This window comes from Marivita sp., assembly GCF_020055675.1.
Lineage (GTDB): Bacteria > Pseudomonadota > Alphaproteobacteria > Rhodobacterales > Rhodobacteraceae > Marivita.
On sequence record NZ_JAIPUS010000021.1, the window covers coordinates 1 to 54,181 of the forward strand.

A 54,181-nucleotide genomic window follows, 5' to 3' on the forward strand; every position below is an offset into this window, starting at 1 on the left:
CCCGAGGACAGCGCGCCCAGCACGAAATACTTGAGCCCCGCCTCGGTCGATTTCAGGCTGTCCCGCCGCAGCGACGCCACGACATAGAGCGCCAGGGATTGCAGTTCGAGCCCCATATAAAGCGACATCAGATCGCCGGCGCTGACCATCATCATCATGCCGACAACGGCGAGCGCGATCAAAAGCGGGTATTCGAACCGCAACAAGCCGCGCCGCGTCATGTAGGTTTCCGACATCAGCAAGACCGCCGCTGCAGACGCCAGGATCGCCACCTTGGCAAAGCGCGCGAACGCGTCATCGACAAACATGCCGTTGAACGCCACGTTGGTCCCCGCGCCGGTCAGCCCGATCCACAGCGCAAGGGCCAGGAACAGACCGCTTGTCAACCAGACCAGCAATGATGCGGCCCCGTCCTTGACGGTATAGACCGCGCCCATCAGGGCCGCCATGGCATAGAGCGCCAGAACGATCTCCGGCAGGATGATACCCAGATCAGCCGAGAGCATAGCCTCGCCCCCTTATTCGTTATGCGCGACCTGCGTGGCGAGATCCGCCTCCGCAAGCGCGACTTGATAATTGGACACAAGAGCCTCGACCGACGGTCCGATCGTGTCGAGGATCGGGGCCGGATACACGCCGAACAGGATCGTGGCCACCACCAGCGGTGCAAAGATCGCCCGCTCGCGGCCCGTCATGTCGGTGATGGTCTTCAGGCTTTCCTTGATCAGGTCGCCCAGCACCACCCGGCGATACAGCCAGAGCGCATAGGCCGCAGACAGGATCACACCCGTCGTGGCGACCATGGCGACCCATGTGTTGACCTGGAAAACCCCAACCAGCGTCAGGAATTCCCCGATAAAGCCCGAGGTGCCGGGCAAGCCGACATTCGCCATGGTGAACAGCATGAAGATCAGCGCATAGGCCGGCATCCGGTTCACGAGGCCGCCATAGGCGTCGATCTCGCGCGTGTGCATCCGGTCGTAGATGACACCGACGCACAGGAACAGCGCCCCCGAGATGAAGCCATGACTGATCATCTGGAAGATCGCGCCGTCGATGCCCTGCTGGTTGGCGGCGAAAATCCCCATTGTCACGTAGCCCATATGCGCCACCGACGAATAGGCGATCAGCTTTTTCATGTCCTCCTGCACCAACGCAACAAGCGAGGTATAGACGATGGCGATGACGCTCATCCACAGGATCAGCGGTGTCATCACATCCGCCCCCACCGGGAACATCGGCAGGCTGAACCGAAGGAACCCGTAGCCCCCCATCTTCAACAGGATGGCGGCCAGAACCACCGATCCGGCGGTGGGCGCCTGGACGTGCGCGTCGGGCAGCCATGTATGCACCGGCCACATCGGCATTTTCACCGCGAAAGAGGCGAAAAAGGCGATGAACATCAAGGTCTGCAAGCCGCCGACGATCTGCACCCCAAGTATGCTGAAGGTCTCGGATCCGAACTGGTGCAGCATCAACTGTTCGATATCCGTGGTGCCCGCCTCCGAGAACATGCCAACCATCGCGACCAGCATCAGCACCGATCCAAGAAAGGTATAGAGGAAGAACTTGAACGAGGCGTAAATGCGGTTCTTGCCGCCCCAGATGCCGATGATCAGGAACATCGGGATCAGCCCGGCTTCGAAGAACAGGTAGAACAGCACCAGGTCCAGCGCCATGAACACACCCAACATGAGTGTTTCCAGCAGCAGGAAGGCGATCATGTATTCCTTGACCCGCGTGTTCACGTCCCAGCTTGCCGCGATCACCAGCGGCATCATGAAGGTCGTGAGCATGACGAACAGCACCGATATGCCATCAACACCCATCTTGTATTGCAGACCCAGCAACCAGTCCGCCTGCTCGACCATCTGGAAGCCGGTGTTTTGTGGATCGAACTGGAACAGGACGAACAGCGAAATCAGGAAAGTTGCGCTGGTCGCGATCAGCGACAGCCACTTCGCGTTGCGGTTTGCCGCGGCATCGTCACCGCGCAGAAAAGCCATCAGGATCAGCGCCGCAAGCGCCGGCAGGAACGTCACAATGGAAAGAAGGTTGTCCATCAGTTTACCCCTCCGCTGAGCGTCATCCAGGTGATGAGGGCCGCAATGCCCACGACCATGAAAAAGGCATATGTGAAGATATACCCGGATTGCGCCCGCCCGGCGAGGCGCGTCAGCATCGGGATAAAGCCCATCGCGACCCCGTTGATCGATCCATCGATCACGTTGCCATCACCGCGCTTCCACAAGAGACGCCCGAGGCCGCGCGCCGGTTGCACGAAGATGAAGTTGTAGATCTCGTCGAAATACCACTTGTTCAGCAGGAATTCGTAAAGCGGACGCTGGCTTTCGGACAGCCGCTTGGGAAGGGATGGATCGCGGATATAGAACACCCACGCCGTGCCAAGGCCGATCAGCATTGCGATGAACGGGCTCAGCTTGACCCATGTCGGCACGTAATGCGCTTCGTGCAGGACCGTATTTTCCGGCGCGATATAGATCGCCGCCTCGCCCGGTGCGCTTTCCATGACGTAGTGGAGTTCCGACGCTTTCGGGCTGCGCTCGGCGACCTGTTCGACCAGCTCTGCCGTGGGCGCGCCATAGGCGCCGCCGAAGAAGCTCACGACCTCGTTCACTTTGCCGAAGAAACTCGAATACCAGATCGCACCGGCCAGGATCGACCCGACCGCCAGAACGCCCAGCGGGACCAGCATGATCGTCGGGGATTCATGGGCATGCTCATGGGTGTGCTTGTTGCCCCGCGGCTTGCCATAGAAGGTCAGGAACATCAGGCGCCAGGAATAGAAGCTGGTGAACAGCGCCGCGATGACCAGCATCCAGAAGGCATAGCCGCCGGCCGATCCGACATAGGCTGATTCGATCACCGCATCTTTCGATGCGAACCCGGCAAAGCCGATCCATCCGGTCAGCGGGATACCGACCCCGGTGATGGCCAGCGTGCCGATCATCATCGCCCAGAAGGTATAGGGCACCTTCTTGCGCAAACCGCCATAGTTCCGCATGTCCTGCTCGTGATGCATCGCGTGGATCACCGATCCCGCGCCAAGAAACAGCATCGCCTTGAAAAAGGCGTGCGTGAACAGGTGGAACATCGCAACCGAATAGACACCAACCCCGGCAGCCACGAACATGTATCCAAGCTGCGACATGGTTGAATAGGCGATCACGCGCTTGATATCGTTTTGCACCAGCCCGATGGTCGCCGCGACAAAGGCCGTGCTCGCCCCGAGAAAGGTGACAAACGCCATCGCCTCTGGGGCGAATTCCATGATCGGCGACATCCGACAGATAAGGAACACACCCGCCGTCACCATCGTCGCCGCGTGGATCAGCGCCGACACGGGCGTCGGGCCTTCCATCGCGTCGGGCAGCCATGTGTGCAGGAAAAGCTGTGCCGATTTGCCCATCGCGCCGATAAACAGAAGGAAGGCGATCAGGTTGGCCGCGTTCCATTCGGTCCAGAGAAATGTCAGCTGGGTTTCCGCCAGCGTCGACGCCGCATTGAAAATATCTTCAAACCGGACGCTGTCCACCAGGAAGAACAGCGCGAATATCCCCAGCGCAAAGCCGAAATCGCCAACCCGGTTGACCACGAACGCCTTGATCGCGGCCGCATTGGCGCTCGGCTTGCGATAGTAGAACCCGATCAACAGGTAGGATGCCACCCCCACGCCCTCCCAGCCGAAGAACATCTGAACAAGGTTGTCCGATGTCACGAGCATCAGCATGGCGAAGGTGAAGAACGACAGATAGGCGAAGAACCGTGGGCGATAGACCTCGCCTTCGCGGAAATTCTCGTCATGCGCCATGTAGCCAAAGGAATAGAGGTGCACCAGCGCGGAGACGGTCGTCACAACGATCAGCATGATCGCGGTCAGCCGGTCCAGCCGGATCGCCCATTCGGTGCTCAGCGTGCCGGACTCGATCCAGCGCAGGATGTTGATGGTCTCGGTGACGCCGTCATGCGCCAGGAACACGATCCACGAAAGCAGGCAGGCCAAGAACAACAGGCCGGTCGAGACCCATTGCGCCGCAGTCTCGCCGATGAACTTCCAACCGAAGCCGCAAATGAGCGATCCGACCAACGGAGAAAACAGGATAAGCGTTTCCATGATCGTCAGCCCTTCATCACGTTGACGTCTTCAACCGCGATGGAGCCACGGTTGCGGAAGAAACAGACGAGGATTGCCAGCCCGATGGCCGCTTCGGCCGCAGCGACCGTCAGCACGAACAGGGTGAACACCTGCCCCACAAGGTCGTTCAGGAAGCTCGAAAACGCGACGAGGTTGATGTTCACCGCCAGAAGCATCAACTCGACGCTCATCAGCAGGATGATCACGTTCTTTCGGTTCAGAAACAGCCCGAAAATGCCCGTAACGAACAGCACCGCTGCCACTGTCAGGTAATGCTCAAGTCCTATCATCACGTCCCCCGGGGCCTTTTGCCCTCTGGTTCTTTACTTTGGTTAAGAAACGGTGAATCCGTCCTCGTAACCCTTTGAAGTCTCACGTCTCGCACGGTGTCCCATGCATGGGACACCTGTCTGGCACGGTCACAGCCCCTGCCCCGGCTTCACGTCTTTCAGTTCCATCGCCTTGGCCGGATCGCGATACATCTGCGCCAGCACGTTCTGCCGCTTCACGTCCGACCGGTGCCGCAATGTGAGCACGATCGCCCCGATCATCGCCACCAGCAGGATCAGGCCCGCAAGCTGGAACAGCAGGAAGTATTGATCATAAAGGATCAGCCCCAAGGCTTCGGTATTGTGCCGGTCCACCGGCGCCACCTGCGCCCGCAGCCCTTCCGCGGCCGCGTTGGATTCCCACGCTCCAAAGGCAATCGCGAACTGCATCAGGATGATCACCCCGAACAACAGCGCCAGCGGCATGTAGCGCGCCATCTCCGCCTTGAGCTGCGAAAAGTCCACGTCGAGCATCATCACGACAAACAGGAACAGCACCGCCACCGCGCCGACATAGACGATCACCAGAAGCATCGCGACGAATTCGGCCCCCAGAAGCACGAACAACCCTGCGGAAGACAGGAAAGCCAGGATGAGCCACAACACAGAATGCACCGGGTTTCGGCTGATCACGGTGAACAACCCGCCCGCAATCGTGCTGATCGCAAAGAGATAGAAAGCAAAGACGCTCATGTCTCGTCATCCTTTTTGTCATCTTCCATCACCTCGCGCGCGAGCTCCATGGCGCGGGTCATGGCCGGAATACCCGCGAACATCGACATCTGGGCGATGGTCTCGGCAACCTCGTCCGACGTGGCCCCCGCCTCGATCGCGTGGCGCACCGTCAGGCGAAACTGCGTATCGGCCTGCGCACCCTGCATCGTCAGTCCTGCAATCGTCAGCAAAAGCCGCGTCTTGGCGTCCAGACCCTGCTTGCTCAGACCCTTGCCGAACCACATCTCCATGGTGTCTTTCGGCATGGTTGGCCACATCTTTTCGTATCCCTTGGGATCAAAAGACGACAGCGCCGGGTTGAAAGCCTTGGCCATCTCCTGCGCCTGCTCCATCATCAGCTCGAACGGCGACTTCGATGCGCTCATGACGCACCTCGCAGATCCGGGACCGTGGGATATTCCGGGTGTGCAGACATCATCGGTACGGCGCATCCAGTTCGAGGTTCTGGGCAATCTCGGCTTCCCAGCGGTCGCCATTGTCCAGCAGCTTCGCCTTGTCGTAGTACAGCTCTTCCCGCGTTTCCGTCGAAAATTCGAAGTTCGGCCCCTCTACGATCGCGTCCACCGGGCAGGCCTCCTCGCAGAAGCCACAATAGATGCATTTCGTCATGTCGATGTCATAGCGCGTCGTGCGGCGCGACCCGTCATCGCGGGGTTCAGCGTCGATGGTGATCGCCTGTGCCGGGCAGATCGCTTCACACAGCTTGCAGGCGATGCAACGTTCCTCGCCGTTGGGATAACGGCGCAGCGCGTGCTCACCCCGAAACCGGGGCGACAGGTAACCCTTTTCATGCGGATAGTTCAGCGTCGCCTTCGGACCGAAGAAATACCGCAGGCCGAGCTTCATGCCCTGAAAGAAGTCTTGCAGCAGGAAATACTTCGCGGCGCGTCCGTAATCGATCTGCGTCATGTCAGCTCTCCTTATACCCAGCGCGCGAATGCGCCCCAGAACCAGTCGAATTTCGCCGCGAAGGCCACGAAGACCACCCAGACCAGGCTGAACGGCAGGAACACTTTCCATCCCAGCCGCATCAGTTGGTCATAGCGGTAGCGCGGGGTGATCGCCTTGACCATCGCGAAGAGGAAAAAGAAGAACGCCATCTTGCCGACCATCCACAGCGCGCCATCCGGCAGGCCGGGGATCGGCGACAGCCAGCCGCCGAAGAACAGCAAAGACATCAGCGCGCACATCAGGAAGATCGCGATGTATTCGCCGGCCATGAACAGCAGGAACGGCGTCGAGGAGTATTCCACCTGGTAGCCCGCCACCAATTCGGACTCCGCTTCGGGAAGATCAAAGGGCGGACGGTTGGTTTCGGCCAATGCCGAGATGAAGAACAGGAAGACCATCGGGAAATGCGGCAGCCAGTACCAGTTGAAAAAGCCGAAAGCGCCATCCTGCGCGCGCACGATCTCGCCGAAATTCAACGATCCGGTGGAAATGATGATGCCGATGATGATCAGGCCCAGCGATACCTCGTAGGAAATCATCTGCGCCGCCGACCGCAAAGACCCGAGGAACGGGTATTTGGAGTTGGACGCCCATCCGCCCATGATCACACCGTACACCTCGAGCGAGGAAATCGCGAAGACGTAGAGGATGGCCACGTTGATGTCGGCCAGCACCCACGTGTCGTTGAACGGAATCACCGCCCAGAGCATCACCGCCAGCACGAAGGACGACAGCGGCGCCAGCATGAAGACCGGCTTGTCGGCCCCGGCGGGCACGACGACCTCTTTCACGACGTATTTCAATGCATCCGCCACCGTTTGCAGCAGCCCGTAGGCGCCCACGACATTGGGTCCGCGCCGCATCTGGACGGCCGCCCAGATTTTCCGGTCGCCATAGACGAGGAACAAAAGGCTGACCATCACGAACCCCAGTACCGCAAGGCACTGTGCCACGATGATCACGCCGATCCCGGCAGTTGTCGTAAAGAAATCAGCCATCACGTCCTCAAACCATCGGTATTCCGTTTTCAGCGCAAGAGGCGGACACGACTTCGGCGTCGATGGTCCGCACCCCGCGTGGCAGCGCCGGCGAGATGGTGTAAACCGCATCTCCTCGCCAGAGGCCAGCCTCTTCGTCAACTTTTGTGCGCAAATGACGCGCAAAACCATACCCGCGGATCAGCGCATATTGCGCTGCGGCACATTCGGCATAATCCTCGACGTCGGAGGCATCCCGCGCGCCGTACATGGCGACCTTGAACCGCACCAGACCGTCCTCCAGAAGCGCCGTGTCCACCCCTTCGTAGACCGGCTTGACCCGTCCCGCCTCGGGGTCCGCAGCGTCACATCCCGACAGACCGCCGACCATCGCCAAGGCGACCGGAGTTATGCCCGCGATGTGGCGCATCCGGCTCACTCCGCGGCGATCTTCGTGTCCTTGCGGGATTTCACACCCGCCGACAGTTCGGCCATCAGCGTGCTCGCCCGCGCGATCGGGTTTGTCAGGTAGAAATCCTGCACCGCGTTGCGAAAATCCGCTTGCCCCAGCTTGCCCGCCGACTCGGCCTGCCATGCGTTCTCGGGCACCGTGTCGATCTTGGCCAGATGCGGCACATCTGCCACCAGTGCGCGACGCAGCTGCGCCAGGCTGTCAAAGGGCAGCGTTGCGCCCAGCTCGGCGGACAGAGCCCGCAGGATCGCCCAGTTTTCCTTGGCCTCGCCCGGGGCAAAGCCGGCACGCAACGCCAGTTGCGGGCGTCCTTCGGTGTTCACGAACAGGCCTTGTTCCTCAGTATAGGCGGCACCCGGCAGGATGATGTCGGCGCGATGCGCACCTCTGTCACCGTGACTGCCCTGGTAGATGACGAACGGGCCATCCGCGATGTCCACTTCATCCGCCCCAAGGTTGTAGATCACCTCGGCACCCTCGATGGCAGCGTCAAGCCCGCCTTCCGTGGTGCACCCGGCATCCATCGCGCCGACGCGGCCCGCAGCCGTGTGCAGGACCAAAAGCTTGCCGCCGGATTTTTCGCAAATTGCCTGCACCTGCGCCAAGACGGCTGCGCCATCGGCTTCGCGCAGGGCGCCCTGACCCACGATCACGATGCTGGCCTTGTCTTGCAGATCGGACATATCCAGATCCGCCATATGCTCAAGCGCCGCGCGCCCGGTGCCCATATGCTCATAGTTGTAGGTCAGGTCTGCAGCCTCTCCGACGACCGTGACATCCGCGCCCGCGGCCCAGGCCTTGCGAATACGCGCGTTCAAAACCGGCGCTTCATCGCGCGGGTTGGTGCCGATCAGCAGAATCTTGTCCGCCGTGTCGATCTCTTCAATCGTCGCCGTGCCGACATAGCCGGACCGGTTGCCTGCGGGCAGTTTGGCCCCGTCTGTGCGGCATTCGACATGACCGCCCTGGGCTTCGATCAGGTGCTTGAGGGCGTAACCCGCTTCGGTCGGCACGAGATCCCCGACCAGCCCGGCCAGTTTCCTGCCCTTCATCGCCTCGGCCGCCTTGGTCAGCGCCTCGGGCCATGTCGAGGGACGCAGCTTGCCGTTTTCACGCACGAAGGGTTTGTCGAGACGCTGACGGCGCAGACCGTCCCAGACGAAGCGCGTCTTGTCGGAAATCCACTCCTCGTTCACGCCGTCATGGTTCCGCGGCAGGAACCGCATGACCTCGCGACCCTTGGTGTCGACCCGGATGTTGGAACAAAGCGCATCCATTACGTCGATGGATTCGGTCTTGGTCAGCTCCCACGGGCGGGCTGTGAACGCATAGGGCTTCGACACCAGCGCGCCTACCGGGCAAAGATCGATGATGTTGCCCTGCAAGTTCGATTCGAGCGTTTCGCCAAGGTAGGACGTGATCTCTGCATCTTCTCCCCGGCCGGTCTGGCCCATCTGGCTGATGCCCGCGACCTCGGTGGTGAAGCGCACGCAGCGGGTGCAGGAAATGCAGCGCGTCATGTGGGTTTCAACCAATGGACCAAGGTCCAGATCCTCGACCGCGCGCTTTGGCTCGCGGAAGCGGCTGAAATCGACACCATAGGCCATCGCCTGGTCCTGAAGGTCGCATTCGCCGCCCTGATCGCAGATCGGGCAATCCAGCGGGTGGTTGATGAGCAGAAACTCCATCACCCCTTCACGCGCCTTCTTTACCATCGGGCTGTTGGTCTTGACGACAGGCGGCTCCCCGTCCTTGCCGGGACGCAAATCCTTGACCTGCATCGCGCAGCTTGCCGCGGGCTTGGGCGGGCCGCCCACAACCTCGACAAGACACATCCGGCAATTGCCCGCGATGGACAGGCGTTCGTGATAGCAGAATCGCGGGATTTCGATTCCGGCCTGTTCACAGGCCTGGATCAGCGTCATCCCGCCTTCGACTTCAATCTCGTTCCCATCGATGATGATCTTGCGAAAGTCAGACATGCCCAAGCTCTTTGTTCCCGTTTGGCTGGCGCAGTCGATGCCGTGGCAGAAAGGCTATCGGCTGACGTCGCTGGTGTTCTAACGTGACTTGAAAAGATAGGCCATAGTTTGCGCAAAAAAGAAGGCGGGAAATATCGACGCGGACCCGGCAATCGACCCGGCACCAATGCGCCTTTTATCTCAACAAACGCCCGATTGCGGTCTCGGCCGCGATCTGTTCCCTGCCGAAGCGGCACAACCCGGGACGATCATCAAGCGTAACGCCCTGACTGGCCAGGTAGCGTTCCGCCTTGGCTTTCATACGTGCCTTTTCGTCTTTCGAGGTCACGTAGGTTTCCACTTCCTCGTCCGAATAGCCCCTTTCGCGCGCCATCGACTTGAGCGCGTTCAGCGCTGAATAGGCCCGGATCAGGCGCGGATTGATATCTTCGCATGATTTGCGGATTGCATCGGCAATCGCCACCGTCATCACGCCATTGTCGATCTGTGCCACATCGCGCAATGGCGGCTTGGCCAAAGCCGCAGTGCCGGCCAGGACAGCCAGGCTCAGGAGGGGAACGAGGATACGCATCCGATAATCCAGAAATCTCTCATCACAGTGTGGGGGCCGCACGCGAGACCCTTCAAGGCGACAGCATGATTTGCCGCAGATTACGGCTCAACACAGCGCCCCGTCAGAACAACGGCATTGTCGCGTATCGTCAGTTCGCTGTCGTCGACATAAGGGCCGTTTTTCCAATCGACATCAGACGTGCCCAGATAGCCGATGCAATGTTGCACCGCCTGGAATTGCGCCGCCTGCCTTGAGCCTTCAAGGCTGACCGAGGCCGGACCTCCGGTCGCGACAAACGCGGCGCGATTTCCCCGTTCAGACTGCAAATCGCCGGTGAAGCGCGCGCCTTCAAAGGTGATCGTGTCGCGATCCGACGCTCCGCATCCCGCAAGAATCATCGATCCAAAGAGTGCTGCCCATGCTGCTTTCATGGTGGTAACCTTTTCCAATCGTGTCGGCACCTTGCGCGCAGAGCGACCGGGCTTGCAAGCCCTTGGGGCCAGCATCGCGATCAAACCCGGCGCATCGCCTGTCGAAGACCCTTGACCATCAATGTCCGAACTGCTGCGCCAACGGGCGTCGACGCGCCCTACTCCGCCGCCACGGCGCTTAGGCGACCCGCCCTCTGCATCTTGATCCGCTCCTCGATCTCGTCGCGGAAATTCTTGATCAGCCCCTGGATCGGCCAGGCCGCCGCATCGCCAAGCGCGCAGATCGTGTGGCCCTCGACCTGCTTGGTCACGTCGAACAGCATGTCGATCTCCTCGACCTCGGCCTCGCCGCGCACCAAACGGTCCATGACCCGCATCATCCAGCCGGTCCCTTCCCGGCAAGGGGTGCACTGGCCACAGCTTTCGTGCTTGTAGAACTTCGACAGCCGCCAGATCGCCTTGATGATGTCGGTATCCTTGTCCATCACGATCACCGCCGCCGTGCCAAGGCCCGATCCAAGCTCGCCACGCAGGTAATCGAAATCCATGATGGCGTCTTTCATGTTTTCGCCGCGCACACAGGGAACCGACGAGCCGCCCGGGATCACCGCCTTGAGATTATCCCAACCGCCGCGAATGCCGCCGCAATGCGTCTCGATCAACTCTTCGAAACTGATCGACATGGCCTCTTCGACAACACAGGGATTGTTCACATGGCCGGACACGGCAAAGAGCTTTGTCCCCGCGTTGTTCTGGCGACCGAACCCCGAGAACCATTCCGCCCCGCGGCGCAGGATCGTTGGCACCACGGCAATGGATTCTACGTTGTTGACCGTGGTCGGGCAGCCATAAAGCCCCGCGCCCGCAGGGAATGGCGGCTTCATGCGCGGCATGCCCTTTTTGCCCTCAAGCGATTCCAGAAGCGCGGTTTCCTCGCCGCAGATATAGGCGCCCGCGCCGTGGGTCAGGTAAAGATCGAAATCCCAGCCCGATCCGCTCGCGTTCTTGCCGATCAACCCGGCGTCATACGCCTCGTCGATGGCGGCTTGAAGCGCCTCTTTTTCACGGATGTATTCGCCCCGGATATAGATGTAGCAGGCGTGCGCCTGCATCGCGAAAGACGCGATCAGGCAGCCCTCGATCAGCGTGTGCGGATCATGCCGCATGATTTCCCGGTCCTTGCAGGTGCCCGGCTCGGATTCGTCGGCGTTCACCACAAGATAGGCCGGACGCCCATCGCTTTCCTTGGGCATGAACGACCATTTCAACCCCGTGGGAAACCCTGCACCGCCGCGCCCGCGCAGACCGGATTGTTTCATCTCGTCGACAATCCAGTCGCGGCCCTTTTCAATGAGCTTGGCCGTGCCATCCCAATGGCCGCGCGCCTGTGCCCCTTTGAGGGTCCGGTCGTGCATCCCGTAAATATTGGTAAAGATCCGGTCCTGATCGCTCAGCATTGCTCAATCCTTGTCATTCTGGCGGGCACGCCAGAGTTTGTATGTCATCCAAAGCCCTGCCCCGAACCCGGCCAGTGCAACCAGGTCAAATAGGGCGCGGGTGCGCTGGCTCCAGCCATATTGCGCCCCCAGGGCTGTCACCAGTATCCAGAAAAGCCCGATCCCGGCAATGAACAGCGCAACACGCTGGCCGGTCCGCGACTCCTCTGAACGCTGGCGTTTCATTCGATCCGGGCCCCGCGTCAGTACACGTCACCCTTGTCAACGCGCTTGGAAAACTCGGTATCCTCACCAGAGGCAAGGATCTTTGCTTGTTCCACCCAACCGTCGCGACTCACGCGGCCCTTGAACCCTTCGAGATTGGCATTCACCCATGCCACCTCGGCTTCGGTCCAATTGGCAATCTGGTCGAAGTGGAAAAAGCCCATTGAGTTCAAAAGCTTCTCAAGTTTCGGTCCGACACCTTTTATTTCCTTCAGGTTGTCCGGGCCACCTTCACGCGCCTCGGTCAAGGTCTCGGGTTTCGTCCCCTCGTTTTCCCCTTCGACCGTCCCGTCGCCATCGTAATCCTTGGCCGCGGGCTCCTTGGCTACGGGGGCTGATTTGTCCTCGGCGGCAGATGTCTCCGTCGAGCCAGCATCGCCTTCGTATTTCCATTCGCCCTTCCGGGCTGCGAGTTCATCCTGACCTTCAAGCTTGGTCGTCGGCTTGACCTGCGATCCCGCTTCGGCATCCGTGGTGGCGTCGGCCGTGCGCACATCGGGCTGCGCATCCGCAGCAGCCGGCGCGCTCGTGGCCGGGCTTTCAGGTGCGACCGCCGTGGACACAGGCGCAGCACTGGCAGCACTTTCAGCCGCCGGCGCGCTGCCCGTTGGCGCCGATGCAGATGTCTCCCGTGCACCGCTGCTATCGATGTTACCCGGCCCGCGCGGCGCAGGCAGATCGCGGCAGAACAGATACCCGAACAGCAGACCCAGTACCGCGAGGGTCACGACCCCCATGAAAATGGCTCCGATCCAACCCCAGTCGCCGATGATCAGCAAAAGGACCGTGGCAAGCAACCCGATCCCTGCGGCCAAAGCCCATGACCCCAGCTGGCAACTCATGCCGGAATTCTGTTGTTGCATTTGTACTCTCCCTGTCCGTGTTCAGATATTACTCGTCGTAAACATCGCCCTTTTTGACACGTGCAGAAAACTCCGTCTCGCCGCCCGAGGCAAGGGTCTTGGCTTGTTGAACCCAATTATCCCGCGAAACGCGGCCTTTGAACCCCTCAAGGTTCTGGTCGACCCAGGCGACTTCCTCGTCTGTCCAGCTTGCAATCTGGTCGAAATGATAAAAACCTAAGCGATTGCACATTTTTTCCAACTTCGGGCCAATCCCGCGGATCCGCTTCAGGTCATCGGCTTGTCCGTCGCGCGGCGCATCCAGTGTCGCAGGCCTGAGGCCGGGCGAGGCATGCGGGCCGGACCCGCCAGCCTTGGCAGGGTGCGCCTCGGCGCTGGCATCCGTGGGAGGTTTCGCCTTGGCCGCAACCTCCGGCGCTTCTCCGGGGGCTTCGGATGTCTTGTCGGACGCCTCCCCGACGTCGCGCGGCGCGGCGTCCTCCCCCTTGTCACGCCCACCTTGCGGACCGTCCGGCCCGGAAGGTGGCATCATCGCGTCGGGTCCCGGCTTGGGCGGCGTGGCCGCATTCGCAGCTTTGCCCTGCCAGGGGGCGGTCAACGGAACTTCGGTCCCGTCGATCCGCTTGACCGTGTCCCCCAGCTCTTGCGCCAAATGCACCGACGCGTTGTGCGTGTACGTGCCGGTTTGATACGCCGTCAGACTGGTCAGGCCGGACTTCGGCTCGGACGCGAAGCGCCCCGTCTGCGGGCCGGGAACCGGCACATCGCCTGCCACGAGCGCATCGAGAATTTCCGACAGCCGCTCTGCGGTCAGATCCTCGTAATAATCCTTGCCGATCTGTGCCATCGGCGCATTGGCACACGCGCCCAGGCACTCGACCTCTTCCCAGCTCAGCTTGCCATCTTCGGACAGCGTATGCGGCTTGGGCGCGATCTTTTCGCGGCAGACCGATATAAGGTCCTCGGCGCCGCAGATCATGCAGGACGTCGTGCCACACACCTGGATATTGGCAACGCTACCAACGGGTTGCAGTTGAAACATGAAGTAGAAAGAGGCGACTTCCAAGGCCCGCATATAGGCCATGTCCAGCATGTCCGCGACCGTCTCGATTGCCGGACGGCTCAGCCAGCCTTCCTGTTCCTGTGCGCGCCACAAAATCGGAATGATCGCGCTGGCCTGACGGCCTTCGGGATACTTGGTGATCTGCGCTTCGGCCCAGGCCTGGTTGGCATCGGTAAAGGCGAAAGCCTCGGGCTGTTCGGAATGTAGGCGTCTTTGCATATCAAGTCCTATTGCGTCATCACACAGACAACGGGTATATCGGAATGGCACCATCCGGACGCCCGCCCGCAGGCGCGTCCGGATGCACCGACGGCCACAGGCGTTGATCCCGCAGCCTATCCATCGAAAACAGTCGTGCAGCAACGGCCGGCGCGGCGGATATCACGTCACCCCGGATCATGCCGCAGCACAGGCTCCTGTCGTCAAGCGGATCCCGCCATTCGACAAACGCACAGCCTCTTCGGCGTTCAGCTTGTATTGCGCGGTTTCAAGCACCTGCTGGCGCGTCAACCCGGTCTGAAGTTCAACGGGCAGGTAATCGCTCTCGCCCACCAAGTCACAGCCGATCGACGCCACAGCCTCGTCGAACATGACCAGGTCTTCGGGCGTCACGCCCTCTGGCGGCAGTGCACAGGCGGCCAAAAGACCCGTGGCACCAAAGACCGAAAGTCCCCGGATCGTCATCGGTCAATTTCTCCGAACACGACATCCATCGTCCCGATGATCGCTGCCACATCGGCCAGCTGATGCCCGCTGGCCACGTGATCCATCGCCTGAAGGTGCAAGTATCCCGGCGCGCGCAGCTTGGCGCGGTAGGGTTTGTTGGTACCATCAGCCACGAGGTACACACCGAACTCGCCCTTCGGGGCCTCGACAGCGGCATAGACCTCGCCCTCGGGGACGTGGAACCCTTCGGTATAAAGTTTGAAATGATGGATCAATGCTTCCATCGACGTCTTCATCTCGGACCGCTTCGGCGGCGTGACCTTGCCCCGGGACAAAACGTCCCCCTGCCCGTCCGGAGCGCGCAGCTTGTCGATCGCCTGCTGCATGATCTTCACGCTTTCGCGCATCTCGGCCATCCGCACGAGATACCGGTCAAAGCAGTCGCCGTTCTTGCCGACCGGAATCCTGAAATCGAACTCATCATAGCATTCGTAGGGCTGTGAGCGGCGCAAATCCCAAGCCAGGCCCGACCCGCGCACCATCACGCCGGAAAAGCCCCAGTCCTTGATTTCCTCTTCGCTCACGACGCCGATATCGGCGTTCCGTTGCTTGAAAATCCGGTTCTCCGTCAGCAACCCGTCGATATCGTCGAGCACCTTTGGGAAGGTCCCGCACCATTCCTCAATGTCGTTGATCAGGTCCGCCGACAGGTCCTGGTGCACACCTCCGGGCCGGAAATATGCCGCGTGCAACCGCGCGCCACAGGCCCGTTCGTAGAAAACCATCAGCTTTTCACGCTCTTCGAAACCCCAAAGCGGCGGGGTGAGCGCGCCCACATCCATTGCCTGGGTCGTCACGTTTAGCAGGTGCGACAGGATACGTCCGATCTCGGAGTAGAGCACCCGGATCAGCGAAGCCCGACGCGGCACCTCGACGCCGGTCAGCCGTTCAATGGCCAGACACCAGGCATGTTCCTGGTTCATCGGTGCAACGTAATCCAGCCGGTCGAAATACGGCAGGTTCTGCAGGTAGGTCCGGCTTTCCATCAGCTTTTCGGTGCCACGATGCAGCAAGCCGATATGCGGATCGCAGCGCTCCACGATCTCGCCATCCAGCTCGAGAACCAGGCGCAAAACGCCGTGCGCTGCCGGGTGTTGCGGACCGAAGTTGATATTGAAGTTGCGGATGCTCTGTTCGCCAGAGACCGCGTCGATGCTGCCATCGTCGAATTTGGACCCGTCCATCATCAGCGTTTCTCCAATTCTTGCAGCTTCATCGCCATCACCCAGAGCAGAACCAGCGTCCCGACCGGGATCACCACGCCGAACGCCCAGTTCTTGTTAACCCCGAAATGGGGCAGGAGTTTCAACATCGGGACAAGCGTGGCGGCCGTGACGACCAGCCAGATGAAAAACCCCATCAGCCTGCCTTCTCGTCCTGCTTCTCGTCGCCCGGCAAAACGTACTCCGCGCCCTCCCAGGGCGACATGAAATCGAATTGCCGATATTCCTGCACAAGGCTCACCGGCTCATAGACCACGCGCTTTTTCTCTTCGTCATACCGCACCTCGGTATAACCCGTGGTCGGGAAATCCTTGCGCAACGGAAATCCGCGAAAGCCGTAATCGGTCAGAATGCGGCGCAGATCGGGGTGGCCGGTGAACAGGATGCCGAACATGTCGAACACCTCCCGCTCGAACCAATTGGCGCAGGGGTGAACCGCTGTCACCGACGGCACCATCTCGTCTTCTCGGATGCTGGACCGCACGCGCACGCGGTGGTTCTGATACATCGACAGAAAGTGATACACGACGTCGAACCGCTTGGGCCGCGCCGGGTAGTCCACTGCCGTGATATCCACCAGCGTCGAAAACTTGCAGGTCTGGTCGGTTTTCAGAAACTCGACAAACCCCGCGATATTCGACGGCGTCACCTCAATGTTCAATTCACCATGGGCAGCGTTCCAGGACAGCACGCAGTCCGGGCGCTTCAGCTCGATATGCTGGGCCAGTTCTTTCAGCGCGTCACTCATCGTACAATCGTCCCCGTCCGGCGGATCTTGCGTTGCAGCGCCATGATCCCGTATAACAGCGCTTCGGCGGTCGGCGGGCACCCCGGCACGTAAACATCAACCGGCACGATCCGGTCACAGCCACGCACCACCGAATAGCTGTAGTGGTAGTACCCGCCCCCGTTGGCACAGGACCCCATCGAAATCACGTAGCGCGGCTCGGGCATCTGGTCGTACACCTTGCGCAGTGCCGGGGCCATCTTGTTGGTCAAGGTGCCGGCAACGATCATCAGGTCCGACTGGCGCGGCGATGCACGCGGCGCGGTGCCAAACCGTTCCATGTCGTAGCGCGGCATCGAGGTGTGCATCATCTCGACGGCGCAGCAGGCCAGACCAAAGGTCATCCAGTGCAAGCTGCCGGTGCGCGCCCAGTTGATGATATCCTCGGTCGACGTCAGCAAAAAGCCCTTGTCGGACAGTTCGCGATTGAGCGTCTGCGTCGCCGCATCCCCGGCCAAATCGGGCTCATATGCTTCTCCCGGAGCGCGGGCAGATGGGCCCGACTTCACGCGCGGGCTTTGATTGCCGCCCATGCCCTGTGTGTCGGTGACGCGCGCGGCGTCTGTATCGGAATCGGTCACTCCCATTCGAGCGCTCCCTTCTTCCATTCATAAGCAAAGCCGATGGTAAGAACCGCGAGGAACACCATCATCGACCAAAAGCCCGTCATGCTGATATCCGAGAACGCGACCGCCCACGGGAACAGGAACGCAATTTCCAGATCGAAGATGATGAACAGGATCGACACTAGGTAGAACCGCACGTCGAACTTCATCCGCGCATCATCGAAGGCGTTGAACCCGCATTCATACGCAGACACCTTTTCGGGGTCCGGATTGCGCACTGCAACGATCACGGCGGCAAGGATAAGAACAAGGCCAAGCCCGATCGCGATGCCCAAAAAAACGAGGATTGGCAGGTATTCCCGCAACATGTCTTCCAAGACGAAGGCTCCTTATATGGTCACGCTGCATGGCGCGCCGTCAAGTGGCTAGGTTGACTTGAAAAGGGATGTACTCCCGACACCCGGCGGGGTCAACCGGGCTGCGCCTCTTGAAATCGCCGCAAAAAGCCATGCATTTCAGGCAAATGGCGTAAATTTTTCAGTAATTTCCGCCACATGCGGCAATCGGTCAGGCCTTTGGTGACGTGGCACGCCCGACATCACGAAATTCACGCAGCTGGCGGCTGCCCGACATGGGGCACCGAAGCCCCCATCTGCCACGGGGATCGCGAAACACCGCCAGCGTGCTGCGGTCTTCCTTCTGGCCGACGCATCACGTCCGAATGGCGGCTGTGTCAAACCGCGCACCCCTGCCGTCACGCGGTCATCACCACCAAGGCCATCGCTGTCATGACCAGGGTCACCGGTGCCCAAACCGCGCGTTCCGGCCTGGAGGGCGTGAGCAAGTTCAAGACTGCGGTCATCGCCTGAACCACGAAGGCCAGCCACCCTGTCCAGACCGGCCACCCCAAACCGGGGAACCCCGCGGCCGAAAGGATCGCGAGGGCGTTGAACAGCACAACAGGGACCGAGGTTGCCGCAACCAGTCGACCCGAGAGCGGCAAGGCACCCTCATGTTTGCCGCCCTGAGTATAGGCACCCAGCGGCGCGCCGGCGATCAAAGCAACCTCGAAGAAGACGATGGCCAGGCAGGTCGATGCGTAAAGATGTGCAATCTGGACGATCACGGCCAGCTCGGGCTGCGCTTGTCGAAGAACGCCGCCACGCCTTCGCGGGCCTCCTCCGATGTCCAGCGCTGTGTCCGCGCGTCAATCGCATGGTCCACGTGGGCCCGCGTCACCCGGCCGGTCTGCCCCCGCACCGGCAAATCCGCCGCTTGGGCGGCCTCGGACACGGGTGCGAACCGCTCCAGCCTCTCCGCGATCGACGCATTTATATCGACGCGCGAAAACCCGTCGGACGCCGACCCGAAAATTGCCACCCCGTCGGCCTTTGCAGCCATCGTCGCATCAAGCCCGCGCAGGTTCGGCGTCAAGGCGACACAGGACACGCCGGGCAGCCGTTTCGGCGAGACGAAACCCGCGCACTCGATTCGCCCAATGCCGGCTCCCGAGAGACAATCGACCAGGGCCACCTTCTCCGCCACCGGGATCAGCCGTGCCTCGGTCTGCAACCCGTCGCGCGGCCTTACCTCGAAACTCTCGACCCGATCCGGCACGCCGCGCTCTTGCGTCCCGGCTTTGAAAACATGCAAATCGCGTTCAGTCATCGGTCTCCCACGCGGGGTAAAACTCCTGCGCATACAACCGCGCGCCTGCCGCATCGGGCAGGGATTTTCGGAACGCGTCTCGATCCGTGATCCGGTCGTACCAGTCGGACACCGCGGGATGATCGTCCAACGTCCTGAAATGCCGCGCCATGTACACCGCCTGCCCGACAGACACATCGGCGGCCGAAAAGCCGCTGGTCAAAAGATAGTCGCGGTTTTCCACCGGTGTCGACAGCCGCGCCTCCAGGGCGTCGTAACATTTGCCAAGACGCGCCGCCTCCAGCTTCATCACCACGGGGGATCGCATCGAATCCTCGTACAGCATGACATGCTGTTGCGTCAGCGCAGCGACATGCTGGCTGATGGTCTCGGCAAAATGCACCCAGACCAGCCACGCCATGCGGTCGGGATCCGACGGGCCGCGCCCCATGTTGGCCCCGGGAAACCGCTCGCACAGGTATTCGGTGATTGCTCCTGTCTCGAACATCCGCTCGCCGTCGATCTCGAGCGCGGGAACGCGCCCCGCCGGTGACAATGTCAGGTATTCAGAGGCGCGCAGGCTGCGATCGAAGGCGTGCAGGACCACCTCGAAGGTAACCTCGAGCTCGTACAGCAACCACAGCGTCCGCATCGACCGGGTCTGCGGGCAATGATGCAAACGGATCATGTCGCGGTCTCCTCTTCCAACCGGATCAGAACGGCGCCGGCTTCGACCTGGGTGCCCGCCGCCGCCATGACCTTGGCAATCACCCCGTCACGCGCCGCAAGCGGGGAATGTTCCATCTTCATCGCGTCCAGCACCGCCAGCCTGTCCCCCTCGGACACCTTGTCTCCTGCAGCAACCTGCACCGACCGGGGCATGCCCGGCATCGGGGCCTCGTTCCGGTCGCTGGTCGCACGGGCAAACGCGCCGCGCTCCAATGGATCGACACGACACAACCAGCACAGCGCTGGAGCGAACAGGGTCAGCGAAACGCCGTCCGACTGACACGCCCGTGCCGCTTGCCCCTCATAGCGCCAGCCACGTGCCCCGTGCCGCGCCTGCACAATATCGTCGCCGACGCTCAGATCAACCTCCCCCGGCGCGGTCACGGAGAGGCGCACAACATGTTCGGACGCATCAGAGCGCAGGCAGACCTGCTGTCCAACAGGGTGCCACAAGGCAAACCCGTCCAGCGTTCCGGGCGCACGGTCAAGCCCGCTCAGCACCATCGCCGCCTGCACGAGATCCGCCGCCCGCGATCGCCAGGTCGGCGGCGTCCTCGACCACGCGGAGCGCGTCCAGATGCGCGGCTCGGTCGGTCTTGAACGGCTCGGACGCCGTGACGACCTGTGACTCGAGTTTCATCTCATTCTCCGCGCATGTCGCGCAGAGAAATGGCGCGTTGGGCCGTCATCGTCAGGTGGCAATTCGCGGCAACGATGGTGCGAATCGTGCCGTTCTGCCACATCGCGTAGCGCGCCCCGCAATCGGCATCGCGAAAGGCAATCCAGGCCCGTTGTGCATCACGCAAGGCATCCGACCTGTCCATCACCTGCGACAGCCCGTCTGTGTCAGCGGACTCGTTGACCTTCTGGGTCGCCTGGTATTCCTCGTTCAGGATGGTGTCCCATTCGGCGGTTTCGGCCGCTATGCACTCCGCGATCCCGATGGTCGTCGACCCGCCGGGCAGGTCCTGACACTGGCCCGAGGCTTGCCCAAGACAGGCGGGGAAAAAAGCGCCGGTCTCGGTGGTCGCGAAACAGTCCCGCACGATCTGCGGATCAATCGTCAAACCCTGCGCCTCACTGACCTGGGGTGCGCAGAGCATGGCGGCAATCATCAAAACCCGTTTCACGCCTGTCCCTCCTGACACGCCCGACGCTTCAACTCCTTGCCGGCAACCATCATCGGCAGGGCTTCGAGAAACTTTATTTCACTTGTATAAGAATGACTTACAGGCCGATACTTCACCCATGCCTTAAGATTTATTACCGATGCGTCAACGCCCTGATCCAGCGCCACACAGGCCGGCACACTCTTGGTGCGCAGGGCATCGGGTTCGCCAACCACCCCGCAGGTCGCCACGCCGGGATGGGTCAGCAGGCACTCCTCGATCAAGGCAAGCCGACCCCGATCCATCGCTGCCCCACCATCACAGATCTGATGCGCCGCGTTGAGCATTGCAGGCAGATCCCAGTCGCCCGCCTTGCAAAGCCTATCGCAGGGCGCGGGTGTGTACATCGGGTGCTGGATCATATGGACGGCTTCTCTGGTGGTGTGCCGGTCGACATCAGGCGGCCAAGGCGGTTCACGTGATACTGGATGTTTCCGCAACGCACGGTGATCCAAGCCCCCTCGATCTGCCCGGCCAGCCCGACGCAATCGCCAAGGCTGGCCTCCGGGCCGCCATCCTGCTGCACGTATCGTTGGGAAAACGCAGTGATCACGTCCGTCTCCGATATCGTCGCCGCGATCCAGCCGGTCCGGAACGCCAGCAAGGCCCCGACAAGCGTGGCAATGCCCAAGGGTACAAACCAGCCCCAGCGCGGCATCAGGGGATCGTCTTTCCAAATGTCATCACGCCGATCTTCTTTGCATTTTTCACTCCGCGCAACACATCCCGGAAAAGGCAGGACACCGGCGCGCCCGACAGGAACCCGGCCCCATCGCCTGTTCGCTGGCATCAAGACAACAGGCCGCCCGATCTTGCCGTGTCACGTCTTCCCCAGGATCGAACTGCAGGGTCGCGTTGAACATTCGCTGCTCCCCAAAGCGGGATTATTGAACATACGTTCAATCCTGGAAGGTTTCCCCTCGACAGGTCAAGCGCAAGGAACGGACAGGCTCTGGCGGCGTTGAGGCCCGGAAAGCGAACAAAGTGGAAATGGAGACGACGATGACAACGCCAATGGTCGAGAAATTCTGGGACAACATGATCAATATTCACGTGGTTCTGCTTGGGACGGAGGGGAACAAACCCGTGCCGATGGCACCCTTGGCCCGCAAGGAAGATAGCGCGATCTGGTTCATCACCGCAGCCGAGCACGACACGTTCCAGGCCGCGAAAAAGGGCAGGCTTGGCACGATCTATCTATGCGACCCGGCTGGCAAGATGTACGGCACCGTTGATGGGGCGCTGTCCGCGTCCGGCGACAGCTCCAAACTGGATGAATTATGGACATCGACGGCGGCTGCATGGTTTGAACAGGGGCGCGAAGACCCTTCGGTGCGCCTGATGCGCTTCAAACCGACCGAGGCCGAGATCTGGACCACGGATGGCGCGGCCAAGTACCTGTTCGAAACGATCAAGGCAAATATGACGGAAGACACGCCCGACACAGGTGAGTACGGCATCATCCGCTTTTGACGCCATGCTAGACTGCGTTGAATGCGTAGGAGGCCCGGCGGGGTTATGGCGCCGGCCTTTACCGCCCGCCCATCGCGGAGCCGACAGGCCGTGTTCCTTCCCCCAACAACCGCGTGGCGACCGCTGGCAACTCGTTGTAATGATGGATGATCGCGTCGGGGTCGAGCGCGGCCATATCGTCACCCGAGGGTCCGAAACCGACCAGCACACAGGCCACACCAGCCGCGCGGGCGGTGTCGCGGTCGGTCTGGGTATCGCCGATCAAGCAGCTTTGTGGCACGAGGCCCCCGGCCCGTTCCACGGCCGCGATGTAGGGGGCGGCATCCGGCTTGCGGGTCGGCAGGGTGTCAGCCCCGATCAACGATCCGAACGCGTCTCGCACACCAAGCCGCGTCATCAAGGTTTCGGCAAGCCCTTGCGGTTTGTTGGTGCACAGGCCGACCACCATGCCGTTTGATTTCAGGACCTCGATCGCATCCATCACGCCGGGGTAAAGCACGGTATGCGTGTCCAGAGCCTCGCCATAGGCGCCCAGAAGCTCTGTATACCATTGGTCTACGATGTCAGCGGAATACCGTCCACACCGTTCCAGCCCCAGGGTGAGCATCGCCCGTCCGCCGCGCAACGCGGTGCCGGCATCGGTCGCTCTGTCGAGCCGTGCCTCCACACCCATACGTTCAAAGCAGTGATTGGCCGCCGCGATGAGATCGCCGCTGGTGTCGGCCAAGGTGCCGTCAAGGTCGAATATCACGGTCCGCATGGCGCGTCTCCTTGTCACAACTCGCAATCTAGTGTGAAATCTGGTGCCTTGCGGCACTGCGCCAGACGGATAAAAGGGTGAAAGGCAAAACACAAAGAGAAACTGTATGAGCATCGCCTTGGTGATCCTTGCGGCAGGCAAAGGCACCCGAATGGACTCGGACCTTCCAAAAGTCCTCCACAGCATCGGTGGCGCGCCGCTGCTGCACCACGCAATGCATTCGGCCGCGTCCCTGGAGCCGGACCGGACCGTCATTGTCACCGGCCACGAGGCAGCCCGGGTCGCGGCGGCTGCACAGGCGTTCGACGCGGACGCTGTGGCTGTCCGGCAAGACGAGCAGTTGGGCACCGGTCACGCCGTGGCGCAGGCACGCGATGCGTTGGAGGGGTTCGACGGGGACGTGGTTGTTCTTTACGGTGACACGCCCTTCATCACGCCCGAAACGCTCCGGGCCATGATCGCGGCGCGCGCCGCGCACGACGTTGTCGTTCTGGGGTTCGAGTCGGTTGACCCGGGTCGTTATGGCCGCCTGATCATGGAGGGCGCCGCGCTGTCCCGCATCGTCGAATTCAAGGATGCAACAGATGAAGATCGCGCGGCAACGCTTTGCAATTCAGGAGTGATCTGCGCCCGTGCAGACACGGTTTTCAGCCTTGTCGATGCGATCGGAAACGACAACGCGTCGGGCGAATATTACCTGACCGACATTGTCGGCATCGCCAATGCCCGCGGCCTGACCGCGAGCGTCGTCACCTGTGACGAGGCTGAAACGCTCGGCATCAATTCACGCGTCGAACTTGCCAGGGCCGAGGCCGCGTTCCAGACCCGAAAGCGATTGGAACTGATGACGGACGGCGTGCAGATGCAGGCCCCCGACACGGTGTTCCTGTCCTTTGACACCACCATCGGTCGTGACGCTCAAATCGAACCGAACGTGGTCTTCGCCCCCGGCGTCACGGTCGAATCCGGCGCGCGGATCCGGGCATTCAGCCATCTTGAAGGGGCCCACGTCAGCCGCGGCGCGACAGTCGGGCCGTTTGCCCGCCTGCGCCCCGGCGCAGAGCTGGCCGAGGAGGTGCATGTCGGCAACTTCGTCGAGATCAAGAACGCCACGATTGACGAGGGTGCCAAGGTCAACCACCTGACATATGTCGGCGATGCCCAGATCGGTGCCCGCAGCAATATCGGCGCGGGAACGATCACCTGCAATTATGACGGCATGATGAAGCACCGAACGACGATCGGGCCGGACAGCTTTGTCGGATCGAACACGATGCTTGTCGCCCCTGTCACGGTCGGCGCCGAAGCAATGACCGCCACTGGCACGGTTGTCACCAAGGATGTGCCGGATGGCGCCATGGCAATCGGACGGGCGAAGCAAACCAACAAGGACGGTTTTGCACGCAAGTTTTTTTCCATGCTGCGCGCCAGAAAAGATCAGAAATCAAAGGGATAAGGTCATGTGCGGAATTGTCGGTGTCCTGGGTCAGCACGAAGCCGCCCCTTTCCTTGTCGACGCGCTGCGGCGGCTGGAATATCGCGGCTATGACAGCGCCGGTATCGCGACCGTCAATGACGGCAAGCTGGAGCGCCGCCGCGCGGTCGGCAAGCTGGTCAACCTGTCCGACCTGCTGGTGCACGATCCCCTCGCCGGCAAATCCGGCATCGGTCACACCCGCTGGGCCACGCATGGCGCGCCCAACACAACCAACGCGCATCCGCATCGATCCGGCCCCGTCGCGGTCGTTCACAATGGAATAATCGAGAATTTCAAGGAATTGCGCGCGGAACTGGCCGAACACCAGATCGTGGCGCAGACCGACACGGACACCGAGACCATCGCGCTTCTGGCTCATCACTACTTGCAGCAGGACCTGTCGCATGTCGACGCCGCCCGCGCCTGTCTGGCACGGCTGGAAGGCGCTTTCGCGCTGGCGTTCCTATTCGAAGGCCAGGACGATCTGATCGTCGCCGCCCGCAAAGGCAGCCCGCTGGCCATCGGTCATGGCGACGGCGAGATGTTTGTCGGTTCGGATGCGATCGCGCTGGCGCCGCTGACCGACACGATCACCTATCTCGAGGAAGGCGACTGCGCGATCATCACGCGCCGGACGTTCGAGATCCTTGACGAGACCGGACAGCGCGTCGCGCGCCAGAGCCGCAAGATCAACACCGCCGCCACGCGGGTCGACAAGGCCGGACACAAGCATTTCATGGCCAAGGAAATCGCCGAGCAGCCGACGGTTCTGGCCGACGCCCTGCGCGCCTATCTCGATGGCAACGGGATCAATCTGCCCGACACGCTCCCCGATTTCACGCAGGTACAGCGCATGACCATGGTGGCCTGCGGCACAGCCTACTATGCCTGCCTGACCGCCAAATACTGGTTCGAACAGATTGCGCGATTGCCGGTGGAGGTCGATATCGCCTCGGAGTTCCGCTACCGGGAACCGCCCATTTCACCCGCGACCACCGCCCTGTTCGTCTCTCAATCGGGCGAAACAGCCGACACGCTCGCCGCGCTGCGCTATTGCAAAGGCAGGGCTGACAGCATCCTGTCCGTTATCAATGTCGGCGAAAGTTCGATTGCGCGGGAAAGCGATGTTGCGCTGCCGATCCATGCCGGGATCGAAATCGGCGTTGCCTCGACCAAGGCGTTCACGTGCCAGTTGAACACCTTGCTCCTGCTGGCCCTGCACGCGGCGTCGCAGCGTGGACTGCTGAGCGCTGACGTCCTCGCCGAGAAGCTGACGCAGCTGCGCGCGTTGCCCGGTCTCTTCAACATCACCCTGGATCGCGACCCGGCCATCGCAGACGCCGCCCGCCAGATCGCCGAGGCGCGAGACGTGCTCTTCCTGGGCCGAGGCATGATGTACCCCCTCGCGCTTGAAGGCGCACTGAAACTGAAAGAAATTAGCTATATACACGCCGAAGGTTACGCGTCGGGCGAACTCAAGCACGGCCCCATCGCCCTGATCGACAAAGCCGTGCCGGTCATCGTTTTGGCCCCGCGCGATGCGCTGTTCGAAAAGACGGTGTCGAACATGCAAGAGGTCATGGCGCGCGGCGGGAAGGTCTGCCTCGTGACCGATTCCGCCGGGGCCGAAGCCGCCGGATCGGATGTCTGGCGCACGATCGTTCTACCCCAGGTCCCTGCCACGCTGGCGCCCCTGCTCTACGCGCTGCCGGCACAGCTTTTGGCCTATCACGCGGCGGTGGCCAAGGGGACGGACGTCGACCAGCCCCGCAACCTCGCCAAATCCGTCACGGTGGAATGACAGCCCGGAGTCACCCTTCGACAAACACCTGAACCTCGGTCAACCCGGTCAGGGGCAAACCCAGCAATCGCATCGCCGCCAGTGACAATCGGCTGCCCGACCGATCTACCGGAAGCAGCTCGACCTGGGCCGACCTGCCGGTGTCCGGAAAAACAACCCGGCCCGGTCCCGCCGTGGACACCTGGGGTGTTTCGATCCAGAAGCCCGGCCGCGCCGGATCCCCCAGTGACACGATTGTCGTCCCAAGCGCGCGTGCGGCAGCGGCCTCGTCACCGCCGGCGGCCGCGGCCTCTTTCTCGGCGGCCGTGCTGGTGTCGAACGCTTCAGCCGTGCGCGCGGTGGCCGGCGGTCGGCGGTCGCTGGTCGTCAAGGCCGCGGGCCGCGATTGCGGACGCGTCGTCCCTTCGCTGCCGGCCGGCGCCGATTGCGGCGATGCAATCATGTCACCACAGCCGGACAGCGCCACGCAGGCCCCCAGGATTGCCAATCTTTTTAACATGACGACCTCCGACGTTTGTCCAGCACCGCACCACGGACCTATACTTGCTCAACCCGAGGCAAAAGACTAGGTTCACTGGTATGAAACCGCTTATTGACCCGTTCGCCCGCGCGATCACCTATCTGCGCGTCTCCGTAACCGACCGTTGCGATTTTCGCTGCGTGTATTGCATGTCGGAAAACATGACATTCCTGCCCAAGAAAGAGCTCCTGACCTTGGAAGAGCTCGACCGCATGTGCTCCACTTTCGTGGAAATGGGTGTCGAAAAGCTGCGCATCACCGGTGGCGAGCCCCTGGTGCGCCGGGACATCATGACGTTCTTTCGGTCGATGACACGGCACCTCGACAGCGGCGCTCTCAACGAGCTGACACTCACCACCAACGGATCGCAACTCGAACGCTTTGCAGATGATCTTCATGCAGCAGGTGTTCGCCGGGTGAACGTCTCTCTCGACACGCTGGACGAGAAAAAATTCGCCGACATCACGCGCTGGGGCCGCCTCCCACAGGTCATCCGGGGAATTGACGCGGCACAAAAAGCCGGTCTGCGGGTCAAGATCAACGCGGTTGCGCTCAAGGGCTTCAACGAGGATGAGCTGTTCACGCTGACCGAATGGTGCAGCGACCGCGACATGGACCTCACCTTCATCGAGGTGATGCCGATGGGCGATATCGGCAACGAGGACCGCCTGGGCCAATACTGGAAATTGAGCGAGCTGCGCGACGAATTGCGCAAGGCATACACCCTGACCGACCTGCCGGACCGCACCGGTGGCCCCGCCCGCTATGTGCGGATCGAGGAAACCGGCCAGAAGATCGGATTCATCACGCCGCTCACCCATAATTTCTGCGAAAGCTGCAACCGGGTTCGCCTGACCTGCACCGGGGAGCTGTTCATGTGCCTGGGCCAGGAGGACAACGCCGACCTGCGATCGGCGCTGCGCAATCACCCGAACGACAACGCCGCCCTGCAGGCGGCGATCCGGGATGCGATCACGCGCAAACCCAAAGGGCATGATTTTGACTATTCGCGCCAAACAGTGGATGGCCGCGTCTCGCGCCACATGAGCCATACAGGCGGCTGACCCTTTCGCAAGCGAGGGGCCAGCCCCTCGCGCTCCCCGGGATATTTGGAAAACAAAGACCGCGTCAGGTAACCCCCTGCGATATCGCAGGGGGCTTCTTCGTTTACGGCCATCGGCGTCCCCGCCTGTACCGCGTCGTGACACTAACGACGACGGGTTAACAAAACCCTGCTTCTTTGTTTCAAAAATATCCCGGGGCTTGGGGCAGAGCCCCAAGCGGCTTGCGGGGTCGAAGACCAAGCAAGCTCACCCGGCGCGCCGCAGGCGCTCCTCTGGGTCACACCCGCGATATCCGCCCACCGCCGACAGACGCCCGCACGCCCGTGGTCCCCGGAGCTGAAGTCGGCAAACCGCGCATCACCCGTACTGCGAGATAGGCAAAGGCCTGCGCCTCCAGCATATCACCGTCCAGCCCGACGGCCTCCACAGGGTCAACCGGGCACTCGAGCGCACTGTCGAGCATCGCCATCAGAACCGGATTGCGCCGCCCGCCGCCGGTCACCAGAAGACGATTCGGCGGCGCGGGGCAATGCTCCATTCCCTGCATCACGGCCGCCGCTGCCATCGCGGTCATCGTCGCGGCTGCATCGGCGTCTTCCAGTTCACGCACAAGATCGAGCATGAGGGAGAAATCATTGCGGTCCAATGACTTTGGCGGCATCTTGCGGAAATAGCGGTCTTCCAGGAAAAGCTCCAGCGCACCGTCAACCACCTGCCCGCGCGCCGCCAGCGTGCCATCCTTGTCGAACGGCATCCCACGACGCGCCTTCACGAGATCGTTGATCGGCGCGTTTGCGGGTCCGGTATCGAACGCAAGCAAGGCGCCCGGTGTCTCCGGCGCCCGGGTCGACGGGTCGACCCAGGTAAGATTGCCCACGCCGCCAAGATTCAGAAAGGCCACCGGGGCCTCGACCCCGATCCACTTGGCACAGGCCCAGTGAAAGAAGGGCGCCAGCGGCGCTCCTTCGCCGCCCATATCCACATCCGTCGATCGGAAATCCCAGACAATCGTGCGGCCCAATGCCCTGGCCAGCACGTCTCCGTCTCCGAGTTGATGCGTGCCACGCCCCTTTGGCTCATGGGCAAGCGTTTGCCCGTGGAAACCGACCACGTCACAGTCGAATGCGCCCAGGGCGTCTGCATGCGCCGCGTGCACAATCTGCCTTGCCGCCGCAAGGTCATCGCCCGGCCATTTGCCCAACGCCGCATGCAGCACTGCCTGCTCTTCCTGCGAAAAGCCACGATACCCGGACGCGCCGAATTCGAAAATCGCAACGCCATCGGTGAGCAGAGACGCCGCATCGACCCCATCCAAAGACGTGCCCGACATCGCACCCAAGGCCCATATCGGATCTGCCAACTTGCCCTTCACCTTTTTCCCCGCTCTGCGTATAGCTGCCCCACCAATCTATAACGAGGCAACCCCATGACCTACCATCCCAAATCGGACTTCATGCGCGTCATGATGGAGCGTGGCTTTCTGGCCGATTGCACCGATTACCAGGGCCTTGACGCGGCGCTGATGAACGGGGTGGTTCCGGGCTATATCGGTTTTGACGCCACGGCAAAATCGCTGCACGTGGGCAGCCTGATCCAGATCATGATGCTGCGCTGGCTGCAAAAGACCGGGCACAGGCCGATCACCCTGATGGGCGGCGGCACCACCAAGGTGGGCGATCCCAGCTTTCGCGCGGAAGAACGCCCGCTACTGACGCCGGGAAAGATCGACGACAATATCGATGGCATCAGGCAGGTCTTCGCCAAGTACATCGCTTACGATGATAGCCCGACAGGCGCGCTGATGCTGAACAACGCCGAATGGCTGGACGGGTTGAATTACCTCGACTTCCTGCGCGACATCGGGCGACATTTCAGCGTCAACCGCATGCTGTCTTTTGAATCGGTGAGGTCCAGGCTCGACCGTGAACAATCGCTGTCCTTCCTCGAATTCAACTACATGATTCTCCAGGCCTACGACTTCCTCGAACTGAACCGGCGCTACGGCTGCCTGGTGCAATTCGGCGGTTCGGACCAATGGGGCAATATCGTCAATGGCATCGACCTGACCCGCCGCGTGCTGGATCACGAGATTTACGGCCTGACTTCGCCGCTGCTCACCACCAGCGATGGCGGCAAGATGGGCAAATCCGCCAGCGGCGCGATTTGGCTCAATTCGGATATGCTCAGCCCCTACGAATTCTGGCAGTTCTGGCGCAACACCACGGACGCCGATGTCGGCCGGTTCCTCAAACTTTATACCGAATTGCCGGTCGAGGACTGCGACCGCCTTGGCGCGCTGGCCGGATCCGAGATCAACGAGGCAAAGATCGTGCTGGCCAATGAGGTCACGGCCCTGTGCCATGGCGCAGACGCGGCGGCAGCGGCAGAGGCCACGGCCCGCGAAGTCTTCGAAAAGGGCGGCGTCGGCGACGACCTTCCCACCGTGGCCTTGACGAGGGATGAGATCGGCAATGGCATTTCTATCGTGCAACTGATCGTCAAGGCGGGGCTGGCAAAGTCCGGCAAAGAGGCCAAGCGCCTGATCGCCGAAAGCGGTGCAAGGATCGACGACGCGCCGCTGACCGATCCCGGAATGACGATTGATGCCTCCGCCCTGTCCAGCCCGATCAAGCTCAGCGCCGGGAAAAAGCGTCACGCGCTCGTGAAATTGGACTTGTAGGAAACGACAGGCCCCGCCCCGGGCCTGCGCAGCGGCTGCGGGTCTGATTGCCAGTAAAATCACCCGACCCATGACCCGGCTGGCGCATGGTCCGAACAGGCTGTCCAATCCGCTGCCGCAATGCAAAGCGTCTGCGGTCGCTGGCTGCTGACGGGGCCGGACAGCCAGGAGCGATATGAACCGCGCACAGGGAACGCTCCTCCGTCACGGTCCGGGCGGCACATGGATCCGAACCCTGCACGGCCTGCCGCGTCAGTTGCCCAACATCCAGGTCCCGTCCGGCCAGAACGCGTGATAGGCAAAAGCAAACATCAGGTCATGCGGCAGATCCCGCCCGCGCCCGTCGCGCACCCGGATGGACCCGATATCGCGGCCCTCGCCGATCTTGGCCGTATCGAGGGCCGATGCCTGCCCGGCCGTCCAGGTAATGACCACGCCGGCCTCCCGCAGTTCACCCGCCTTGCGCAACCGCTCCATCGGCCAGGCGCGCTCTCCAACGCGGATCACCCGCGCAAGCGCATCCACCCCATGCGGCGGCATCTCTCCGGAATAGAGGAACGGCGTGGTCGAACTGTCATACCCGCGATAGGGATTGCGGCCGTAATCGCGGGCATACCCCGGCTCCGCCATCACCAACCCGTCGGGATGACGCGTTTTGAACTCCGACCAGCTTTCCATCCAACTCGGCAGCAACGGTAACTCGGTCCCGTTCAGATCGCCGACGATCGCCTCGCCGATCGCCTGTTGCCACCAGCTCTCCGTCTCGTGATCATACATGATCATGTCCGAATGGCGCAGCTTGCCCGAGACGCCAAAGGTCAATGTCCGTCCCGCCGCTCGCCGATCGAAGGTCAGCGCAGAATTGCACAGCGGGCAGAAGGTCACCGCAACCGGCACACCGTCAATGGTGTCATTCACGATCTCATGCCATGTCAGGTACCGGATCGGATAGGCCCGCGCCGTCGCGCCGCCCATCTCCAGCGTGATCACCGGTTCCGACGCCGCGATTCCGGTCTTGCCCGAGGCGCGCACGAAATCCGGATCACTCAGGGCCGGGATGCCATCCTTGGGTGGCCCGCCCGACCGGATCTCGGACCAGTTTTGCACACTCGAGTCCCGGAAATTCGTGTCCGGCCATTCATTGCGCCAGAGCTCCGGATTGGCCAGCGCGGCGGAGGCGAAAAGCATGTAGAATAGGATCGGCAATGAGTACAGGCGCATCGGAAACCTCCATGGTTGGTTTCAGCCTGCACCACCCCTGGCCACCTGCACAGCCCCCATACGCGATTGTGAGCCGCCATATCCGCTTCTTCTCTTTGCAAATATGCAAATTCAACGTTGCAAAGATGCGAAACGCCAACTCCAAGGCAGAGGATCGTGATCCGCGCCAATCGCTGATGCCGCCCGATGGCGGCGGCAGCTTGACCAGTGCGCGGCCCGCAAGGGCCGCGCACATTCGGATCACTCCGTGACCGTTACCTCGGTCATGACATCGGGTTGCCCGACCACGGCGCCGCTGCGGCCCTCGCCGCGCTTGATCGCATCCACCACGTCCATGCCCTCGGTGACGGCACCGACAACCGTGTATTCGCCGTTCAGGAAATACCCCTCCTGGAACATGATGAAGAACTGCGAATTCGCCGAATCGGGATTCTGCGATCGTGCCATTCCGACGATCCCGCGATCGAACGGCCTGTCCGAGAATTCGGCCGGCAGGTCCGGGCGGTCAGAGCCGCCACGTCCAGCCATGCTCATGTCGCCGCCGTCGATCTTGCCGAACTCGACATCGCCGGTCTGCGCCATGAAACCGTTGATCACCCGGTGAAAGACGACACCGTCATAGGCACCTTCGTCGGCCAGCGTGGTGATCCGCTCGACATGTTGGGGGGCCACATCTTCGAACAGGTCGATGGTCACGGTGCCATTGGCGTCGCCGGCCACCTCGATTTGCAAGCCGGTGGCCAGCGCCGGGGACGCGCAGAGCGTCAGGAGACATGCAAATTTACGCATCAGCCGCCACCTTGACCGAGATCATTCGGTCCGGGGTCGCCGGCGGCTCGCCGCGGGTGATCGCGTCCACATGCTCCATCCCGTCAATCACACGTCCATAGACCGTGTATTGCCCGTTCAGGAAATGGTTGTCCTTGAAGCTGATGAAAAATTGCGAATTTGCCGAGTTCGGATTCTGCGACCGGGCCGCGCCGAGCGTGCCGCGATCATGCGGCAGCTTGGAAAACTCGGCAGGCAGGTCCGGCAGATCCGACCCGCCGGTTCCGGCGCGGCGGATGTTGAAGCCGTCTTCCATGTCGCCATGCTCGACATCGCCGGTCTGCGCCATGAAGCCGTCGATCACGCGGTGGAAACAGACATTGTCGTACTGGCCCGAGCGCGCCAGCTCCTTCATCCGCTCAGCGTGTTTCGGGGCCACGTCGGGCAACAATTCGATGGTCACGGTGCCATCCTTGAGTTCCATCAGGATGGTGTTTTCCGGGTCTTTGATCTCGGCCATGCCGCGCTCCTTCGCTATTCGATCTTGTCACCGGACTTAAAGCGCCTCCCGTCGAATGCCAAGGACCGCATTGACCTTGACAGGCTGCGGCGCCATCAGGGAGCAGCATCTGAACAGGAGGGGCAAATGGCCTGGAAAACGCTCGACGATCTGGATCTTGCTGGCAAACGCGTGCTGACGCGGGTGGATATCAATGTACCCGTCGAAAATGGCGTGGTCACCGATGCGACCCGGATCACCCGTATCGTTCCCACGATCACGGATATCCTGGACAAGGGCGGCACCCCGATCCTGCTGGCGCATTTCGGGCGGCCCAAGGGCAAACCGGACCCTGACCTGAGCTTGAAACACGTTCAGCCCGCGTTGGAAGAGGCGCTTGGCCGGGATGTGATCTTTATCGAGACACCGTCGCGCGACCAGATCGACAGCCTGCCCGCCAATTCGGTGGTGCTGTTGGAAAACACCCGTTTCTCCGAAATGGAGGAGGCGAATGATCCGCGGATGGCGCAGTCGCTTGCGTCGCTGGGGGATGTGTTTTGCAACGATGCCTTCTCGGCCGCGCACCGCGCGCATGCGTCGACGACCGGTGTCGCGCATCTGCTCCCGTCTTGCGCCGGACGTCTGATGGAAGCCGAACTGCGCGCGCTGGAGGCGGCCCTGGGCGATCCCGACCGGCCCGTGGTGGCCGTTGTTGGCGGCGCGAAAGTGTCGACCAAGCTGGATTTGCTGTCCAACCTGATCGAAAAGGTCGATGTGCTGGTGATCGGCGGCGGCATGGCGAACACCTTTCTGGCCGCGCAGGGCATCGATGTTGGCAAATCGCTGTGTGAGCATGATCTGGCCGATACCGCGCGCGAGATCGCCGACAAGGCGGCACGGACCGGCTGCGAGCTGCTGCTGCCGCGCGACGTGGTCGTGGCACGTGACTTCAAGGAAGGCGCCGAGTCCGAGATCGTGAAAACCGAGGACTGTCCCGCCGATGCGATGATTCTCGATGCCGGGCCGGACAGCGTGGCGCATATCTGCCAGACCTTCGACCGGGCCCGGACGCTGATCTGGAACGGCCCGCTGGGCGCGTTTGAAATCAGCCCGTTCGACGCCGCGACCAATGCGGCGGCCGCCTATGCCGCCGAATTGAGCCGGTCGGGCAAGCTGGTCTCTGTCGCCGGTGGTGGCGACACGGTGTCTGCGCTGAACAAGGCGGGGGCGTCCGACAGCTTTACCTATATTTCCACAGCCGGCGGCGCCTTCCTTGAATGGATGGAGGGCAAGACCTTGCCCGGCGTTGCGGCGTTGCGGCCTTGAGCTGATCAAACATGGAGAGAGTCCTGAAAGACACAATTTTCAGGCATCTCTCCGCAATCGATGCGGAATAGCTGTCAAGGGATTTTCATATGGCAAATCCATGTGCCATTCTCGCACCACGCATCCGCGCAAGAGGTGCGGTTCGAGGCATGAGATGACACAGAACTTTTCAAGACCGGCCCTTGGGGGGCTCGTGTTTTTCGCGGGCGCTATCTGTGTCGGGGCGTATTTCATCTTTGCCGCCGTTCAAGGTGACTATGGCGTTTTCCGGCGGGCGGAAATCATGGTGGAAACCCGCGAGCTCGAAACCGAGCTGCGGGCGCTGGAAATCGAGGTCTCGCGGATGGAAAACCTGACGCGCCGGTTGTCGGACAATTACCTGGACCTTGATCTTCTGGACGAGCGATCGCGCGATATGCTGGGTGTGATCCGCACGGATGAAATCGTGGTGCGGTAAGGCATTATCGACCTTACATGAACATCGCCATGAGCCCGAGAATGGGAATCACGGCCAATAATTCGACCAGGCCGCCCATATCGTTGTCGTCGCTTGTATCCTCAGCCGCCTCTGTCGTCGCATCCTCGGCGTCCACCGCGTCCGCGTCCGATGCTCTGGCGGCAACGGTGGGAAAGTCCAGGACATTGTCCCCCTCCGTATCCGCCGCTGCGTCGCCTGGTGCGGCTTCAATCAAGGGGTCGGGCAGTGTTTCCGGGGCCTGCTCGGATATGACATCCTGAAAATCCTGCGACGGGGTAAAGCCGAACATGCGCACCTGCATGATCTCGCCCTGGCCAAGCTGCACCGAAACGGCCGTGCCATCCATTACCTCCTCCGGATCGAGGTCTGTCACCCGCGAGGCCGATGCGCTCGATCCCGAATCCTCACCCTCCGCGACACCCAGCACCGAGATTTCCACACGGCCTGGATCCGACACCATGTCCGACAGATCGACACCGGTGTCGGCCCCGTCCTCGCCTGTGGCGGCCATGTAGAACAAAAGCTCGTCCGGTTCCCAAAAGCCGTGCACGGACAGGTCGTCTTCCTCGACCTCGGTATCCGCGCCGTTTTCGGGTGTCAGGTCGATCACCCGTTTACCGGGCAATGTATCCTGCATCATGTTGAACATGGCCCCGGCCGGCGACAGATCGGCCTGCCCGTCATCCACGCTCAGCGTGTTTGGCGTATTCTGGATCAACGGCCAGACATGGGCTTGCTCGACGTCATAGCGCAGGAACTCTTCCATGACGTTGAGCATTTCATGCGACTGGAAGAGCCCGTAATCGGTCCCCCGGTCGAGCGCACCGGTATTGCCCGCCGTGTTCCATTCGGTCACCGCGATCTGCGCATCGGGGATTTGTTCGCCCCATGTCTCGTCCGTGTCGTTGAGCAAGAAACTGCGCTGGCTTTCGTTGACCTGGCCTCGGGAATAGACATGCACCGCCACCTGATCGACGGAATGTTGCTCATCCGCCGTATCGAACTCGGACAGGATCATTTCGTTCGCCACATTGGTCCAGCTGACCTGACCGGAGCTGAAAACGCTGCTTTCATCCAGCGCCAGGCCATAGGTCTCGTTCAGGTCGGCGAGGATGTCGGCACTGCTCATGTCCTCGGGGTAGTCGTCGGACATCCGTGCAAAATTGAAATTGGTGCCAGACTGCACGATGATCTCGGCATCGGAGCCCGCAAGGTCGAGTTCGTCATTGACGATCAAGGCCATCTCGCTGGCGAGGCGGCCATATTCGATCGACGACATCTGGCCCGCGCCCCAATATTCATTGCCCAGTTCGAAGCCGTCAATCCGGGCATCGCCATGAACACCGGACAACACGTCGCGCACAAAATCGCGCAACACGGGTTCGTCGATTGCGCTGAACCTGTCGCCATTGGCGTCCGTGTCCTCCGACAGCAGATTGCGGGTCGGGATCACGACCGTCACGCCCAAATCTTCTTGCCCGGCATAAGACAGCGCTTCGTTCATCGGGATGAAATCCCGCAGCTCGCCCGTGTCGCGATCCGCCACGACAGACGCGTTGGGGTTGGCAATGTCGAAATACCGTTCCGTCAGCGAGCCCCCCGGATAGCGGAAAGACCCGACGCCCAGTTCCTCGATCAGGCGATCATAATCGCCGCCCTGTTCCAGCGTCGATCGCGTGGCCAGGACATTGGCACCGAACAAGCCTTGCGAGGCTTGCGGTCCCATGAATCCAAATGCGGCGATTTCTGGCATGACTGTGGTCCTTGCTCGGCAGCGGCCTCAATTTCTCCACATTTCAACCATGATGTCTGTAATTTCGATTAAATCTGCCCGATTTCGGCCATGATTGTCGTGGCCACAGGTATAAAACGCAGGGGGCCGCACCATTGTTTCGCCTTGCTTGCCACAATGGGGCTCACGCCCTGCCACGGGCCCGCCGCGCGCAGCTTGGCTTTGATTCGGGACTTGACCGGGCGTTTCCAGCACCTGAGCTCTTGCCATTTGCGAAGCGAAGGTCATACGCTCTGGCAAACCGTTGAATGCTGAACATTTCTGCACGGAGGCACCGATGGCGGCACGGAAACCACCAACCAAGACAGCCAGCGGTGTCAACGCCTCGGCCGAAGACCTGACGGCCCATTATCGCAACATGCTCTTGATCCGCCGGTTCGAGGAAAAGGCCGGCCAGCTTTACGGCATGGGCCTTATCGGCGGTTTTTGTCACCTTTATATCGGCCAGGAAGCGGTAGTCACCGGGCTGGAAGCCGCCGCCGAGGACGGCGACAAGCGGATCACCACCTACCGCGATCACGGTCACATGCTGGCCTGCGGGATGGACCCGAAAGGTGTCATGGCCGAACTCACCGGCCGGATCGATGGCTATTCCAAGGGCAAGGGCGGATCGATGCACATGTTCTCCGAGGAAAAGGACTTTTATGGCGGTCACGGCATCGTCGGCGCCAATGTGCCTTTGGGCGCGGGTCTTGCCTTTTCCGACAAATACAGGGGCAACGACCGCGTGACCTTTACCTATTTCGGCGATGGCGCGGCAAACCAGGGCCAGGTCTACGAGACATTCAACATGGCCGCGCTCTGGGCCCTGCCGGTGATTTTCGTCATCGAGAACAATCAATACGCCATGGGAACGGCGATGCAGCGCTCCACCTCGACGCCCGATTTGCACACACGCGGCGCGGCGTTCAATATCCCCGGTGAAGCGGTCGATGGCATGGACGTTCTCGCCGTGAAGGCGGCGGGCGACAAGGCGGTCAAACACTGCCGCTCGGGTAAGGGACCCTATATCCTCGAGGTCAAGACCTACCGCTATCGCGGCCATTCCATGTCCGACCCGGCCAAGTACCGCACCCGCGAAGAGGTCCAGAAGATGCGCGAGGAACGCGACTGCATCGATCATGTGCGCGAGCTGCTGTTGGAGGGCAAACACGCCACCGAAGATGATCTCAAGGCGATCGACAAGGAGATCAAGGGCATTGTCAACGCCAGCGCAGAGTTCGCCAAGCAAAGCCCCGAACCGGCGCTGGACGAATTGTGGACCGATATCCTTGCCGAAGAAGAGGCCGTGTGATGGCGACAGAAGTTCTCATGCCGGCCCTGTCGCCCACGATGGAAGAAGGCACCCTGGCCAAGTGGCTGGTCAAGGAAGGCGATACCGTCTCCTCGGGAGATATCATGGCCGAAATCGAAACCGACAAGGCAACGATGGAATTCGAAGCAGTCGATGAAGGCATCGTCGGCAAGATCCTCGTCCCCGAAGGCACCGAAGCGGTGCGTGTGAACACACCGATCGCCCTGCTGGTCGAGGATGGCGAACGTGTCGCCGAGGCGGACCGAACCGCGCCACCGCAGCAATTGGTGGCCAGGGACAAGGCGCAAAGCTCCGAGGACCAACCTGCCTCCGGAATGGACCATCCCGATCCCGCGCATGTCATCTCCAAAGCCGAGCCGCCCTGGCCAGACGGGACCAAGACACGCCAGATGACCGTGCGCGAAGCCCTGCGCGACGCAATGGCCGAGGAAATGCGCCGCGATGCCGACGTGTTCCTGATGGGAGAAGAGGTCGGCGAATACCAGGGCGCCTACAAGATCAGCCAGGGATTGCTCGATGAATTCGGCGCGCGGCGGGTGATGGACACGCCGATCACCGAACACGGTTTCACCGGCATCGCGGTCGGCGCGGCCTTCGGCGGATTGCGGCCCATCGTGGAATTCATGACTTTCAACTTTGCCATGCAGGCCATTGATCAGATTATCAATTCTGCAGCAAAGACGCTCTACATGTCGGGTGGCCAGATGGGTGCGGCAATGGTGTTTCGCGGCCCCAACGGCGCCGCCGCCCGGGTTGCAGCGCAGCATTCGCAAGACTACGCCGCGTGGTACAGCCACATCCCCGGTCTCAAGGTGGCGATGCCCTATTCCGCCTCGGACGCCAAGGGCCTGCTCAAGACCGCGATCCGCGATCCCAACCCGGTTATCTTTCTCGAGAACGAAATTCTTTATGGCAAGTCTTTCGAGGTGCCGGAGACCGAGGATTACACCGTGCCCTTCGGCCGCGCCCGTATCTGGCGCGAAGGGTCGGACGTCACCATCGTCAGTTTCGGCATCGGCATGACCTACGCGATGGACGCGGCCGGGAAATTGGCGGACGAGGGGATCGAGGCCGAGGTGATCGACCTGCGCACGCTGCGCCCCATCGACTACGACACCGTGCTCGGCTCGGTTCGGAAAACCAATCGCTGCATCACGGTCGAAGAAGGTTGGCCCGTCGGTGCCATCGGCAACCACCTGTCCGCCGTCATCATGGAACGTGCTTTCGATTGGCTGGATGCGCCGGTTCTCAATCTCACCGGCAAGGACGTGCCGATGCCCTACGCGGCCAATCTCGAAAAACACGCATTGGTGACCACCGCCGAAGTGGTCGCCGCCGCACAGAAGGTCTGCTACGTATGACCAGTGATCTCGCCATCCGCACCCGCGATGTCGTGCGCGCCGCGTCGGATCGCCAAGACGGGCGCGACGCCGAAAGCCCCCGACGACCTCATCGCCCTGATCGAGGAGAGCTGACATGCCCATAGAGATCCTCATGCCCGCCCTGTCGCCCACGATGGAAGAGGGCACGCTGGCGAAATGGATGGTCAAGGAGGGCGAAACGGTGTCATCAGGCGATATCATCGCCGAGATCGAGACCGACAAGGCGACGATGGAATTCGAAGCCGTGGATGACGGCGTGATTGGCAAGCTGCTGGTCACCGAAGGCACGACTGCTGTGAAGGTGAACACACCCATCGCCATGCTGCTTGAAGACGGTGAAAGCGCCGATGACCTGGATGCGCCCGCCACCCCGAAAGAGGACCCGGCCTCGAGCCATGTCGCCCCGGCCGAGCCGTCCGCGTCCACCGCCCCGTCACAAGGCTACGGGCGCGGCGACGCGCCCGAACCTCAGTCTGGGGGCGCATCCGGTGACCGCATCTTCGCCTCCCCCCTCGCCCGCCGGATCGCCGCCGACATGGGCCTGGACCTCGGCAAGATCAAAGGTTCCGGCCCGCGCGGACGCATCGTCAAAGCAGACCTTGAAAACACTCCGGCACAAGCCAGCGCTTCAGACCGCGCACCGGCTGCCGCGGGTGCGACAGCCGCGCCAAAGCCGGTCGATGCCAGCGCCGTGGCCAAGATGTACGAAGGCCGCAGCTATACCGAAGTGCCGCTCGATGGCATGCGCAAGACCGTCGCCGCGCGCCTGACCGAAGCCAAGCAGACAATCCCGCATTTCTACCTGCGCCGGTCCGTCATGCTCGACCCGCTTGTGACCTTCCGATCGCAGCTGAACGCGCGGCTCGAAAAGCGCGACATCAAACTCAGCATCAATGATTTCATCATCAAGGCCTGTGCCCTGGCCCTGCAAGAGGTGCCTGCCGCCAACGCCGTCTGGGCCGGCGACCGCATCCTGCAACTCCAGCCTTCCGACGTGGCCGTTGCCGTCGCCATCGAAGGTGGGCTCTTCACGCCGGTGCTGAAAGACGCGCACCAGAAATCCTTGTCTGCCCTCTCCTCCGAGATGAAAGACCTCGCCGCCCGCGCCCGCGCCCGCAAGCTTGCACCCCATGACTATCAGGGCGGCAGCTTTGCCATCTCCAATCTCGGCATGTTCGGGATCGAAAATTTCGACGCGGTGATCAACCCGCCGCATGGCGCAATCCTTGCGGTGGGAGCGGGGATCAAGAAACCGGTGGTCGCCAGCGATGGCACACTCACCGTGGCGACGATGATGTCGATGACGCTCTCGGTGGATCACCGTGTGATCGATGGCGCCCTGGGTGCACAGCTCTTCCAAGCCATCGTCGACAACCTCGAAAACCCGATGGCAATGCTCGCCTGACCCAGTCTTCTCTGGTTCAAAAATATCCCGGGGGAGTCGCCCTTTGGGCGACGGGGGCAGAGCCCCCGCTGTTTCCGCCAACCGAAACCGGCGCTGCGTCGACGCAGCGCCTAACTTACCTCAGGCGCCAGACCGCAAAATCTGGTCCATGCTGATCGACGGCTGCGGACAGCCCGCCTCGCCCACGATCCGCGCGGGCACGCCGGCCACGGTCTTGCAGGGCGGCACCTCTTCCAGAACCACGGACCCCGCCGCGATCCGCGAGCAATTGCCAATTCGGATATTGCCCAGCACCTTGGCCCCGGCGCCGATCAAGACACCGTCTCCGATCTTCGGATGCCGGTCTTCCTCCTCTTTGCCGGTTCCGCCCAGCGTCACCGAGTGCAACATCGACACGTTGTCCCCGACCACCGCGGTTTCGCCGATCACGATGGAATGGGCGTGGTCGATCATGATCCCCTGCCCGATCTTTGCCGCCGGGTGAATGTCCACACCCAGCGCCTCCGAGCAGCGCATCTGCACGAAGTAAGCCAAATCCATACGTCCCTGTCGCCAGAGCCAATTCGCAAGGCGATAGCACTGCACCGCTTGGAACCCCTTGAAGAACAACAACGGCTGCAAAAACCGATGGCACGCCGGATCCCGCTCATAAATCGCAACGATGTCGGCGCGCGCCGCTATCGCCAGCTCCGGATCGGACGAAAACGCCTCGTCGCAAATTTCGCGCAAGATTTGTTCCGTCATCTCGCCATTCGCCAGCTTGAGCGAAATACGATAACTTATCGCCCGTTCAAGGCTCGGGTGGTGCAGCACCGAATAATGGACCATCCCGCCCAAGAGTGGCTCATGTGCCACGGCGTCATCCGCCTCCTTGACGATGCGGGCCCAGACAGGGTCGACCGATGCGAGTTTCGCGCGTGTTTCCGCCATGCCATCTCTCCTTTGACATCTGAACAATAGCAGATAGGCTCACATGTCGAAAACGCAAAGCTGTGATGACAGGAATCAGGAAATTGAATGAAGCCACGACCCACCGGTTTCGCGAAGTGATCCTTTCACGTCTTGAAGAATTGGAGGCCGAAGATTCGCTCGGTCGCGACGGGCAATCTGTCGTGTCACTCGACCAGCAAGCGGTTGGCCGCCTGTCCCGGCAAGATGCGTTGCTCAGCCAATCCATGGCCAAGGCCACACAAGCAAGACGCGATGCGAAGCGTCGTGGATTGCGCGCCGCGATAGCGCGTCTGGAAGAGGGTGAATTCGGCTATTGCGAAGACTGCGGCGAGGATATTTCCCCAAAGCGTTTGGAACTCGATCCTACTGTCACCCGGTGCATCAGCTGCGCCTCGGGGTGATCCAGCCGCTCCAGCAAAGCCGCTAGCACAGTGATCCAGACCCGAAGCCCGGCCCCTGTCTGGAACGACGCTTCGGCACGGCGCGAATATCGCAGTGACGCCGCCAGAAGGCTTCCATCGCCATAAACCGGGTGTCCGTGCCCCCGGCTCTTTCGATGCCGCTCGGCAAGATCGGCTTCTGCCAGAAGCCGTGCAGCCAACTGTCCTTGCTCCTCAATCGGCGATCCAGACACCGCGGACACCGCCGCCAAAACGTCGTTGTAAATCACCGGCGTCATGCCGTCACCGCCACTTGGGCCCAAGCGCCCGGGCCAAAGCGATCCGACACTTGCGCAACCTCGAAGACACCGTCTCCGGCAAAGCCGTCTTCGGCCTGCATGGCCGGCGTGTAAATCCACTCAGGCTCCGATATCTCGACTTGCCGGCGCAGCGAACCGTCAACCCTCACGCGCAGGTAATACGCCTCGCGCGCTTCACCCAGCGGGATATCGGGCAAGCCCCAGCCGTCGCCTTCGATTCGGGCACGCCTGATCCACGATAGCCGGATATCACTCCCCTCGGTTCGCGCCTTCAGATGCACCGGGCGATAGGGCCGCAATCCATTGCCCGCAAAAACATGCAATTGTTGCCTGTAGGCGGCATGATCATATGGCTTGTCTGCCGGTCCGATCCGGTAGGACCGGGCCTGCCCGCGCAGGGCCAAAGGCAGCTCGATCTGTCCCGGCGTGCCATCGAGCAACACGAAATAAGCACCCGCCGCCAAAACCGTCGGCGTCATCGCATCCGTACCCGCCTGTCCGCGCAAAAGATGACTGAGCCGCCATTGCCCGCGTCCGATCAGCTCCGCAGTCTTGAACTGGATCACTTCCCAATCGCCGGGCGCTCCGGTCCCGAGAGCCGCGAGATTGGCGCCGCTCAGGATACCCCTGTCCGAGACCGAGGACAGCGTCCCTGTTGTCAACGCAACATCGATCTGCGTCCCGAGATCCACCAATCCCGATGGTGCCACAGACACCTCGTTTAGCGTCACTCCCACCGTCGAGGCCGACCGAACCACTTTGTTCAGGCGATATCCAGCATCCTCTGCCGCATCATAAAGCGCCACATCGCCTGGCCACGGATCGGATGTGACGGCCAGATGCGGCGCATAGGGGACCTCGTCTCCCCGGATCAACGGCAGATCAAGAAAGAGCGGCAGCACCGGCCCGCTGGCCTGGAACCTCTGCGCGGAGGTTGGATCATCCGGAAAATCGGCCGGGTGATAAACCTCCGGCTCAATCCGGACCGCGTCAATCAATTGATGTGTCGTTTGCTCTACCCGGTCGATGCGCACGGTCATGTCGCCCGCCCCCCCGGGCAGCCGGATCACATCACCCGCGCCCAGCGCCTGCTGCGACAGCGGCAGGGCAAATCGCACCGTGTCACGCGACACGCGCGCCTCGCTCAGCCAGCGTTCCACCGCCTGTCGCCCTTCGGGCCGCGTCAGAAGGATCGGGACTTCGCTTTCGGCAACCGCATGTGTCTCTTCGTCCGGCAAGACCGATTCTTCGGCGATGTTCCGATAGTCGCCATCGGCCTGCACAAAGTTGAGCCGCACGCGGCCCGACATTTCGGCGTCCGAACTGCGAGACTGTACGACATCTGCACCCAAGTCGTCGTGCCGGGCAAATTGCGCCATGTTCAGATTTGCCGGACGCGCGCCATCCCGGTTCCGGAACACGAGAACGCCATCCCGCTCGATCGCGTCAAATCCGTAGGCGATCATCAAGGGCTGCAATGCGCGCCGCGCCTCCGCAACGTCAGGTGCCAGATAGCCGCGCACAAAGCCGTGCAAGGCGCTCACGTCATGATCGTGCAGCCCCGATCTTTCACAGATCTCGGCCACCACCGACGCCAATGTGCGCCCTGACACGCGCCCATTGATCCAATGCCCGCGCCGGTAATTCGGTCCGTCCGACCACATCTCCTCCACATTGGGAAACCACGGATAGGGCCGTGCATCCCAGGCCCAGACGAACACACGACCCATGTCGATCATGGGATCACCGTAGACAGTGGACACAGGGTTGTGCGCTGGATCGCCCCAGTAGCTTAGCATCGCGCGCAGATACTGATGCTGGATCAATTCATCCCGCAATCCGTTGGAATACATCGGCAACGTGCTTTCAGAACTTTTGGGGTCCAGGAACTTGTTTGGCTCGTTGGTGGCCTTGTCGACGGCCGCACAACCGATCTCTGTGAACCAGATCGGTTTCGATTCCGGGACCCACTCTGTCGCGGCGGTCTGCCGAACACCGCCGATCCGATCATGATGCGGCTGGGACCACCAGTTGCGGATATCCTTGTAGCGGTAAACCCACGGCTCTCCATGCGCGCCATCTGTGATCGCCTCGCGCTGCTGCAGATCGCGCGCCTCGGGTGACGGGTAGTACCAATCGTACCCCTCTCCTCCGGCGATGTTCTGGCGCAGATAATCGAGGTCATAAATCGACCCCCACTCTGCATCGGCATGATCTTCTCCATCCCGCCAATCGGACAGGCGCATGTAATTGTCGATCCCGATGAAATCGATATTCGGATCAGCCCAGAGCGGATCAAGATGAAAATACACGTCACCACGTCCATCCTGCGGGTGATAACCGAAATACTCCGACCAATCGGCGGCATATCCGATCTTGACGTCCGGCCCCAGAATTTCCCTGCAATCCGCAGCCAAAACCCGCAGAGCCTCAACCGCCGGAAACCCCAACGCGCCGCGCAACTGCGTAAGGCTGCGCATCTCGGACCCGATGCAGAACGCAGTCACATCGCCAGCCAGCGCGCAAAGATGGGCCTGGTGCAGGATGAACCGTCGATAGCCCCAGTCCTGCGGCACCTCCGGTTCCCCGGTGTCTCCGTTGTCCTGCACACCGGGATCAAGGGTGTCCGGCACGTATCGGACAACACCGTCCTCGATGGTGAAATCGTCCACCTGCGCGGCGCCAAAGAACGCCGCCACTTCGGCGTCGATCGCACTGGTGCCTGTCAGATCGCCCGCTTGTCCCGGCGCCACGCTTGCCGTGATCCGCCCACGCCATGGCAGCTTGGGTTGTTCGCCCTCACCGGTCCAAGGGTTCGGCAGATCATTCCCCGGCATCTGCTCCATCAGGATAAACGGATAATAAAGCACATCCAGACCCTTGGAGGTCATATCCCGGATCGCCTGCACGACCGACGCGTCACAGGGCGTTCCTCCGTAGACGGGCCGGCCGTTTTCGACCGGCACGGTCCCGGCGTCCTCGCGGTCCAAGCCACTCACCCGCCATGGCATCCCCGTGCTGTCGGTCTCGGTCTGTTCGACCTTCGGCTCGATCACGCAGGAGCCGCAGCGCAGGTCGCTCCCGAACCAGCTCACGACCAATGACGCCGCTCCGCAATCCGGCACTTCGTCTTGCAGGTGTCGCAATGACGTGACGAAATCCGGCCTGTCGGAGGGGCTGTTGACATTCACGACCTGTGACTTGCCCGCGCCACTATCCAGAGACACTGCTTCCGTCGCCAGCGAATATTCCCCGGTGCCGGGGATCATCGCCACCGCGCGAAGGTTGAACGGCACATCTTCCGGATTGTCCTGCACAGGCCGTGTCACCTCGAAGCTGAACTGCGGCACCCGATTGCCGAAGCGCTCCAGATCCAGGTCCTCGAAAACGACATAGGCGGTCCCGCGATAGGCAGGCACCGCGCCAACGCCTTCGACCGCTTCCATCTTTGAATCCGGCAATTGATCCCCGGAGCCGGAATACACGCGCATGTTCAAATCAAAAACAGACACTTCCGCACCATCCGCCCACACGCGGTTCACGCTGGTGATATCGCCCTCGCACAGGGCAACCGCAAGACTGACCGAGTAGGAATATTCCCGGATCTTGGGCTGACCGCCCTTGCCACCTCCCGATGTCGACGTCTTTTCGGTGAATTGAGTCGCCCAGATGATATGCCCACCAACCCGCATGCGGCCATAAATCTGCGGGATCGGTTGCCCTTCTCCCGCCGTGCTCAGCCGCAAGCGGTCAAGCCGCCCGGTCTCGATGGTCTGCCCTCCGGCCCCGAGGATACGCTGGTCGATGGCACGGCCCAGCGTCGCCCCCGCAAACCGTCCCACCGCTGTCATGGACAAGCCAAGAACCGAGCCGCCCAAGCTGCTGCCCAGCGCTGCCCCCGCTGCTGAAAGAACCAGTGTCGCCATCAGTTTTATCCCTTGTGTTTTTCCGGGAATGCGAAACGCGCCACGATGCGCCGCTGCCATGGCGCGCTCAACGCTGTCTCGATAACCCCGTGTCCGGAATACGCATGCACGAAGCTGCCCCGCGCCCCAATGCGCGCCTGAAGCCCAAGATGTTTGGCAACGCCACGGTCTCGCATGCGCAGCAGGATCACATCCCCGGGCGCTTCATCGTCTATCCCCTTGGCCCGCATCCGGTCGGCAAGCGCACGCAAGAGCGGCTCGTCACGCCGCGCCTCGGCCCAGTCCGGCGAATAGGGCGGCACAACAGCCGGCTCGCCACCCAGCACGTCGCGCCACACGCCCCGCAAAAGGCCAAGGCAATCTGCACCCGCGCCGCACAGGCTTGCCTGATGCACGTAAGGTGTGCCGATCCAACGCCGGGCGGCAGCAACCACATCAGTCTCGGTCATCTCAGGCTCCCACCACTGCGCGATTGCGCCATGGTTGGATGGATCATGATCCATTCTTCCTGCGGAATATCCGGAAAACCCTGAAAGTTTATGAGGTTATTGAACTTGCTCCGGCAGGTTTCAAATCTCTTGTCGCATCCCGCGATCAGCTTCACGCGGTCGCCGGCATCCAACCGCGCCCGCAACGGTTCCCAAAGGTCGATCTCGCGCGTGCCGTCATCGAACAGCACATCGCGCTTGATCGTGGCCCAAAGCCCGTCGGCCTGCCCGTCCAGAACAGTCAACCGGCCGCGTTCGAACCATTCCACGGCGAATCCAGATGCCCCAGCCAAGGTCAACCGTCCCTTGTCACTGACACCAGTGACGGTCGCCTCGGTCCACATGCCATCGCCGCTGATATCGACGCCGCAGGCATTGTCCCCCAGAACTGCCGAACACGGTGCCTGAAACACGCGCCCCACGGGGCGATTCAACCACTCGGTCAACCCACGCAGCTCGGCTGAAAACGCACCACCGCTGCGCGTGATTTCGCCCAGGCTGCCGCGAAACAGAACCTTGCGCGCCGAAAGATCCGACCAGTTGACCAGCCAAGCCGTCACCTCTGCGCCATCAAAGCGCCCCGCTGCGATATCCGCTTCGGTCACGCTGTCGTCGCTCAGCGCGCCAACAGCCTCGGAATTGTCCACCGCCAGCCCGGTGCCTTGCTGCACCGCGGCGGCGCTCAGCCCGGTATCGGCCCTGAACAGAACTCCGCCGAAGTCCAGGTCGCGGTCATGGTCGGTAAAACCGAACCGCCGCCCGTCCTTGCGCTTGACTTCCCAGGCACGTGCCACGGTTGTCACACTCTCGGCCAGATGCGCGGCCAGCGCCTCTGCCCCGGCCATCAGACCCGCAGCTCCACGACCGGCACATCCGGCACCTCACCGGCCTGAAACGTCGCCGCACTGGTGTGAATACGGTCCGTGTCGAAGCGCACGGGCACGTCATACTCGAACCCAGCCGCCACCAACGCACCGGCAGGTGGAGCGGTCACGAATGTCACCGCACCTGTAGCAGTATCGACGCTGAAATCCGGGCCCTCGGCCTGCTCCGCGCCATCCAGCGCAACCCGCAGGCTGCCGGCAACCGGCTTTGCGATGGGACGAACATAGCTGGCATCACCCGAGGCATACGCCTTGCTCAGCGGGAAAATGCGCGCAGCCCCATCCCCCGTTCCAATCTGCTGGTCGGTCGCGGAAACCTGCGCCGACGGGATACAGGATTTGAAATCCGACCAGTCCTTCCAACGAAAACCGAACATCTGCCCGCGCCGCGCCTCGAAAAAGGCGATCAGCGTGTCGATATCATCCATCGATCGCAACCCGATCCCGGCGTCATATCGCCTGCGCGAATGCGCCCAGGGCGTGTTGCGCTCCTCGAACCCGCTGGCCAGCGCGACCACATCCGTCCTTCGCTCCGGCCCCCCGATAGAGCCAAAGCTCAAGGCAGTCGGAAACCTCACCTCGTGAAACTGCATGGCTCTCCCTCCTCAAAGATTGCGTTGACCGGCACCCAAAACCCGGCCCATCCGTGCCGCGATCTGGCTTTGCGACCGCCGGAACCCCTGCACATCCGGGGTGGAGATATTCATGACCACGGTGACAGACCGGCCGCCACCGCCTGAACGGACACCAAGCTTGCCATCAGCCCCGCGCGCCAGCGGCATGATCGCTTCGGGGCCCGCCTCGCCCATCAATCCGACACCGCCGCGCATCGGGAATGTTGTCGGCCCACTGATCACGCCACCATCCGCAAAGGGCATCACGCGTCCCTGCGCAAAGCTCGCACCATCGGCAAAGGGCAGCAGACGGGTCATCCCCTGCATGACCATCCCGCTCAAATGGTCCTTCACCGGGTTTGCCGCCGCGCGGTAACTCGCTCCGATCATGGATTGCGCGATTCCGCCCAACGCGTCCGACAGTGACTTCCCGTCCAGGACAACTGCATCAATCGCCCGGCTCAATCCTCGGGTCAGCGCACCTTCCAGTTTCGACGCGCCTTTGCCGGTCTCCGACAAGGAGTCCCGAACCTTGGCCATCTCGGCCTGGAACCCGCCCGCTATGGTCGTTGCACCCGCAAGCACCTCTTCCAGGGCACTGACCTGCGCCTCGAAACCGTCGATCCCGTCCAACTCAATCATTCACATCCTCCCGGTCCTCAGACCGCTTGTCCGGATACGCCGCCATCAGCGCATCCAACCCATTCCGCCCAAGTGCCCCGGGACCGCTGCCGCCCAAAAGGAGGTGCAGTTCAGCCGGGGTCAGTTCCCAGAACTCCGTCGGTCGCAAACCCAAGCCACGCAGTCCCGCGCGCATCAGCCCCGGCCAGTCGAACCGGCTCACGCCTCACCCACCGGCGTAAACGCGCGCGCCAGCAAGTCCGCAGCCACCCGCGCTGCCGCCAGGGGTCCACCTTCGATCTCGGCTGCCATCAAATCCGCAGCCGTGCCGCGCCAGCCGCCGCCACGCAATCCGGCGACAATCAGGGCCAGCACATCCCGGCTCGAACAGCCACCGCTTTCGAACCGCGCCACAAGATCGACCAACGTGTCTTCGCCCAATTCAGCCTCAAGCTCCGCCAAGGCACCAAGGGTCAACCGCAATACATAGGGCTCCCCATCGATCACCAGCGTCACCTCTCCACGCCACGGGTTCGCCATGGTCAGACCGCCGCCGTAAAGGCCGCGGAACCGGCCGAGGCGAGCGACACCTCATAGGTCGCCTCGCCGTTATGCGACCCGGCATATTCCAAGCCGGTCACCTGGAATGGCGCCTGCACCACCCCGAAATCGGGGATAATCACCTGAAATTCGGGCGTCTGGCTGTCGAAAAAGATCTGCCGCGCCCGTTCATCCGTACTGGCATCCTTGAACACGCCCGCCCCCGAGATCGCGACGCTGCGCACACCGGCACCTGCCAGCAATTCGCGCCAGCCACCTTCGCTCTCGAGCGAGGTCACATCCACCGTCTCGGCGTTGAAACTGACCCGCGTGGCGCGCAGCCCCGCCAATGTCTCGAAAGTGCCGTTGCCATCCACATCGACCTTGATCAAAAGGTCTTTCCCGTTCTGAGCACCCATTGTCCACACTCCCTGTCTGGAATTTGTTTGGAAATACGCAACGCCCTCAGGCGTCATCCTCGACCCGCGCGCGAAAGATCAGGTCGATCCGCCGTCGCCCCGCCTTTTCCCTCCGCGCCACCGCGCGTTTGAAGGTCAGCGCCACCAACCGCCCACGATCCAATGCCAAATCCGCGTCGATCAGAGCGTCGCAGACCGCAGCCGACACCTCTTTGGCCGTCTGGAAGCCCGCATCGTCCGAGACCACGGAAACCGCGAATTCGTGCCACGCCCCATGCCCCGTCTTGTCGCTGGCATCCTTCGCCTGTTCCGGCCCCAGCGCGACATAAAGATCTGGTAACCTCCCCTTCGGCACCGCGTCATAGACCCGATCTCCGACCAGGACGGACAGCCCCGCATCGCTCTGTAATTGCTGGTACACAGCCCCTTGCAACGCCGCCGCCACCGCATAGCTCATGTCGCCACCTCTTCGTCGCAAATGCAGATCAGGAACCGCGCAGCGGGATCGGCCTCCGTTACCGAATTGATCCGGAACACCCGTGCGCCATCACGAAACCGCTGCTCTGGCAAAGGCCGCGCGGAATGGCCCTGTGGGGCTGCCCGCACGGTGATCCGAAACCCGGTCACAGAAACTTGCCCGGTCTCGCCCCTGGTCTCGCGCCCCGTGCGTGGCTTCACCTCGCCCCAGAGCACGCCCAGCGTCGCCCAGCTTTCGTGCATGCCGCCCGCGCCATCTGGAACGGCCTCCAGCCGCTCCAGAACCAGCCTTGATGTCACCCGCGGCCCGCTCATGTGCCGAACCCCAGCCGCACCGGGCGATAGCGCGCGATCAGGCTGGTCACACCGAACGGCATGCACCCCTGGCCCAGCGCCGTCTCGTCCCGGTATTCGTAATAATGTGCCGCCAGCAGCATCACCGCCTGCGCCAGATCGGCCGGCAGATCGCCGAACACGTTCGCCATCCCGGCCTGGAACCGCAGCTCGGCGCTCCCGTGCTCGGGGATCAACGGAAGACACGCACCGGAAGGCGCCAGCCTCGGGACCTCCCCATCCTGCACCAGCACATAGCGATCCGGCGTCACCACCGTGCCTGCGCCCAACGCATCGACCAGCGTGATCTGCGTGACCACCTGCACGGGCGCAATCGGCAACACCTGTCCCATCACATTGCGCCAGCGATGCAGGCTGCACAGGAAATCCCGCACCAAAAGCGCCTTGCCGGTCCGCGCTTCCACCGCTGCAATCGCCGCGCGCAGAAATCCGCCCAGCAACCCGTCCTGAAGCCCATCCTCGGCAAAACCGCTGCCCAGCCGAAGATGGTCTCGCAGCCGCGCCACCGGCAAAGCCGCGTCAGGTATCTGGCTCTCTTCAATCAAATACATCTCGTGTTCTCCGCAAACCTGTCCCTTGATCGGGGGCCGGGGTGTTGTCGGACGCGCGCCGCCGTCGTTGCTCGGACGGAGGGGAGCGGCTAGACAACGCCGGCACTCCGGCGCGCGCCCCATGAGGAAGACGGCCCGCACCGCCTTCCCCATGCCCGCCATCACCACTCAGGCAGTGGCAACGCGCAGCAGCTTGATCGCGGCGAAATCGCTTACGTCACCGCCCACACGCTTGGTCGCGTAGAACAGGACGTGCGGCTTGGCGCTGAACGGATCGCGCAGCACGCGCAGGTCGGGACGTTCCGCGATGGTGTACCCGGCGCGGAAATCACCAAAGGCAATCGCATCGGCCCCCGTCGCGATGTCCGGCATGTCCTCGGCGATCAGCACCGGATAGCCCAGCAGACGCGCCGGCTCAGCACTGGCGAACCCGTCGGACCAAAGATGACGCCCATCCGCGTCCTTTAGTTTCCGCAAGGTGCCGGCCGTTTTGGAGTTCAGAACGAAAACAGCGTTCGCCCGGTATTCCGCGCCCAACGCGTAGACCAGCTCGATCAATGCGTCGCCAGTGCCGATATCGCCGTCCAGGCCGGTCGGGACATAGCCAAGGTTGCTCCAGGTCCAGACGTCGTTGTCGATTGTCGGATGGGTCAGAAAGCCCCGCGGCTTGTCATTGCCATCACCGGCGACAAACGACCCCGCCTCGGCGCGCGAAAACGTGTCGGCAATCTTGCCCGCCAGCCAGGTTTCGATATCAAAGGCCGTGTCATCCAGCAGACGCTGGCTGGCTTTTGGCATCGCGCTCAGCTCGTGCAGCTTGATCGAAATGCGGTCTATGGTCGGCGATCCGGTCTCGGAGCGCGCGCTGACCTCATCTGCCCAGCCAGCCCCGGCATCGCCCTGGTCGATCAGCACGTCATAGCTCGACGCCTCGACATTGACGACCGACGCCACAGCCCGCAAGGATGCGCTGCTCGACAGCACGCCCTGGATGGTCTCGGACGTCACCGGATCAATCAGGAAGCCGCCGTCGCCGTTCACGACCGTGGACATGGATTTCACATCCAGCTCCAGCCCGCGCAGCGCATCGTCATCCCCGGTGCGCAGATAGGCATCAAAGGCCCGGTAGTGCACGTCTTCGGTCTTCACACCTCCTGCCAACGCTGGGCGGCCCTTAAAGGCGGTTTTCTGGTCGAAGTTGGTCATTCGCTTTTCCTGTTCCTGTAGCTTTGTGTCGAAGTCGTCTCGCTGGCGGCGCAGATCGTCCACCAGCCCCGCCAAGGCGGCCCCCACCTGGGCGAACGGAGACACATCTTCCCCGCTCCGCGACGTTGTCCCGGTCTCACTCATCCCGATTTTCCCGTTGTCAAAAGGCGGCTCTCAGCCGTCCACCAATGTCTGGCGTGCCTCGTCGATCAGACGCGCCATCTCCCGCAGATCCGCCAGTTCGGGGGCTTCCCCCTTGGCCGCAACCCGCGCACTGGGCAGCATCGGGAAGGTCACGAGCGACACCTCCCACAGCTCCAGTTCCGTCAGAACCCTGCGGCCCTGCCTGTCCTTCGTCGCAGCCTTCGTGCGATAACCGATCGACAGCCCGTCGATCACGCCCGCCGCCACCAGCGCGGCCGCCTCGCGCCCCCGCGCGATGCTGTCCAGCAGACGGCCTTTCACATAAAGCCCCGTTGCGTCCTCGCGCACCTCGTCCCAGATGCCGATGGGCTGCGCCGGATCATGCTGCCACAGCATCTTCACCGCGCCTCCACTCGTCATCAACCGGTCAAGCGACGCCGCATAGGCGCCCGAGGCCACCACGTCATTGCCCTGATCGCACTGCCCGAAGCGTGATGCATAGCCTTCGATCATGCAGCCATCCGTCATCGTCACGGCTGCATCGAACCGGCAAAATTTCCGTTCCAGTTCCATAACCTTACCCCTTTTTCCGACGCTCATGGCGCGGCCTGCAAAACCCCGATGAAAACATCCGCAGCCACCGCCGCCGCGACGCCATAGACCGCCAGCCAGACCCGCCGTTCCAGCCGCTCGAGCGATCCTTCGATCCGGTCCAGCCGGTCTGAAATGCCCTCGAACCGCACCAGCGTCAGCCGCTCATGCGCCTCCAAGCGCAGCGCCGGTGCACAGTCGAACGGCTCGTACCCTGGACGCGCTTCAGCCATTGGCCGTCTCCTCGGACAGAACCGGCAGGCCCAACAGGCTCCGCTTCTCCGCCGCAGTCAGGAACTCCGCCCGCGCCACCCGCGCCCATTGCGCATCGCGCTCCGCTGCCAGTGCAGGGACCTGGTCGAGATCGGGCTTCAGCACCACGTCCTGCCCGATATGCTGCGACAGCCAGACCGACACGGCGGCTGAGACACGGGCCACAAGCGGCAAGACCGTCAGGCGGTAGAAGGCCCGATGCGCTTCGGCGTAATTGGCGAATGTCGCCTCTCCAGGAATCCCCAGCAGCATCGGCGGCACGCCAAAGGCCACCGCGATCTCGCGCGCCGCCGCTTCCTTGGTCTTCTGGAATTCCATGTCCAAGGGCGAAAACCCCATCGGTTTCCAGTCCAGCCCCCCTTCCAGCAGCATCGGCCGCCCCGCATTGCGCGCGCCCATGT

General features: G+C 62.0%; 64 protein-coding genes and 1 pseudogene (1 of these 65 cut by a window edge). 11 read left to right on the plus strand and 54 right to left on the minus strand.

The window, feature by feature from the left end:
- The 30 genes and pseudogenes from LCF59_RS12890 to LCF59_RS13035 form a co-directional block, all read right to left on the minus strand.
- Positions 1-506 (minus strand): proton-conducting transporter membrane subunit (locus LCF59_RS12890; RefSeq protein WP_292288019.1); only part of this gene is annotated, 506 nt, incomplete at its 3' end.
- A gap of 12 nt (positions 507-518) precedes the next feature.
- A complete protein-coding gene (locus tag LCF59_RS12895) occupies positions 519-2,063 on the minus strand; it encodes an NADH-quinone oxidoreductase subunit M (RefSeq protein ID WP_292288020.1) in 1,545 nt (514 codons plus the stop codon).
- Complete coding sequence (nuoL, locus tag LCF59_RS12900; protein WP_292288021.1) at positions 2,063-4,135, minus strand: NADH-quinone oxidoreductase subunit L; 2,073 nt, start codon at positions 4,133-4,135, stop codon at positions 2,063-2,065. The genes LCF59_RS12895 and nuoL overlap by 1 nt, the downstream gene beginning before the upstream one ends.
- 5 nt (positions 4,136-4,140) lie before the next feature.
- On the minus strand, positions 4,141-4,446 hold the full coding sequence (gene nuoK / locus LCF59_RS12905; protein WP_292288022.1) for an NADH-quinone oxidoreductase subunit NuoK: 306 nt from the start codon (positions 4,444-4,446) through the stop codon (positions 4,141-4,143).
- Positions 4,447-4,575: 129 nt separating this feature from the next.
- A complete protein-coding gene (locus LCF59_RS12910) occupies positions 4,576-5,178 on the minus strand; it encodes an NADH-quinone oxidoreductase subunit J (protein ID WP_292288023.1) in 603 nt (200 codons plus the stop codon).
- Entirely contained in the window at positions 5,175-5,585 is a 411-nt protein-coding gene (locus tag LCF59_RS12915) for a carboxymuconolactone decarboxylase family protein (RefSeq protein WP_292288024.1), read from the minus strand. The genes LCF59_RS12910 and LCF59_RS12915 overlap by 4 nt, the downstream gene beginning before the upstream one ends.
- A gap of 49 nt (positions 5,586-5,634) precedes the next feature.
- A complete protein-coding gene (gene nuoI, locus LCF59_RS12920; protein WP_292288025.1) occupies positions 5,635-6,129 on the minus strand; it encodes an NADH-quinone oxidoreductase subunit NuoI in 495 nt (164 codons plus the stop codon).
- An 11-nt stretch (positions 6,130-6,140) separates the two neighbouring features.
- Entirely contained in the window at positions 6,141-7,169 is a 1,029-nt protein-coding gene (gene nuoH, locus LCF59_RS12925; protein WP_292288026.1) for an NADH-quinone oxidoreductase subunit NuoH, read from the minus strand.
- Positions 7,170-7,176: 7 nt separating this feature from the next.
- On the minus strand, positions 7,177-7,578 hold the full coding sequence (locus LCF59_RS12930) for a hypothetical protein (RefSeq protein WP_292288027.1): 402 nt from the start codon (positions 7,576-7,578) through the stop codon (positions 7,177-7,179).
- Between the two features lie 5 nt (positions 7,579-7,583).
- Complete coding sequence (gene nuoG, locus LCF59_RS12935) at positions 7,584-9,602, minus strand: NADH-quinone oxidoreductase subunit NuoG (protein ID WP_292288028.1); 2,019 nt, start codon at positions 9,600-9,602, stop codon at positions 7,584-7,586.
- Positions 9,603-9,777: 175 nt separating this feature from the next.
- Positions 9,778-10,173, minus strand: a complete 396-nt coding sequence (locus LCF59_RS12940; RefSeq protein WP_292288029.1) for a DUF5333 domain-containing protein — start codon at positions 10,171-10,173, stop codon at positions 9,778-9,780.
- Between the two features lie 80 nt (positions 10,174-10,253).
- Positions 10,254-10,586: a hypothetical protein gene (locus LCF59_RS12945; RefSeq protein WP_292288030.1), complete on the minus strand. Its 333-nt coding sequence runs from the start codon at positions 10,584-10,586 to the stop codon at positions 10,254-10,256.
- Between the two features lie 158 nt (positions 10,587-10,744).
- On the minus strand, positions 10,745-12,043 hold the full coding sequence (gene nuoF, locus LCF59_RS12950) for an NADH-quinone oxidoreductase subunit NuoF (protein WP_292288031.1): 1,299 nt from the start codon (positions 12,041-12,043) through the stop codon (positions 10,745-10,747).
- Positions 12,044-12,046: 3 nt separating this feature from the next.
- Complete coding sequence (locus tag LCF59_RS12955; RefSeq protein WP_292288032.1) at positions 12,047-12,268, minus strand: DUF5337 domain-containing protein; 222 nt, start codon at positions 12,266-12,268, stop codon at positions 12,047-12,049.
- A gap of 17 nt (positions 12,269-12,285) precedes the next feature.
- The gene (locus LCF59_RS12960) at positions 12,286-13,170 is read right to left on the minus strand and encodes an endonuclease (protein WP_292288033.1); all 885 of its coding nucleotides are present in this window, start codon (positions 13,168-13,170) and stop codon (positions 12,286-12,288) included.
- Between the two features lie 28 nt (positions 13,171-13,198).
- Positions 13,199-14,452, minus strand: coding sequence for an NADH-quinone oxidoreductase subunit E (locus tag LCF59_RS12965; protein ID WP_292288034.1), 1,254 nt, complete (start codon positions 14,450-14,452; stop codon positions 13,199-13,201).
- Positions 14,453-14,629: 177 nt separating this feature from the next.
- Positions 14,630-14,917, minus strand: coding sequence for a hypothetical protein (locus tag LCF59_RS12970; RefSeq protein ID WP_292288035.1), 288 nt, complete (start codon positions 14,915-14,917; stop codon positions 14,630-14,632).
- The gene (locus LCF59_RS12975) at positions 14,914-16,143 is read right to left on the minus strand and encodes an NADH-quinone oxidoreductase subunit D (RefSeq protein WP_292288085.1); all 1,230 of its coding nucleotides are present in this window, start codon (positions 16,141-16,143) and stop codon (positions 14,914-14,916) included. Before LCF59_RS12975 ends, LCF59_RS12970 begins: the two co-directional genes overlap by 4 nt.
- A 2-nt stretch (positions 16,144-16,145) precedes the next feature.
- Positions 16,146-16,319 carry a hypothetical protein gene (locus LCF59_RS12980; RefSeq protein WP_292288036.1) on the minus strand — a complete coding sequence of 58 codons (174 nt, stop codon included), beginning with the start codon at positions 16,317-16,319 and terminating at the stop codon, positions 16,146-16,148.
- Positions 16,319-16,930, minus strand: a complete 612-nt coding sequence (locus tag LCF59_RS12985; protein WP_292288037.1) for an NADH-quinone oxidoreductase subunit C — start codon at positions 16,928-16,930, stop codon at positions 16,319-16,321. The genes LCF59_RS12980 and LCF59_RS12985 overlap by 1 nt, the downstream gene beginning before the upstream one ends.
- Positions 16,927-17,556, minus strand: coding sequence for an NADH-quinone oxidoreductase subunit B family protein (locus LCF59_RS12990; protein WP_292288038.1), 630 nt, complete (start codon positions 17,554-17,556; stop codon positions 16,927-16,929). The genes LCF59_RS12985 and LCF59_RS12990 overlap by 4 nt, the downstream gene beginning before the upstream one ends.
- Entirely contained in the window at positions 17,547-17,912 is a 366-nt protein-coding gene (locus LCF59_RS12995) for an NADH-quinone oxidoreductase subunit A (RefSeq protein WP_292288039.1), read from the minus strand. Before LCF59_RS12995 ends, LCF59_RS12990 begins: the two co-directional genes overlap by 10 nt.
- Positions 17,913-18,289: 377 nt before the next feature.
- Positions 18,290-18,661, minus strand: coding sequence for a hypothetical protein (locus LCF59_RS13000; RefSeq protein WP_292288040.1), 372 nt, complete (start codon positions 18,659-18,661; stop codon positions 18,290-18,292).
- 125 nt (positions 18,662-18,786) lie between these two features.
- Positions 18,787-19,152, minus strand: a pseudogene (locus LCF59_RS13005) (hydroxymethylglutaryl-CoA lyase); the annotation flags it as partial.
- Between the two features lie 43 nt (positions 19,153-19,195).
- Complete coding sequence (locus tag LCF59_RS13010) at positions 19,196-19,870, minus strand: glutathione S-transferase family protein (RefSeq protein ID WP_292288041.1); 675 nt, start codon at positions 19,868-19,870, stop codon at positions 19,196-19,198.
- On the minus strand, positions 19,867-20,427 hold the full coding sequence (locus tag LCF59_RS13015; protein WP_292288042.1) for a biotin/lipoyl-containing protein: 561 nt from the start codon (positions 20,425-20,427) through the stop codon (positions 19,867-19,869). Before LCF59_RS13015 ends, LCF59_RS13010 begins: the two co-directional genes overlap by 4 nt.
- Entirely contained in the window at positions 20,396-20,551 is a 156-nt protein-coding gene (locus tag LCF59_RS13020; RefSeq protein ID WP_292288043.1) for a hypothetical protein, read from the minus strand. The genes LCF59_RS13015 and LCF59_RS13020 overlap by 32 nt, the downstream gene beginning before the upstream one ends.
- Before the next feature lies 1 nt (position 20,552).
- Entirely contained in the window at positions 20,553-21,041 is a 489-nt protein-coding gene (locus LCF59_RS13025) for a lysozyme inhibitor LprI family protein (RefSeq protein ID WP_292288044.1), read from the minus strand.
- Positions 21,038-21,442 (minus strand): hypothetical protein, encoded by a 405-nt coding sequence (locus LCF59_RS13030; RefSeq protein ID WP_292288045.1) that lies wholly within the window; start codon positions 21,440-21,442, stop codon positions 21,038-21,040. Before LCF59_RS13030 ends, LCF59_RS13025 begins: the two co-directional genes overlap by 4 nt.
- Positions 21,439-21,738, minus strand: coding sequence for a hypothetical protein (locus tag LCF59_RS13035; RefSeq protein WP_292288046.1), 300 nt, complete (start codon positions 21,736-21,738; stop codon positions 21,439-21,441). Before LCF59_RS13035 ends, LCF59_RS13030 begins: the two co-directional genes overlap by 4 nt.
- A gap of 344 nt (positions 21,739-22,082) precedes the next feature.
- Here LCF59_RS13035 and LCF59_RS13040 point away from each other — a divergent pair, with 344 nt between their 5' ends.
- Positions 22,083-22,553: a pyridoxamine 5'-phosphate oxidase family protein gene (locus LCF59_RS13040; protein WP_292288047.1), complete on the plus strand. Its 471-nt coding sequence runs from the start codon at positions 22,083-22,085 to the stop codon at positions 22,551-22,553.
- Positions 22,554-22,611: 58 nt separating this feature from the next.
- Here the strand turns inward: LCF59_RS13040 and LCF59_RS13045 are convergent, their stop codons facing one another.
- A complete protein-coding gene (locus LCF59_RS13045) occupies positions 22,612-23,313 on the minus strand; it encodes an HAD-IA family hydrolase (RefSeq protein WP_292288048.1) in 702 nt (233 codons plus the stop codon).
- Between the two features lie 106 nt (positions 23,314-23,419).
- Between LCF59_RS13045 and glmU the strand changes: the two genes are divergently transcribed.
- Positions 23,420-24,769 carry a bifunctional UDP-N-acetylglucosamine diphosphorylase/glucosamine-1-phosphate N-acetyltransferase GlmU gene (gene glmU, locus LCF59_RS13050; protein WP_292288049.1) on the plus strand — a complete coding sequence of 450 codons (1,350 nt, stop codon included), beginning with the start codon at positions 23,420-23,422 and terminating at the stop codon, positions 24,767-24,769.
- 4 nt (positions 24,770-24,773) lie between these two features.
- A complete protein-coding gene (gene glmS, locus LCF59_RS13055) occupies positions 24,774-26,591 on the plus strand; it encodes a glutamine--fructose-6-phosphate transaminase (isomerizing) (protein ID WP_292288050.1) in 1,818 nt (605 codons plus the stop codon).
- 10 nt (positions 26,592-26,601) lie between these two features.
- Here the strand turns inward: glmS and LCF59_RS13060 are convergent, their stop codons facing one another.
- Positions 26,602-27,090, minus strand: coding sequence for a hypothetical protein (locus LCF59_RS13060; RefSeq protein WP_292288051.1), 489 nt, complete (start codon positions 27,088-27,090; stop codon positions 26,602-26,604).
- Between the two features lie 80 nt (positions 27,091-27,170).
- On the opposite strand from LCF59_RS13060, the gene moaA reads away from it, so the two are divergent.
- Entirely contained in the window at positions 27,171-28,175 is a 1,005-nt protein-coding gene (gene moaA / locus LCF59_RS13065; RefSeq protein WP_292288052.1) for a GTP 3',8-cyclase MoaA, read from the plus strand.
- Positions 28,176-28,452: 277 nt separating this feature from the next.
- Here the strand turns inward: moaA and LCF59_RS13070 are convergent, their stop codons facing one another.
- Entirely contained in the window at positions 28,453-29,535 is a 1,083-nt protein-coding gene (locus LCF59_RS13070; protein WP_292288053.1) for an anhydro-N-acetylmuramic acid kinase, read from the minus strand.
- Between the two features lie 66 nt (positions 29,536-29,601).
- Here LCF59_RS13070 and tyrS point away from each other — a divergent pair, with 66 nt between their 5' ends.
- On the plus strand, positions 29,602-30,855 hold the full coding sequence (gene tyrS, locus LCF59_RS13075) for a tyrosine--tRNA ligase (protein ID WP_292288054.1): 1,254 nt from the start codon (positions 29,602-29,604) through the stop codon (positions 30,853-30,855).
- 252 nt (positions 30,856-31,107) lie between these two features.
- Here the strand turns inward: tyrS and LCF59_RS13080 are convergent, their stop codons facing one another.
- From LCF59_RS13080 to LCF59_RS13090, 3 genes are all read right to left on the minus strand, one after another.
- The gene (locus tag LCF59_RS13080) at positions 31,108-32,076 is read right to left on the minus strand and encodes a DUF3179 domain-containing protein (protein WP_292288055.1); all 969 of its coding nucleotides are present in this window, start codon (positions 32,074-32,076) and stop codon (positions 31,108-31,110) included.
- A 240-nt stretch (positions 32,077-32,316) separates the two neighbouring features.
- Positions 32,317-32,865: a peptidylprolyl isomerase gene (locus tag LCF59_RS13085; protein WP_292288056.1), complete on the minus strand. Its 549-nt coding sequence runs from the start codon at positions 32,863-32,865 to the stop codon at positions 32,317-32,319.
- On the minus strand, positions 32,858-33,364 hold the full coding sequence (locus LCF59_RS13090; protein WP_292288057.1) for a peptidylprolyl isomerase: 507 nt from the start codon (positions 33,362-33,364) through the stop codon (positions 32,858-32,860). The genes LCF59_RS13085 and LCF59_RS13090 overlap by 8 nt, the downstream gene beginning before the upstream one ends.
- A 126-nt stretch (positions 33,365-33,490) precedes the next feature.
- On the opposite strand from LCF59_RS13090, the gene pgk reads away from it, so the two are divergent.
- Both pgk and LCF59_RS13100 read left to right on the plus strand, forming a co-directional pair.
- Complete coding sequence (pgk, locus tag LCF59_RS13095; RefSeq protein WP_292288058.1) at positions 33,491-34,669, plus strand: phosphoglycerate kinase; 1,179 nt, start codon at positions 33,491-33,493, stop codon at positions 34,667-34,669.
- Between the two features lie 154 nt (positions 34,670-34,823).
- Positions 34,824-35,126, plus strand: a complete 303-nt coding sequence (locus LCF59_RS13100) for a septum formation initiator family protein (protein ID WP_292288059.1) — start codon at positions 34,824-34,826, stop codon at positions 35,124-35,126.
- A 13-nt stretch (positions 35,127-35,139) separates the two neighbouring features.
- On the opposite strand, the gene LCF59_RS13105 is transcribed toward LCF59_RS13100, so the two are convergent.
- Positions 35,140-36,900, minus strand: a complete 1,761-nt coding sequence (locus tag LCF59_RS13105) for a hypothetical protein (protein WP_292288060.1) — start codon at positions 36,898-36,900, stop codon at positions 35,140-35,142.
- A gap of 316 nt (positions 36,901-37,216) precedes the next feature.
- Between LCF59_RS13105 and pdhA the strand changes: the two genes are divergently transcribed.
- From pdhA to LCF59_RS13120, 3 genes are all read left to right on the plus strand, one after another.
- The gene (gene pdhA / locus LCF59_RS13110; RefSeq protein ID WP_292288061.1) at positions 37,217-38,233 is read left to right on the plus strand and encodes a pyruvate dehydrogenase (acetyl-transferring) E1 component subunit alpha; all 1,017 of its coding nucleotides are present in this window, start codon (positions 37,217-37,219) and stop codon (positions 38,231-38,233) included.
- Positions 38,233-39,615 (plus strand): pyruvate dehydrogenase complex E1 component subunit beta, encoded by a 1,383-nt coding sequence (locus LCF59_RS13115; RefSeq protein WP_292288062.1) that lies wholly within the window; start codon positions 38,233-38,235, stop codon positions 39,613-39,615. Before pdhA ends, LCF59_RS13115 begins: the two co-directional genes overlap by 1 nt.
- A gap of 115 nt (positions 39,616-39,730) precedes the next feature.
- Positions 39,731-41,041, plus strand: a complete 1,311-nt coding sequence (locus LCF59_RS13120) for a pyruvate dehydrogenase complex dihydrolipoamide acetyltransferase (RefSeq protein ID WP_292288063.1) — start codon at positions 39,731-39,733, stop codon at positions 41,039-41,041.
- Between the two features lie 120 nt (positions 41,042-41,161).
- Here LCF59_RS13120 and cysE read toward each other — a convergent pair whose 3' ends face one another.
- Positions 41,162-41,971, minus strand: a complete 810-nt coding sequence (cysE, locus tag LCF59_RS13125; protein ID WP_292288064.1) for a serine O-acetyltransferase — start codon at positions 41,969-41,971, stop codon at positions 41,162-41,164.
- Positions 41,972-42,036: 65 nt separating this feature from the next.
- Here cysE and LCF59_RS13130 point away from each other — a divergent pair, with 65 nt between their 5' ends.
- Positions 42,037-42,393, plus strand: coding sequence for a TraR/DksA C4-type zinc finger protein (locus tag LCF59_RS13130; RefSeq protein ID WP_292288065.1), 357 nt, complete (start codon positions 42,037-42,039; stop codon positions 42,391-42,393).
- Here LCF59_RS13130 and LCF59_RS13135 read toward each other — a convergent pair.
- The 16 genes from LCF59_RS13135 to LCF59_RS13210 form a co-directional block, all read right to left on the minus strand.
- Positions 42,303-42,671 carry a hypothetical protein gene (locus LCF59_RS13135; RefSeq protein WP_292288087.1) on the minus strand — a complete coding sequence of 123 codons (369 nt, stop codon included), beginning with the start codon at positions 42,669-42,671 and terminating at the stop codon, positions 42,303-42,305. The genes LCF59_RS13130 and LCF59_RS13135 overlap by 91 nt on opposite strands.
- Positions 42,668-46,618, minus strand: a complete 3,951-nt coding sequence (locus LCF59_RS13140; protein ID WP_292288066.1) for a glycoside hydrolase/phage tail family protein — start codon at positions 46,616-46,618, stop codon at positions 42,668-42,670. Before LCF59_RS13140 ends, LCF59_RS13135 begins: the two co-directional genes overlap by 4 nt.
- Before the next feature lie 5 nt (positions 46,619-46,623).
- Positions 46,624-47,067, minus strand: a complete 444-nt coding sequence (locus LCF59_RS13145; RefSeq protein ID WP_292288067.1) for a peptidase — start codon at positions 47,065-47,067, stop codon at positions 46,624-46,626.
- On the minus strand, positions 47,064-47,951 hold the full coding sequence (locus tag LCF59_RS13150; RefSeq protein WP_292288068.1) for a DUF2163 domain-containing protein: 888 nt from the start codon (positions 47,949-47,951) through the stop codon (positions 47,064-47,066). Before LCF59_RS13150 ends, LCF59_RS13145 begins: the two co-directional genes overlap by 4 nt.
- Positions 47,951-48,583 (minus strand): DUF2460 domain-containing protein, encoded by a 633-nt coding sequence (locus LCF59_RS13155; RefSeq protein ID WP_292288069.1) that lies wholly within the window; start codon positions 48,581-48,583, stop codon positions 47,951-47,953. The genes LCF59_RS13150 and LCF59_RS13155 overlap by 1 nt, the downstream gene beginning before the upstream one ends.
- Before the next feature lie 12 nt (positions 48,584-48,595).
- On the minus strand, positions 48,596-49,246 hold the full coding sequence (locus LCF59_RS13160) for a phage tail tape measure protein (protein ID WP_292288070.1): 651 nt from the start codon (positions 49,244-49,246) through the stop codon (positions 48,596-48,598).
- Positions 49,239-49,448: a rcc01693 family protein gene (locus LCF59_RS13165; RefSeq protein WP_292288071.1), complete on the minus strand. Its 210-nt coding sequence runs from the start codon at positions 49,446-49,448 to the stop codon at positions 49,239-49,241. The genes LCF59_RS13160 and LCF59_RS13165 overlap by 8 nt, the downstream gene beginning before the upstream one ends.
- On the minus strand, positions 49,445-49,765 hold the full coding sequence (locus tag LCF59_RS13170; RefSeq protein ID WP_292288072.1) for a gene transfer agent family protein: 321 nt from the start codon (positions 49,763-49,765) through the stop codon (positions 49,445-49,447). Before LCF59_RS13170 ends, LCF59_RS13165 begins: the two co-directional genes overlap by 4 nt.
- Positions 49,766-49,767: 2 nt before the next feature.
- Positions 49,768-50,184 carry a phage major tail protein, TP901-1 family gene (locus LCF59_RS13175; RefSeq protein WP_292288073.1) on the minus strand — a complete coding sequence of 139 codons (417 nt, stop codon included), beginning with the start codon at positions 50,182-50,184 and terminating at the stop codon, positions 49,768-49,770.
- Between the two features lie 46 nt (positions 50,185-50,230).
- Positions 50,231-50,641: a DUF3168 domain-containing protein gene (locus LCF59_RS13180; RefSeq protein ID WP_292288074.1), complete on the minus strand. Its 411-nt coding sequence runs from the start codon at positions 50,639-50,641 to the stop codon at positions 50,231-50,233.
- Entirely contained in the window at positions 50,638-50,976 is a 339-nt protein-coding gene (locus tag LCF59_RS13185; RefSeq protein WP_292288075.1) for a head-tail adaptor protein, read from the minus strand. The genes LCF59_RS13180 and LCF59_RS13185 overlap by 4 nt, the downstream gene beginning before the upstream one ends.
- A complete protein-coding gene (locus LCF59_RS13190; RefSeq protein ID WP_292288076.1) occupies positions 50,973-51,566 on the minus strand; it encodes a head-tail connector protein in 594 nt (197 codons plus the stop codon). The genes LCF59_RS13185 and LCF59_RS13190 overlap by 4 nt, the downstream gene beginning before the upstream one ends.
- A 168-nt stretch (positions 51,567-51,734) precedes the next feature.
- Positions 51,735-52,916 (minus strand): phage major capsid protein, encoded by a 1,182-nt coding sequence (locus LCF59_RS13195; protein ID WP_292288077.1) that lies wholly within the window; start codon positions 52,914-52,916, stop codon positions 51,735-51,737.
- A 30-nt stretch (positions 52,917-52,946) separates the two neighbouring features.
- On the minus strand, positions 52,947-53,489 hold the full coding sequence (locus LCF59_RS13200; protein WP_292288078.1) for an HK97 family phage prohead protease: 543 nt from the start codon (positions 53,487-53,489) through the stop codon (positions 52,947-52,949).
- Between the two features lie 23 nt (positions 53,490-53,512).
- On the minus strand, positions 53,513-53,740 hold the full coding sequence (locus LCF59_RS13205) for a hypothetical protein (RefSeq protein ID WP_292288079.1): 228 nt from the start codon (positions 53,738-53,740) through the stop codon (positions 53,513-53,515).
- Positions 53,733-54,181 carry the 3' portion of a phage portal protein gene (locus tag LCF59_RS13210; RefSeq protein ID WP_292288080.1) on the minus strand. The gene runs 733 nt beyond the window's last position, so the window shows 449 of its 1,182 coding nt (coding positions 734-1,182); its start codon lies off the right edge, out of view; the stop codon is at positions 53,733-53,735. The genes LCF59_RS13205 and LCF59_RS13210 overlap by 8 nt, the downstream gene beginning before the upstream one ends.

What these genes read in the sequence shown, in the direction of transcription:
- LCF59_RS12895 (WP_292288020.1), bottom strand. Translation starts at nt 2,063, where the DNA reads ATGGACAACCTTCTTTCCATTGTGACGTTCCTGCCGGCGCTTGCGGCG.
- nuoL (WP_292288021.1), bottom strand. Translation starts at nt 4,135, where the DNA reads ATGGAAACGCTTATCCTGTTTTCTCCGTTGGTCGGATCGCTCATTTGC.
- nuoK (WP_292288022.1), bottom strand. Translation starts at nt 4,446, where the DNA reads ATGATAGGACTTGAGCATTACCTGACAGTGGCAGCGGTGCTGTTCGTT.
- LCF59_RS12910 (WP_292288023.1), bottom strand. Translation starts at nt 5,178, where the DNA reads ATGAGCGTCTTTGCTTTCTATCTCTTTGCGATCAGCACGATTGCGGGC.
- LCF59_RS12915 (WP_292288024.1), bottom strand. Translation starts at nt 5,585, where the DNA reads ATGAGCGCATCGAAGTCGCCGTTCGAGCTGATGATGGAGCAGGCGCAG.
- nuoI (WP_292288025.1), bottom strand. Translation starts at nt 6,129, where the DNA reads ATGACGCAGATCGATTACGGACGCGCCGCGAAGTATTTCCTGCTGCAA.
- nuoH (WP_292288026.1), bottom strand. Translation starts at nt 7,169, where the DNA reads ATGGCTGATTTCTTTACGACAACTGCCGGGATCGGCGTGATCATCGTG.
- LCF59_RS12930 (WP_292288027.1), bottom strand. Translation starts at nt 7,578, where the DNA reads ATGCGCCACATCGCGGGCATAACTCCGGTCGCCTTGGCGATGGTCGGC.
- nuoG (WP_292288028.1), bottom strand. Translation starts at nt 9,602, where the DNA reads ATGTCTGACTTTCGCAAGATCATCATCGATGGGAACGAGATTGAAGTC.
- LCF59_RS12940 (WP_292288029.1), bottom strand. Translation starts at nt 10,173, where the DNA reads ATGCGTATCCTCGTTCCCCTCCTGAGCCTGGCTGTCCTGGCCGGCACT.
- LCF59_RS12945 (WP_292288030.1), bottom strand. Translation starts at nt 10,586, where the DNA reads ATGAAAGCAGCATGGGCAGCACTCTTTGGATCGATGATTCTTGCGGGA.
- nuoF (WP_292288031.1), bottom strand. Translation starts at nt 12,043, where the DNA reads ATGCTGAGCGATCAGGACCGGATCTTTACCAATATTTACGGGATGCAC.
- LCF59_RS12955 (WP_292288032.1), bottom strand. Translation starts at nt 12,268, where the DNA reads ATGAAACGCCAGCGTTCAGAGGAGTCGCGGACCGGCCAGCGTGTTGCG.
- LCF59_RS12960 (WP_292288033.1), bottom strand. Translation starts at nt 13,170, where the DNA reads ATGCAACAACAGAATTCCGGCATGAGTTGCCAGCTGGGGTCATGGGCT.
- LCF59_RS12965 (WP_292288034.1), bottom strand. Translation starts at nt 14,452, where the DNA reads ATGCAAAGACGCCTACATTCCGAACAGCCCGAGGCTTTCGCCTTTACC.
- LCF59_RS12970 (WP_292288035.1), bottom strand. Translation starts at nt 14,917, where the DNA reads ATGACGATCCGGGGACTTTCGGTCTTTGGTGCCACGGGTCTTTTGGCC.
- LCF59_RS12975 (WP_292288085.1), bottom strand. Translation starts at nt 16,143, where the DNA reads ATGGACGGGTCCAAATTCGACGATGGCAGCATCGACGCGGTCTCTGGC.
- LCF59_RS12980 (WP_292288036.1), bottom strand. Translation starts at nt 16,319, where the DNA reads ATGGGGTTTTTCATCTGGCTGGTCGTCACGGCCGCCACGCTTGTCCCG.
- LCF59_RS12985 (WP_292288037.1), bottom strand. Translation starts at nt 16,930, where the DNA reads ATGAGTGACGCGCTGAAAGAACTGGCCCAGCATATCGAGCTGAAGCGC.
- LCF59_RS12990 (WP_292288038.1), bottom strand. Translation starts at nt 17,556, where the DNA reads ATGGGAGTGACCGATTCCGATACAGACGCCGCGCGCGTCACCGACACA.
- LCF59_RS13010 (WP_292288041.1), bottom strand. Translation starts at nt 19,870, where the DNA reads ATGATCCGTTTGCATCATTGCCCGCAGACCCGGTCGATGCGGACGCTG.
- LCF59_RS13020 (WP_292288043.1), bottom strand. Translation starts at nt 20,551, where the DNA reads ATGAAACTCGAGTCACAGGTCGTCACGGCGTCCGAGCCGTTCAAGACC.
- LCF59_RS13030 (WP_292288045.1), bottom strand. Translation starts at nt 21,442, where the DNA reads ATGATCCAGCACCCGATGTACACACCCGCGCCCTGCGATAGGCTTTGC.
- LCF59_RS13035 (WP_292288046.1), bottom strand. Translation starts at nt 21,738, where the DNA reads ATGCCGCGCTGGGGCTGGTTTGTACCCTTGGGCATTGCCACGCTTGTC.
- LCF59_RS13040 (WP_292288047.1), top strand. Translation starts at nt 22,083, where the DNA reads ATGACAACGCCAATGGTCGAGAAATTCTGGGACAACATGATCAATATT.
- LCF59_RS13045 (WP_292288048.1), bottom strand. Translation starts at nt 23,313, where the DNA reads ATGCGGACCGTGATATTCGACCTTGACGGCACCTTGGCCGACACCAGC.
- glmU (WP_292288049.1), top strand. Translation starts at nt 23,420, where the DNA reads ATGAGCATCGCCTTGGTGATCCTTGCGGCAGGCAAAGGCACCCGAATG.
- glmS (WP_292288050.1), top strand. Translation starts at nt 24,774, where the DNA reads ATGTGCGGAATTGTCGGTGTCCTGGGTCAGCACGAAGCCGCCCCTTTC.
- LCF59_RS13060 (WP_292288051.1), bottom strand. Translation starts at nt 27,090, where the DNA reads ATGTTAAAAAGATTGGCAATCCTGGGGGCCTGCGTGGCGCTGTCCGGC.
- moaA (WP_292288052.1), top strand. Translation starts at nt 27,171, where the DNA reads ATGAAACCGCTTATTGACCCGTTCGCCCGCGCGATCACCTATCTGCGC.
- tyrS (WP_292288054.1), top strand. Translation starts at nt 29,602, where the DNA reads ATGACCTACCATCCCAAATCGGACTTCATGCGCGTCATGATGGAGCGT.
- LCF59_RS13080 (WP_292288055.1), bottom strand. Translation starts at nt 32,076, where the DNA reads ATGCGCCTGTACTCATTGCCGATCCTATTCTACATGCTTTTCGCCTCC.
- LCF59_RS13085 (WP_292288056.1), bottom strand. Translation starts at nt 32,865, where the DNA reads ATGCGTAAATTTGCATGTCTCCTGACGCTCTGCGCGTCCCCGGCGCTG.
- LCF59_RS13090 (WP_292288057.1), bottom strand. Translation starts at nt 33,364, where the DNA reads ATGGCCGAGATCAAAGACCCGGAAAACACCATCCTGATGGAACTCAAG.
- pgk (WP_292288058.1), top strand. Translation starts at nt 33,491, where the DNA reads ATGGCCTGGAAAACGCTCGACGATCTGGATCTTGCTGGCAAACGCGTG.
- LCF59_RS13100 (WP_292288059.1), top strand. Translation starts at nt 34,824, where the DNA reads ATGACACAGAACTTTTCAAGACCGGCCCTTGGGGGGCTCGTGTTTTTC.
- LCF59_RS13105 (WP_292288060.1), bottom strand. Translation starts at nt 36,900, where the DNA reads ATGCCAGAAATCGCCGCATTTGGATTCATGGGACCGCAAGCCTCGCAA.
- pdhA (WP_292288061.1), top strand. Translation starts at nt 37,217, where the DNA reads ATGGCGGCACGGAAACCACCAACCAAGACAGCCAGCGGTGTCAACGCC.
- LCF59_RS13115 (WP_292288062.1), top strand. Translation starts at nt 38,233, where the DNA reads ATGGCGACAGAAGTTCTCATGCCGGCCCTGTCGCCCACGATGGAAGAA.
- LCF59_RS13120 (WP_292288063.1), top strand. Translation starts at nt 39,731, where the DNA reads ATGCCCATAGAGATCCTCATGCCCGCCCTGTCGCCCACGATGGAAGAG.
- cysE (WP_292288064.1), bottom strand. Translation starts at nt 41,971, where the DNA reads ATGGCGGAAACACGCGCGAAACTCGCATCGGTCGACCCTGTCTGGGCC.
- LCF59_RS13130 (WP_292288065.1), top strand. Translation starts at nt 42,037, where the DNA reads ATGACAGGAATCAGGAAATTGAATGAAGCCACGACCCACCGGTTTCGC.
- LCF59_RS13135 (WP_292288087.1), bottom strand. Translation starts at nt 42,671, where the DNA reads ATGACGCCGGTGATTTACAACGACGTTTTGGCGGCGGTGTCCGCGGTG.
- LCF59_RS13140 (WP_292288066.1), bottom strand. Translation starts at nt 46,618, where the DNA reads ATGGCGACACTGGTTCTTTCAGCAGCGGGGGCAGCGCTGGGCAGCAGC.
- LCF59_RS13145 (WP_292288067.1), bottom strand. Translation starts at nt 47,067, where the DNA reads ATGACCGAGACTGATGTGGTTGCTGCCGCCCGGCGTTGGATCGGCACA.
- LCF59_RS13150 (WP_292288068.1), bottom strand. Translation starts at nt 47,951, where the DNA reads ATGGCCGGGGCAGAGGCGCTGGCCGCGCATCTGGCCGAGAGTGTGACA.
- LCF59_RS13155 (WP_292288069.1), bottom strand. Translation starts at nt 48,583, where the DNA reads ATGCAGTTTCACGAGGTGAGGTTTCCGACTGCCTTGAGCTTTGGCTCT.
- LCF59_RS13160 (WP_292288070.1), bottom strand. Translation starts at nt 49,246, where the DNA reads ATGATTGAGTTGGACGGGATCGACGGTTTCGAGGCGCAGGTCAGTGCC.
- LCF59_RS13170 (WP_292288072.1), bottom strand. Translation starts at nt 49,765, where the DNA reads ATGGCGAACCCGTGGCGTGGAGAGGTGACGCTGGTGATCGATGGGGAG.
- LCF59_RS13175 (WP_292288073.1), bottom strand. Translation starts at nt 50,184, where the DNA reads ATGGGTGCTCAGAACGGGAAAGACCTTTTGATCAAGGTCGATGTGGAT.
- LCF59_RS13180 (WP_292288074.1), bottom strand. Translation starts at nt 50,641, where the DNA reads ATGAGCTATGCGGTGGCGGCGGCGTTGCAAGGGGCTGTGTACCAGCAA.
- LCF59_RS13185 (WP_292288075.1), bottom strand. Translation starts at nt 50,976, where the DNA reads ATGAGCGGGCCGCGGGTGACATCAAGGCTGGTTCTGGAGCGGCTGGAG.
- LCF59_RS13190 (WP_292288076.1), bottom strand. Translation starts at nt 51,566, where the DNA reads ATGTATTTGATTGAAGAGAGCCAGATACCTGACGCGGCTTTGCCGGTG.
- LCF59_RS13195 (WP_292288077.1), bottom strand. Translation starts at nt 52,916, where the DNA reads ATGAGTGAGACCGGGACAACGTCGCGGAGCGGGGAAGATGTGTCTCCG.
- LCF59_RS13200 (WP_292288078.1), bottom strand. Translation starts at nt 53,489, where the DNA reads ATGGAACTGGAACGGAAATTTTGCCGGTTCGATGCAGCCGTGACGATG.
- LCF59_RS13205 (WP_292288079.1), bottom strand. Translation starts at nt 53,740, where the DNA reads ATGGCTGAAGCGCGTCCAGGGTACGAGCCGTTCGACTGTGCACCGGCG.